The sequence below is a fragment of the Streptomyces sp. NPDC001515 genome, assembly GCF_053597115.1.
On the sequence record NZ_JBSFHN010000028.1, the window covers coordinates 1 to 57,671 of the forward strand.

Here is a 57,671-nt window from a genome sequence, read left to right on the forward strand (position 1 = left end):
GCGACCGCTCTGTGGGTGCTCTCCCCGAGGCTGGTGCTCTCCCCGGACCTCCCGACGCGCCGCGCTGCTGTGCGCGCGTCAGCGGGTGCGGACGATGTCCACGTCGGAGGCCTTGACGAAGGCGATCCGGTGGCCGATCTGGACCGTCACGTACGTCTCCTTGCCCGGGAAGTAGCTGTGGTCCAGGGGGTAGGAGGCGTCGATCGTCGGCGCGTAGAAGAAGCCCGTGGGGGCCTCGCCGCCGCCGGGGTAGGACTGGCCCGCCTTGATCGTGTACGGGAGGACGGCGCCCACGCGCTTGTCGCCGAAGTCGGCCGGGTATTCGGACTTCTCCGGGTACGCCACCCCGTACACCGGCACCGCCGTCTTCCCGGCCTTCGGGCGGACGATCGTGCCGGAGGTGGGGAGGGTGGTGCGGGTGTGGGCGGGGGTGCGGAACCACGCCTTCTCGCCGTACCACCAGATCGCGGTCCAGCCGGGCGCGCGGTCGGCGACGACGGCCTGCTGGGTTGCGCTGATCTTGCTGCCCCAGTCGGCGGCGCAGGTGGTGCCGGGCGAGCCGTCGGTGTGGAGTCCGGGGTCGGAGAAGAGCGGGGCGTCGTCGGAGGGTGCGGTGTGCAGGGGCACGGCGCTGGAGCCCTGGACGGGCAGGTCGACGCCCTTCTCGCAGTCGCGGAACGCCTGCCGGTTCTCCGCGAACCGGGGGCTGACCGTGACAAGTGCGCTGCTCCTGGCCGCCGTCGGCACGGGCGGCTTGCCGAGCAGGGTCATGAAGCGGTTCCAGTCCCAGTAGGGTCCCGGGTCCCAGTGCATGCCCTTGGTGCCGGCGGCGCTGGTGGGCGGCACCCCGTCGTGGCCGATGATGTGCTGGCGGTCGAGCGGGATGTCGTACGTGGCGGCGAGATAGCGCACCAGCGCGGCGGTCGAGCGGTACATCTCGGGGGTGTACCAGGTGGCGCCCTCGGTGGCGACGCCCTCCTGCTCGATGCCGATCGAGTGGCTGTTGACGTACCAGTTCCCGGCCTGCCAGGCGACGTCCTTGTTCTTCACCATCTGGGTGACATGGCCGTCGGCGGAGCGGACGACGTAGTGCGCCGATGCCTGCTTCAGCGGGTTCTGGAAGATCTTCAGGGTGGTGTCGAAGTCCTCCTCGGTGTCGTGGAGGACGATGAACCTGATCTTGTTGGTGTGGGGCCGGTCGGCGGTGTCGTAGTTGCCGTACGTCTCCTTGTCGGCGGGGTCGCCGGTCTGCTGGTAGGCGGCGGGCACCCAGTCGCAGGAGAGGCCCCGCGGGCACTCCGGGCGCGCTGCGTCCGCACCGGCGTGTGCGGCGGGTGCGAGCAGCGCGAGGCTCAGGGCCCCGGCCGCGGTGAACGCGAGTGCGCGTCTGGTCCTCTGCTTGGACGTCATGACAACCCTTCTCGGAGCCGGGCGTTTCCCGTGCCGTGCGTGTCGTGCGGTGTGCGGGTTCCGATCTCGTGATCAGTGGTGCGCGCACACTCTCCGGCTCGGGGTGATGAGACGTCAAGAGTGGTGTGGGGCCCGCGAGTCGAGCCACTGGACCAGACCACTGGCACCCCCTGTGACCTGCACCGGGAAAGCCGGGGCCGGACGTCTGGCGGTGTCGCGTTACCCGGGCTTTACGTAGTGCCGGGAGGCCGCCGCACGGTGCGCCGTCACCCGAACGGGCGTAGTTCTCGTATGACTAATAGTCCTCGGACATGCCCCGAACGGACGCAGGGTAGGGCTCGCGCCGACCGGACCGCTCCGCGTGGCAGGCACGCGGAGGCCCAGCGAAAGGCCTGACGCACATGGCACAGCCGTTCACCTTGCCGGACTTCTATGTCCCGTATCCGGCGCGCCTCAATCCCCATGTGGAGGAGGCGCGGCAGCACACGAAGACGTGGGCCCGGGCCATGGGGATGCTGGAGGGATCGGGCATCTGGGAGGAGAAGGACCTGGACTCCCACGACTACGCGCTGCTGTGTGCCTACACCCACCCCGACTGCTCGGCGGAGGCGCTGTCCCTGGTCACGGACTGGTACGTGTGGGTCTTCTTCTTCGACGACCACTTCCTGGAGCTGTTCAAACGGACCCCTGACCGCGAGGGCGGCAAGCGGTATCTGGACCGGCTGCCGGCGTTCATGCCGATGGAGCGCGGGGCGCCGACGCCCGAGCCGACCAATCCGGTCGAGGCGGGACTGGCGGACCTCTGGGCGCGGACGGTGCCCAGCATGTCGGACGCGTGGCGGCTGCGGTTCGCGGAGGCCACGAGGAACCTGCTGAACGAGTCGTTGTGGGAGCTGGCCAACATCAACGAGGGGCGCATCGCGAACCCCGTGGAGTACATCGAGATGCGCCGCAAGGTGGGCGGTGCCCCGTGGTCGGCGGGGCTCGTCGAGTACGCCGCCGGGGCCGAGGTCCCCGAAGCCGTGGCCGGGGAGCGGGCGCTGCGCGTGCTGCGGGACGCGTTCTCCGACGGTGTGCACCTGCGCAACGACCTCTTCTCGTACCAGCGCGAGGTCGAGGAGGAGGGGGAGAACAGCAACGGGGTGCTGGTCCTCGAACACTTCCTGGGCTGTTCCACCCAGGAGGCGGCCGAGGCGGTCAACGACCTGCTGACCTCCCGGCTCCAGCAGTTCGAGAACACCGCGCTGACCGAAGTGGGTCCGCTGTGCGCCGGCAAGGGCCTGGACGCGGCACAGACCGCGGCGGTCCTCGCGTATGTGAAGGGGCTCCAGGACTGGCAGTCGGGCGGTCACGAGTGGCACATGCGCTCCAGCCGCTACATGAACGACGGCGGGGCCCCGCAGGCCGCTCCGGGCTTCGGGATGGCCGCCGCCTCCCTGCGGTTCACCCCCCGTTCCGAGTCGGCGCGGCTGCGCAGCCACGCGCATGTGCCGTATCAGCACGTGGGCCCGTCCCTGCTGCCCGACATCGATCTGCCCTTCGGGACGACGCTCAGCCCGCATCTGGAGGGCGCCAGGGAGCGGATGGTCGTCTGGGCGCGGCGGATGGGCATCCTGGAGGCGCAGCCGGGGGTGCCGGGTTCGCACATCTGGGACGAGGAGCGGCTGCGGGCGATCGACCTTCCGCTCTGCGCGGCCGGTATCCATCCGGACGCCACGCAGGACGGGCTCGACCTGTCCTCGGGGTGGCTGGCGTGGGGGACGTACGGGGACGACTGGTTCCCGGTCGTGCACGGGCGCACCCGCGATCTGGCCGGGGCGCGGCTGGCCAATGAGCGGCTCTCGCTGTTCATGCCGCTGGACGACTCCCCGCCGCCGGAACCCCGCAACGCGCTGGAGCGCGGTCTCGGTGATCTCTGGCAGCGCACGGCGGGGCCGATGGACGACGCGGGACGGCGCGCGTTCCGTACCTCCGTCGAGGAGATGACGGCGAGCTGGCTGTGGGAGCTGGCCAACCAGGCGCAGAACCGGATCCCCGACCCGGTGGACTACGTCGAGATGCGGCGCATGACCTTCGGTTCGGACCTGACGATGAGCCTGTGCCGGCTCGGGCACGGCCGGAAGGTGCCGCCGGAGGTCTACGGGAGCGGCCCGCTGCGCTCCCTGGAGAACGCGGCGGCCGACTACGCGGCGCTGCTCAACGACCTGTTCTCGTACCAGAAGGAGATCGAGTACGAGGGCGAGGTGCACAACGGGGTCCTCGTCGTGCAGAACTTCTTCGGGGTCGACTATCCGACGGGGGTGCGGATCCTGTACGACCTGATGACATCGCGGCTGCGGCAGTTCCTGCACGTCGCCGAGTACGAACTGCCTGTCCTGTACGACGACTTCGCTCTCGACGCCGAGGCGCGGGAGACCCTGGCCGGGTACGTCCAGGAGCTGAAGCACTGGCTCGCGGGCATCCTGATCTGGCACCGGGGCTGCCGGCGCTACCGGGAGGAGGACCTGCGGCGCGGCACGGCCGCCCCGTGGCACCTGGGCGGTCTGCCCACCGGGCGGGGCACCTCGGCGGCGCGGGTGACCACGCTGTTCGCGGGTCTCGCGGGGGCGCGGGGGTAACCGCGCGAGGCGCGGGCCCGGCGTACCGTCCGGGCCCGCATGCGCCGCGCCGGCCTCAGCCCTGCTGGAAGAGCTCGGCCGGGAGGGGCTTCAGCAGGGTGTAGAGGTCGTCCGTGATCGGACGGTCCCAGCTGGCGATGGTGACGAGGACGCCGTCGCTGCGGTCGAACTGGACGCAGGAGATACGGCTCTCGGAGAGCTTCACCCGGCGGACGATCAGGAGGTTGTCGCCCTGCATCACGGGCATGTCCTCGGTGCCGGTGACCTCGACGGGCTCGTCGTTCTCCAGGGCGAGGAGGAGCTGGGCGACCTCGAAGGGGACCTGGCCCTCCTCGGTCTCGCGGGCGGGCGAGCCCTCCGGGAGGTTGCCGATGATCATCGCGGGGCCGCGGCCGCCGAACAGGTCGTAGCGCAGGAAGACGCCCTGACAGCTGCCGTCGGGGGCGGGCAGCAGACCGGCGCCGAGATTTCCGGGCCAGTCACCCGGGTCCATGGCCAGGACGTCGAAGTCGGGGCCGGCGGGTGTGGCGGCGCTACGGCGGCGGAGGAAGGACATGGAGACATGTTACGTGCCGGGGCCCGCCCCGCCGAGCCGGGCCGGATCCGGTCATCCGCTGCGCGACTCGGCCGCCAGGCGCTCCAGGACCGCGAGGGCCTCCTCGGCCCGGTCGTGGGGGACGAAGAGGTGGTCGTGGTGGAATCCGGCGACGACGTTGCAGCTGATGCCGGCGTCGGTGAGGGCCAGGGCGACGGCGGCCGTCAGGCCGACGGCCTCCAGGGCCGAGTGCACACGCAGCGTGATCCAGCCGGCGGTGTAGGTGAAGGCCAGTCCGGCGGCGAGCGCCTGCTCCTCCGGGAGCACCAAGGTCAGGCCCTCGGCCTCATGGACCGTGACGACCGGCTCGGTTCCGGGTGGGACCCGGCCGCCGGGCACCGTCGCGTAGACATGGCGTCCGGGGTGCAGCTCCGGGCGCAGCCCGCTCAACAGGGTCCGCAGATCGCTCTCAGCCGTCACCCCCTCACGCTAACCGGGGTGAGAGGTCCGCGCGTCCCCCGGACGGCGGGCGGTGGCCGCCGTCCGGGGGACGCGGTTCAGGCGGCGGGGGGTTCGGCGCCGACGAGCCACATGGAGAAGAACTGGGCCCCGCCGCCGTAGGCGTGGCCCAGCGCCCGACGGGCTCCCTCGACCTGGTGCTCGCCCGCCCGGCCGCGGACCTGGAGCGCGGCCTCGGCGAAGCGGATCATGCCGGAGGCGCCGATGGGGTTGGTCGAGAGCACCCCGCCGGAGGGGTTCACCGGCAGGTCGCCGTCGAGTTCGGTGACGCCGGCCTCGGTGAGTTTCCAGCCCTCGCCCTCGGCGGCGAAGCCGAGGTTCTCCAGCCACATCGGTTCGTACCAGGAGAAGGGCACGTACATCTCGACGGCGTCGATCTCCCGGCGCGGGTCGGTGATCCCGGCCTGGCGGTAGACGTCGGCGGCACAGTCCTTGCCGGCCTGCGGAGAGACGAAGTCCTTGCCGGCGAAGAGGGTCGGTTCACTGCGCATGGCGCCGCCGTGCACCCAGGCGGGCGGGTGCGGCGAGCGGGCGGCCCCGGCCCGGTCGGTGAGGACCATGGCGCAGGCGCCGTCGGAGGAGGGGCAGGTCTCGGAGTAGCGGATGGGGTCCCAGAGCATCGGTGCGGCCTGGACCTTCTCCAGGGTGATGCCGGGGTCGTGGATGTGGGCGTACGGGTTCTTGAGGGCGTTGCGCCGGTCCTTGTAGGCGACGAGGGAGCCGACGGTGTCCGGGGCGCCGGTGCGGCGCATGTAGGCGCGGACGTGGGGGGCGAAGAAGCCGCCCGCGCCGGCCAGCAGCGGCTGCTGGAAGGGGATGGGGAGCGAGAGGCCCCACATCGCGTTGGACTCCGACTGCTTCTCGAAGGCGAGCGTGAGGACGGTGCGGTGCACGCGCGCGGCGACCAGGTTGGCGGCGACGAGCGCGGTCGAGCCGCCGACCGATCCGGCGGTGTGGACCCGGAGCATGGGTTTGCCGACCGCGCCGAGCGCGTCCGCGAGGTACAGCTCCGGCATCATCACGCCCTCGAAGAAGTCGGGGGCCTTGCCGATGACCACGGCGTCGATGTCCGCCCAGGTCAGTCCGGCGTCCTCCAGGGCGGCGACGGCGGCCTCGCGGACGAGTCCGGCCAGCGAGACGTCGTGGCGGGCGGCGACGTGCTTGGTCTGGCCGACGCCGACCACGGCCACGGGCTCCTTAGGCATGAGCACTCTCCCCTTCGAGGACGGCGACCAGGTTCTGCTGGAGGCAGGGGCCGGAGGTGGCATGGGCGAGCGCGCGGCGGGACTCGCCCCGGTGGATGCGGGCGGCGGCCTCGCCGATGCGGATCAGTCCGGCGGCCATCAGCGGGTTGGCGGCCAGCGCGCCGCCGGACGGGTTGACGCGGACCTCGTCGCCGAGGCCGAGTGCCGTGCGGAGCACGATCTCCTGCGAGCTGAAGGGGGCGTGCAGCTCGGCGGTGTCCACGGGGCGTTCGAAGGCTCCGGCGCGTTCGGCGGCGAGCCGGGTGGAGGGTGAATCGGTGAGATCGCGCAGGCCCAGACCGTGGGCCTCGATGCGGTGGTCGATGCCGCGGATCCAGGCGGGGCGCGCGCAGAGGGCGCGTGCGGTGTCGTCGGCGGCGAGGATCACGGCGGCGGCGCCGTCGCCGACCGGCGGGCAGTGGCCGGTCCGCAGCGGCGCGACGAGGTGGTCGCCCACGGGAACGTCCCCGGCGAGCTGGGCGTGCGGGTTGGCGGCGGCGTCCGCGCGGCTGCGGGCGGCCACGGCGGTGAGCGCGGCGTCGTCGGTGGCCCCGGCGTCGATGAGGGCCTGGGCCTGGAGGGCGGCGAGCGCCACGGAGTCGGGCCAGAGCGGGGCGGTGTAGTACGGATCGAGCTGGCGGGTGAGGACGTCGCGGACGCGGCCGGGCGAGGACTTGCCGTAGGAGTAGACGAGGGCGGTGTCGGCCTCGCCCGTCCGGATCTTCACCCATGCCTCGTAGAGCGCCCAGGCGCCGTCCATCTCGACATGGGACTCGGAGATCGGCGGGTGGGCGCCGACGCCGTCGAGCGCCATGGTGAAGGAGAACGCCCGGCCGGCCAGGTAGTCGCTGGAGCCGGAGCAGGTGAAGCCGATGTCGCTGGTCCGCAGGCCGGTGGCGTCGAGGACCCGGTGCAGGACCGGCATCACCATCTCGACCTCGGAGAGTTCGTCGGTGCGCCGCAGATGGTCGGTCTGCGCGAAGGCGACGATCGCTACGTCTCGCATCTACAGCAGCTCCTTGTACGCGTCGTAGTCGGCGTCCGGCTCTCCGGTCGGGCGGTAGTGGTCGGGGTGGCGGGCTCCCTCGGTCCAGACGGGTTCGACGCGCAGCCCCATCCGCACCTGCTCGTAGGGGATGCCGCCGATCCGGGCGTGCAGGGCGAGGTCCGCGCCGTCCAGCGCGATGTGGGCGTAGACGTAGGGGACCTCGATGTCGAGGTTCTTCGCCTTGATGTTGACGACGCAGAAGGTGGTGACCGTGCCGCGCGGTCCGACCTCGACCTGTTCGGCGGTGGCGACGCCGCAGGTGGGGCAGGCGCCGCGGGGCGGGACGTAGACCTTGGCGCAGGACGGGCAGCGTTCGCCGACGACGCGGCGGCCGGCCAGGGCCTGGAGGTAGTCGCTCTGGGCGCGGCCCGGGGAGTAGGTGTAGTCGAGGCGGGCGGGGGTGACGATGCCGGTGACGGGGTCGGCGAACCTGCCGTCGTGCGGGGCGGCGGCGGGGCCGGCCGGGCCGTCGTACGGTTCGAAGCAGGCGATGTCCGTGATGGCGCCGGTGCGCTCCCCGGCCCAGCGGATCCGGACGCGCATGCCGGTGGCGACGGCGTCGGGCGCGGGGGCGTCCAGCACGTGCAGGAGTGCGGTGTCGGCGCCGTCGAGCCGGACGAGCACCCAGGCGAAGGGGGTGTCCAGGGGCTGGTCGCGGCCGGGGTACGGGTTCCAGGCCCAGGTGGTGACGGTGCCGGTCGGGGCGACCTCGACCAGATCGCGCAGTTCCCCGGCGGTGACCGGGTCGTACTCGACGGGCGGGACGAGCACCCTGCCGTCGTCGGTGCGGACGCCGAGGACGGTGCGTTCGCGCAGTCCGGTGAGGAAGGCGCTCTGGACCGGGCCGAGGGAGCGGGTGAAGGGGAATTCGACCACCAGCGGTGCGCTGAGGACGTCGGGCACGGGTGCCTCCTTGGTTGGGGGTGCCTTCCGGCGGGTTCCGAGGGCAACCGCTAGGCCCGGCGGTAGACCGGCGGACGTTTCTCGGCGAAGGCGCGGGCGCCCTCCTTGGCGTCGGCGGTGGAGAACACGGGCCAGCCGCGCTCCAGTTCGGCCGCGAGGCCGTCCGTCTCGGTCATCTCCGCGGTCTCGTAGACGGACGCCTTGACCTCCTCGACGGCGAGCGGGCCGCAGGCGTTGATCTGCTCGGCGACGGTGAGGGCCGCCTCCAGGGCGGTGCCGTCGGGGACGACGCGGCCGACGAGTCCGATGCGCGCGGCCTCCTCGGCCGTGTAGGGGCGGCCGGTGAGGAGCATTTCGAGGGCGTGGGTCCGGGCGATCTGGCGGGGCAGCCGGACGGTGGAGCCGCCGATCGGGAAGAGACCGCGGCGGACCTCGAAGAGGCCGAAGACGGCGCCCTCGCCGGCGATGCGGATGTCGGTGCCCTGGAGGATCTCGGTGCCGCCGGCCACGCAGTGGCCCTCGACGGCGGCGATGACCGGCTTGCGGGGCCGGTGGTGGCGGAGCATGGCCTTCCAGTGCAGATCGGGGTCGGCCGTCATCCGGTCCCGGTACTGCTCGCCCTCCATGCCGCCGCCCGCGAGGGCCTTGAGGTCCATGCCGGCGCAGAAGCAGCCGCCGGCCCCGGTGAGGACGACCGAGCGGACCTCGTCGTCCTCGTCGGCGGCCAGCCAGCCGTCGTACAGGCCGACCAGCATCGGCAGCGAGAGCGCGTTCTTGCTCTCGGGCCGGTTCAGGGTGAGCACCAGTGTGGCGCCTTCGCGCTGCACGGTGAGGTGTTCCGTACCGCCCATGGTCTGTCTCCCGTCGTCAAGGCTAGAACAGGTTGCAGGAGTACGGGAGGCAGTTCAATAGTTTTCTGACAGTCAGTCAGTTTTCTTCGTCCGGTCCCCTTCCCAGTTGTGCCGGTGGGCGCTCTAATGACCGCCGGGCCACTCAGCAACCGGGGTCAGGAGGAACGGTGGAGTACAACCTTGCCGACCTGTTCGAATCGGTCGTCGACGCTGTCCCGGAACGCGAGGCGCTGGTCTACGTGGACCATCCCGGTACGGGCGCCGAGCGCAGGCTCACGTACGCGGAGCTGGACGCGGCGGCCAACCGCGTCGCCCACCACCTCCTGGACGCCGGCATCCGGCCCGGCGAACACCTCGGCCTGCACCTCTACAACGGCGTCGAGTACCTCCAGACGGTCCTGGCCTGCCTGAAGGCGCGCATCGTCCCGGTGAACGTCAACTACCGGTACGTGGAGGAGGAACTGGTCTACCTCTACCGCGACGCCGACCTCGTGGCCCTGGTCTTCGACGCCGAGTTCGACGCGCGCGTGGCCGCCGCCGTGCCGCAGGCCCCGGCGCTGCGCCATCTCGTCCGCGTCGGCACCCCGGCGGCCGGATCGCCCGGCCCCGCGGCCCTGGACTTCGCCGAGGTGGACGCGTCCGGAGACTCCGGGCGGGGCTTCGCCCCCCGGTCGGCGGACGACCAGTTCATCATCTACACCGGCGGCACCACGGGCATGCCCAAGGGCGTGATGTGGCGCCAGGAGGACCTGTTCTTCTCCGGACTCGGCGGCGGGGCGCCCACAGGCGACCCGGTCAAGACCCCGCAGGAGCTGGCCGAACGGGTGGCCGCGGGCGGCGAGGGCATCACCTTCTTCCCCACTCCCCCGCTGATGCACGGCACCTCGACGCTCACCGCGTTCATCGGCTTCAACTTCGGCCAGCGGGTCGTGGTGCACCGCAAGTTCGTGCCGCACGAGGTCCTGCGCACCATCGAGAAGGAGAAGGTCACCAGCGTCTCACTGGTGGGCGACGCGATGCTGCGCCCGCTGATCGACGCGCTGAAGGGACCGTTGAAGGGCACCGACTGCTCGGCGCTCTTCTCCGTGTCCAGCTCGGGCGCGATCATGTCGGACTCGGTGCGGGCCGAGTTCCAGTCCCTGGTCCCCCATGTGATGCTGCTGAACAACTTCGGCTCCTCCGAGTCCGGCTTCAACGGCACCGCGACCCCCGACTCCGGCCCCCGCAACGGCTTCCGCCTCCGGGTCAACGCCCGTACGGCGGTCGTCGACCCGGCGACCTTCGAGCCCGCCGCCCCGGGCGAGCCGGGCCGGATCGCCCAGCGCGGCCATGTGCCGCTCGGCTACTACAACGACCCGGCGAAGACCGCCGAGACCTTCTTCCGCCGGGGCGAGGAGCGCTGGGTGCTGCTCGGCGACATGGCGACGGTCGACGCGGACGGCATCGTGACCGTGCTGGGCCGGGGTTCGCAGTGCATCAACACCGGGGGCGAGAAGGTCTATCCGGAGGAGGTCGAGCAGGCCCTGAAGTCCCATCCGGACGTGTACGACGCGCTGGTCGCGGGCGCTCCCGACGCCCGCTGGGGCAACCAGGTGGCCGCCGTGGTGCAGGTGCGGGAGGGGGCCCAGGCGCCCACGCTCGACGAGGTGCAGGCGCACTGCCGGACCCGGCTGGCCGGCTACAAGATCCCGCGCCGGCTGGTGATCGCGCCCCGGATCCAGCGCTCCCCCAGCGGCAAGGCGGACTACCGCTGGGCCCGCTCCGTGATCACCCCCGCCGGGGACTGACGGGCCGCCCGCGCGGTGTCACCCGAGTGCGCGGCCCCGCGGCCCGCGCGGGCGGGCGGCCACTCCGGCCGCGTAAGCCATTCGGGCACGCCCCGCGCACGAGCGGACACCCTGCGTGGCACCGGAGGGTGATCGCCCATAGCTTCGGCTCATGAGGAAACGACACATCAAGGCCCTCGTGGGCATCGCAGCCGCCTCGGCCGCCGGCCTCGGCGTGCTCGCCCCGACCGTTCCCGCCGCCGCCACGAGCGGCCATGTGGTGCGTCCGGGCCAGTCCATCCAGGCGGCGGTGGACGCCGCACACCCCGGCGAGACGATCGTCGTCGCGCCCGGCACGTACCGCGAGAGCGTCCTGATCACCACGCCCGGGATCACGCTGCGCGGCGCCGGGGACCGTACCGTCATCGAACCGGGCACGGGCACGGGCACCGCACGGGCGGGCAACGCCTGCGCGCGGGCCGGCAACGGCATCTGCGTCCTCGGCACCGCCGGGCACACCGTCGACGGGGTCGCGCTGCGGTCCCTGCGCGTCGCCGGATTCACCAGGAGCGGCGTCTGGGCCTCGTGGACCGACCGGCTGGAGGTCCGCGAGGTGACCTCCGCGGACAACGGCGTCTGGGGCATCGCCCAGCAGCGCTCCACCCGCTCCGACCTGCGGGACAACACCGCCCGCGGCAACGGCGACGCGGGCATCTTCGTCGCCAACAGCGTCGACGAGGAGGACGGCGCCTCCGACACCGGCGGCACCCGGGTCCGGGGCAACACCCTCAGCGACAACCGCATCGGCTTCACCGCCCGGCGCGTGCGCAACCTCGCGGCGCGCGACAACACCGTCACCGCCAACTGCACGGGCGTCTTCGTCGTGGGCGACGAGGGCACCCCGCACGCCGGGGACATGTCCATCCGGTCCAACCGGGTCACCGGCAACAACAAGTTCTGCGCCGCCACCGACCGGCTGCCCGCGCTCCAGGGCTCGGGGATCGTCCTGACCGGTACGGAGTCGACCGAGGTGCGGTCCAACACGGTCCGCGACAACGTGGGCGCCGGCCCGCTCGCCGGGGGCATCGTGCTCTTCAAGAGCTTCGTGGGGGCCAAGAACAACGACAACACCATCACCGGCAACGTGGTCCTGGACAACGGCCCCGAGGACCTCGCCGACCGTGACACCGGCACGGGCAACCGTCTGACGGGCAACGTCTGCGGAACGTCCGCCCCGGCCGGACTGTGCTGACCGGATCCCCCCGCACACCGCGGCCCCCGCACGAGGAGAAGCGAGACGGCATGACCACCGTGAGCACCACCCCCACCACCCCCGTCCAGCCCCTGCAGACCCCCCAGCCGGCCATGCGGCTGCGCGAGATCGTGTTCGGCGCGGCCCGTGCGGCGGCCGTGCGCGCGGCGGCGCGGCTGGGCGTGGCCGACGCGCTGGGCGAGACCCCGGCCACCGCGGCCGAACTGGCCGAGGCGGTGGGGACCGAGGCCGCGCCGCTGCGCCGGCTGCTCCGCGCCCTGTCCTGCTACGGCGTCTTCACCGAGAACGCCGACGGCACCTTCGCGCACACCGACATGTCCCGGCTGCTGCGCGAGGACGACCCGCAGAGCCTGCGGGCCATCTCCCTGTGGTGCACGGAGCCGTGGACCTGGGAGGTGTGGCCCCGGCTGGACGACGCGGTGCGCACGGGCGGCAACGTCTTCCAGGACGTGTTCGGCAAGGAGTTCTTCGACTACCTCCACCAGGACGCCCACGAGTCCGCACAGGTCTTCAACCGGGCGATGACCACGTCGAGCGTGCAGTCGGCGCTGGACGTGGCCGCGCTGCTCGACCTCACCGGGGTGTCCGTGGTCGCGGACATCGGCGGCGGCCAGGGGCATGTGCTGGCGAGTCTGCTGGAGAAGCACCCCTCGGTCAGGGGCACGCTCATGGACCTGCCGGGCGTGGTGGCCCGCGCCGACGAGCGGCTGCGCGAGGGCGGGTCGCTCGCCGGCCGGGCGAGCATCGTCTCCGGCGACTGCCGCGAGGGCATCCCGGTCGCGGCCGACCTCTACATCATCAAGAACATCCTGGAGTGGGACGACGACAGCACCCGCCGGGCGCTGCGGGCCGTCGTCGCCGCGGCCCGTCCGGGGGCGCGGGTCGTCGTCATCGAGAACCTGGTGGACGACACCCCGTCGATGCGGTTCACCACGGCCATGGATCTGCTGCTGCTCCTGAACGTCGGCGGGGCCAAGCACACCCGGCAGAGCCTGGTCGACCGGCTGTCGGACGCCGGTCTGCTGATCGGTGAGATCCGGCCGGTCAATCCGTATCTGCACGCCTTCGAGTGCGTGGTGCCCGACTGACGGGAGCACACCCGGCGCGCGGAAACGCCCCGGGTCCGGCCGTTCGGCCGGACCCGGGGCGTTCTCGGTGGCGCGGTCAGCCGCGCTCCCAGTGGTAGAACTCCCGCGCCATCGCGTCCTTCGGCCCCCGCCAGGTCTGCGGGTCGTAGGGGCTGACGAAGGCGGTCAGCCGGTCGCTGATGTCCTTGAACGCGGGGTGCTCGGTCACCTTGGCGATCTCCGGGCCGGGCGGGCGCTCCGACTCGATCAGATGCAGATAGACGTCGCCGAACTGGAAGAGCTTGCGCCGGGTGACGCCGACCAGGTGCGGGAGTTCGCTGTCGTCGGACGCGGCGAACAGTTCGGCGATGTCCGGGGCCGATCCGGGTGCCATCCGGGCGACGATCAGGGCGTGGTGCATCGGGGCTGCCTTTCTCGTACGCCGTCCGGGACCCGGCCGTGGGGCGGGGTCCCGGACGGGGTGTGGTGGGGCGTCAGTTGGCGGGGACCGCGGCGGATCGGCGCTCCCGGTCGCGCTGTTCGATCCTGTCCCGGATGAGTTCCATCTGGACGCGCGAGTTGCGGTTGATGTTGTCGGTCATCCAGGCGTCGTCGACCGGGGCGTCCGGGCGCATCGCGAAGTCCTGCGTCCAGCGCATCCGGGTGCCGCCGGGGACCTCGGCGTACGTCCAGTGGATGTCCATGTGGGCGAACGGGCCGGTCTCGACCCGGCGGGCCCGGACCTCGCGTGCCGGCCGGTCGGTGGTGCGCTCGGAGACCCAGCTCCACACCGTGCCGTTCTCGTCGGGGTGCATGGTGAGGCGGAACACGGTGCGCTCGCCGTCCCGCTCCATGACCTCGACCGAGGCGTACTCGCTGAACAGCTGCGGCCAGTTCTCCAGGTCGTTCGTGATCTCCCAGACCAGGTCCAGGGGGGCGGCGATGACGATCTCGTTCTCGGTGTGTCCGGACACGTCAGGCTCCTGTCATGAGGCTGTTGTTGACGAGGTCGAGGAACTCGCGAGGCGTCTTGCACCGGTCGGCGTCGGCGGGCAGCGGGCGGCCGTGGCGGTTCTCCAGCACGCCGACGATGCCGAGGAGTCCCAGCGAGTCGAGGCCGAACTCGTCGAAGGCCGTCTCGGACCGGCTCTCCATCTCCTGCGGGTCGACGGTCAGTCCGGCGCCCTTCTTCATGAGGGCGGCGAGTTCTTCGTACGTCAGTCGGTCGGTCATGGGACTTCTCCTTCGCTCACGAGGGGGTGTCGGTGGGGGTCACGCGGGGCGCCGCAGCACCATCGCCGCGTTCGAGCCCATGAGGCCGCGGCTGAGCACGAGGGCCGTGCGCAGTTCGGCCGGGCGGGCCCGGCCCATCACGAGGTCGAGGTCGTGGCAGACCTCGAAGACGTGGGGGGTGGGCGGGACCAGGCCGTCCTCCAGGGCGAGGACGGCGGCGGCGGTGTCCAGCACGGGGGCGCCGCAGTAGGCCCGTCCGATGCCGGTCTTCGGCGCGGTGACGGGGACGCGTCGGCCGTGGGCGCCGAGCGCGTCGGCCAGCGCCAGCGCCTCGGCCCGGTCGGCGTCGGGCACGCCGAGGGCGTCCGCGAAGACCACGTCGATCTCCTCGGGCGCCACCTGCGCCTCGCGCAGCGCGCCCTCGATGGCGCGGGCGAGCCCTTCGCGGGACTCCTCCCAGCGCATCGCGGTGGTGAACGTGGCGGCGTGGCCGGCGATCTCGGCGCGGATCCGGGCGCCGCGCCCGCGCGCGGCCTCCTCCGCCTCGACGACGAGCATGGCGCCGCCCTCGGCGGGCACGAAGCCGCAGGCGTCGGCGGTGAAGGGGCGGTAGGCGCGGCTCGGGTCCCGCTCGGCGCTCAGATCGCGGTAGCCGAGCTGGCAGACGACCGAGTAGGGCGCGAGGGGGGCCTCGGCCGCGCCGACCACCATGGCGTCGGTGCCGCGGCGAACCGAACGGGCGGCGTGCGCGAGGGCGTCGAGCCCGCCGGCCTCGTCGCTGGCCACCACGCCGCAGGGCCCCTTGAAGCCGCCGCGGATCGAGATCTGGCCGGTGCTGGCGGCGTAGAACCAGGCGATCGACTGGTAGGGGCCCACGTAGGTGGAGCCCTGGCCCCAGAGCCGCTGGAGTTCGCGCTGGCCGAACTCGCCGCCGCCGGAACCGGCCGCGGTCACCACGCCGACGCCGAAGGGGGCGTCCTCGTAGTCGGCGCGGCCGAGCCGGGCGTCGTCGAGCGCCATGTCCGCCGCGGCCATCGCGAAGTGGGTGAAGCGGTCGGTCTGGACGAGGTAGCGCTCCTCGATGAGCGCGACCGGGTCGAAGCCCCGGACCTCGCCCGCCACATGGAGCGGCAGGTCCTCGCAGCCCTCCCGGGTGACCGCGTCGAGGACGCTCATGCCCTCCTGGGTCCGCTTCCAGAATGCCTCGGTGGTGGTGCCGTTGGGGGCGACGACACCGATGCCGGTGACGACGGCGTTCCGGTCGTTTCGGGTGCTCATGGAGTCCTCCCGCCGGTTCTGGTGAGGGCCACCGCGGACTGGAATCCGCCGAATCCGCTGCCGACCGACAGCACGTTGCGCAGCGGGAGCGGGCGGGCGGTGCGGGGCACGTAGTCGAGGTCGCACTCGGGGTCCGGGGACTCGTAGTTCGCCGTCGGCGGCACCGTCTGGTGGACCAGGGCCAGCACGCAGGCGGCGATCTCTATCGCCCCGATCGCCCCGAGCGAGTGGCCGACCATCGACTTGATGGAGCTCATCGGGACCTTGCGGGCGTGCTCGCCCAGGGCCCGTTTGACGGCCGCGGTCTCGTGCCGGTCGTTCTGCTTGGTGCCGGAGCCGTGCGCGTTGACGTAGTCGATGTCGCGGGCGGCGATGCCGGCGTGGCCCAGGGCCCGTTCGATGGCCTCGGCCATCTCCAGCCCCTCCGGGGTGAGCCCGGTCATGTGGTAGGCGTTGCCGAAGGTGGCGTACCCGGCGATCTCGCAGTACACGGTGGCGCCGCGGGCGCGGGCGTGCTCCAACTCCTCCAGGACGAGGACGGCTCCGCCCTCGCCCATGACGAAGCCGTCGCGGCGCGCGTCGAAGGGGCGGGAGGCGTGCTCCGGGTCGTCGTTGTTGGGCGAGGTCGCCTTGATCGCGTCGAAGCAGGCGACGGTGATCGGGGTGATCGGGGAGTCGGAGGCCCCGGCGACGCAGACGTCGACGCGGCCCTCCTCGATGGAGTGGAAGGCGTACCCGATCGCGTCGAGGCCGGAGGTGCAGCCCGTGGAGACGGTCTGCACGGGGCCGTGCGCGCCGACCTGTTCGGCGACGGCCGAGGCGAGCGTGGACGGGGAGAAGGCGCGCTCCAGATGGGGGCCGGCCCTGCGGTGGTCCACGTCCCAGCGGGCGCCGCTCTCGCTGACCGCGACGTAGTCGTGCTCCAACCGGGTGGTTCCGCCGACCGCCGTGCCGAGGGAGACGCCGACGCGCCAGGGGTCGGTGCGCTCCATGTCGAGTCCGGCATCGGCCAGGGCCTCGCGGGCCGCCACCATCGCGAACTGCACATAGCGGTCCGCGCGGGCGATCGCGTCCTCGCCCAGTCCGTGGGTCGCCGGGTCGAAGTCGCATTCGGCGGCGATCCGGGACCGGAAGCCGGCCGGGTCGAAGAGGGTGATGCCCCGGGTCGCGGTGCGGCCGTTGGCCAGCAGGTCCCAGAAGGCCGGGGTGCCGATGCCGCCCGGGGCGACGACACCGACTCCCGTGACGGCCACGCGCCGGGTCACGAGGCGGCCTCGCTTCGTTCTGGCGGGGCGCCGCGCTCGGCCGTCTCGGTGACCTCGGTGTCGACGTGGCCGAGTTCCGGGCGGGGGGCGAGCGGACCGAGGTGGAAGACCATGCGGGCCTCGATGTCGCCGACGTTGCGGAAGCGGTGGCGCACGTGCGGCGGGATCAGCAGGCCCTGGTCGGGCCGCATCGCGTGGGTCTCGCCGTCGAGGTCGACCTCCAGGAGCCCGTTCACCACGTAGACGAACTCCTCGGAGTACGGGTGGTAGTGCTCGCCGATGCGGTCCCCCGGCTGCACGATGGCCAGTCCCATGAAACCGCTGGTGGCACCGACGGCCGTCGGGGTGAGGAGGGCGCGCAGATCACCTCCGCGCCTGCGGTTGGGCTGGGTCTCGCTGAGGTCCACGATGCGTGGCCGGTGCGTGGTCATGACTGCTTCCTCCTGGCGTTGTGCGCGGTGTGACGACGGGTTGAGCGAGAACCCCCCGGGTGCTGGGGCGCGTCTCAGGACTCGGCGGCCCGCCGGTCGGTGATGAGCCGCATCTCGGACCGGGCGAGGACGCGCGCGGCATCCTGGTCGGTGGCCGGTACGGCGGTGGCCTCCCCGTCGAGGAGGCGGGCCAGGCGGGCCGCCTTCCCGTGGCCGTCGATGCCGAGGGCCTGGGCGGGGTTCGCGTCCAGCGGGCCGCTGACCTCCAGGAGGCGGACGACGACGTCGTCGCGCTGGAAGATCGTGCTGCTCTCGATGGGGCTGCCGGGGTCGTCGGCGGCCTCCTCGTCGTGGCCGGCGAGCAGCCGGGCCAGCGCCATTCCGCAGCCTTCCTTGGCCTGGTAGTACAGCGCGTGACGGTCGATCAGGTCGGGGGCGTGCCGGCCGGTGGTGACGTGGTGGACGGTGGGCAGGGCCGCGCGGGTGAAGAACATCCGGGCCGAGTCGGGGTCGGAGAGGTCGCGGTCCTGCTCCAGGTACGGGTTCAGCGCCTCCTCGACGGCCCGGACCTCGGGCTGGCGGGAGACGTGGCGCAGTGCGGCGAGCAGGTCGCCCTCGACCTCGACGGCGCGGACCACCCGGTTGCCGTGCATGAAGAGGGAGGTGCGGCGCAGCCGGGTGTGGTCGTCGACGCGGGCCTGCGGGGAGTCGTAGTCGGCGAGGATCTTCGCGACGGCCTCCTCGGTGCCCGGCCGGACGGTGAACGTCAGCGCGTGGCGCACCACGCCGTCGCCGACCCGGGGCGAGGGCTGGAGGCCCGTCCGCTCGGTGCCGGGCACCGTCTCGAAGCCCTTGCCGGTCTCGCGCAGCACGCTGAAGCGCAGCGAGCGGGTGTCGCGCACGCAGTTGTGCAGCGGCTGCACGGTGGCGACGTGCTCCTCGCTGTTGACCCAGGCGAGGAAGGGCGGGGCGCTCTCCCACTCGCTGGTGATCAGCCACTGCGAGGGGTTCTCGATGGACTGGCACAGCTGGTCGCTGAGGTGTCCGGGCACGGACGCCACCTGGTTGCGCAGGTGCTCGTACGCCTCCAGGAACTGCTGCTGCGCGCCGTCGTACAGATCCAGCAGCAGAACGACCCGCAGCCGGGATCCGTCGAACGCGGACTGGGAGATCCGTTCCGAGAGGGTGGTGGTCATCGTGCGAACTCCTTCGAGACGGTGGGGGGCCGGCGGGCGCCGGCGGGACCGTCGAGTGGGGGGGCCGGAGCGGGGAGTCTCCCGTCGGACGCGCACGGTGCGCCCCGGACCGCGGGAGCCGTCTCCGTGACCGATCGTGGAACGCTGGTCCGGCTGACGCGAGATTTATGAACCGTTCAGGTGAGCGGGCGTCCGAAGGTCTCCGGCGAGGGCACAAACACTGCATCTGTACGGCGTCCGAGCAGGAGCGATTGATGAACGAGAACGTCGACGTGCGTGTGCCGGTCCTCATCGTGGGCGGCTCGCTGGTGGGCCTGTCCGCGTCCCTTTTCCTCGGCCGGCTCGGCGTCGGGCATCTGCTGGTCGAGAAGCACGCGGCGACCTCCACGCACCCGCGCGGACGGGGCAACAACGTCCGCACGATGGAGATCTTCCGGGGTGCCGGGGTGGAGGAGCCGATCCGGGCCGCGGCCACGGTCCTGGCGGAGAACCACGGCATCCTCCAGGCCGGTTCGCTGACCGGTGACGACCAGGAGTGGCTGTTCAAGGAGATCGACCCGGGCGGGGCGCTCGCCCGGTTCAGCCCGAGCGGCTGGTGCCTGTGCAGCCAGAACGACCTGGAGCCGGTGCTGCTGGACCGGGCCCGGGAGCAGGGCGGCGATCTGCGGTTCTCGACCGAGCTGATGTCGTTCGACGCGGACGCCTCGGGGGTCACGGCCGCGGTGAAGAACCGGGAGACGGGTGAGCACACCACGGTGCGGGCGGACTATCTGATCGCCGCCGACGGTCCGCGCAGCCCGGTGCGGGAGCAATTGCGCATCGGCCGTTCGGGTGCCGGCGACCTGTTCCACAACGTGAGCATCACCTTCCGCTCGCACCGGCTGGCCGAGGTGCTGGGCGACCGGCGCTTCATCGTCTGCTACCTGACGAATCCGGAGGCGGACGGCGCGCTGCTGCCGGTGGACAACGTCAGCGCATGGGTGTTCCACGCGCCGTGGCGGCCGGACCGGGGCGAGACGCTGGAGGACTTCACGGACGAGCGGTGCGCGGCGCACATCCGCCGGGCGGTCGGGGCACCCGATCTCGATGTGGAGATCACCGGCCGGGCGCCGTGGCACGCGGCCGAGCGGGTGGCCGACCGCTACTCCCGGGGCCGGGTCTTCCTGGCCGGGGACTCGGCGCACGAGATGTCGCCCACGGGGGCGTTCGGCTCCAACACCGGCATCCAGGACGCGCACAACCTGGCGTGGAAGCTGGCCGCGGTGCTGCGCGGCGAGGCCGGGCCCCGGCTGCTGGACACCTACGAGGCGGAGCGGCTGCCGGTGGCACGGGCGACGAGCGAGCGGGCGTCGGCGCGTTCGGGTGAGCACAGCCACCCGGGGTACGCGGCCCCGCCGACCGTCGGCGGCGGCAAGCGCGGCGGCATGCTCAACGTGGCCCTGGGCTACCGCTATGTGGAGGGTGCGGTCCTCGGCGTGGGCCCGGACCGGCCGGTGGTGCCCGAGGGCGTCCGGCTGACCGGCGAGCCGGGCAGCAGGGCGCCGCATCTGTGGCTGCGGCGGGGCGGGGAGCGGATCTCCACGCTGGATCTGTACGAGCGGTCCTTCGTGCTGCTCGCGGACGCCTCGGACACGGTGTGGCGGGCGGCCGCCGCCCGGGTCGCCGAGCGGCTGAGGGTGCGGCTCGACGCGTACGGGATCGGCACCGGCCCCGGCGCCGATCTGGAGCCGGAGGCCGGTGCGGACTGGGCCGAGGCGCACGGGACGGACCGGGAGGGCGCCGTGGTGGTGCGCCCGGACGGTTTCGTCGCCTGGCGGGCGGAGTCGGCCGTGGGGAACACCGAGCAGGCGCTGTACGAGGTCATGGCGGCGCTGCTGCGCCGGGACTGAGCGAGGGCGCGGGGCTCAGCCCACGCCGAACGACCGGAGGACGGACAGGAATTCCTCCGGTCGTTCGGCGTGCACGCGATGGCCGGCGTCGACGGTGACGAACAGGGCACCGGGGATGCGGCCGGCCATACGGGCGAGGTCCTTCTGGGCGACGTGGCTGGCCGAGCCGCCGCCGATGACGAGCGTGGGGGCGGTGATCCGGCCGAGGAGGTCCCATCCGGCCGGGTCGGGGGCGTTGAGCTGGGCGTCGGTGGAGGGGACGAGGCGCCAGTCGAAGTCCAGCTCCCCGTCGGGGCGTTCGGGCACCGGCCGGGGCGGGTCCAGCGGGAGGGGCGGGGGCACCTCCTCCAGCACCAGGCGGCCGATCAGCCCGGGCTGGCGTTCGGCGAGCAGCAGGGCGGCCGCGCCGCCCATGGAGTGGCCGACGACGGTGGCGCCGGCCAGGTTGCGGGCCTCGATGAAGGCGTGCAGGTCGTCGCGGAACAGCTCGAAGGAGTAGCGGCCGGGCCAGTCGCTGAGTCCGTGGCCGCGGAAGTCGAAGGCGTACACCCGGTGGGCGGCGGCGAGCCGTTCGGCGACCGTGGTCCAGGTGGCGCCGGATTCGCAGCGGCCGTGGACGAGGACGACGGGCGGGGCGGCGGGGTCGCCCCAGACGCGGTGGGCGAGGCGGATTCCGCCCGCCTGGACGCTGCGCACGTCCGGGTCGAGGAAGGCGGTGACGGTACGGACGAAGGCGCCGGGGTCGTCGAGCCACGGGAAGTGCGCGGCGCCGCGCTGGACGGCGAACTCCGACTCCGGGAAGAGCGCGGCCAGTTCGGCGGCCCGGTCCGGGGTGGGGACGCCGTCGTACTCACCGGCGAGGACGAGCACGGGGGCGGGGAACGCGCGGAGCGCGGGCAGGGTCGCGGCGGGGTCGAACGCCCCTTCCTCGGTGTACGCCCGCGCCGCCGCCGCGTTGATCTGCCCGGGGGCGGCCGCGGCGTGATCCCTGGCCGCCGCGTCCCAGCGTCCGTAGAGGAAGGGCCGTGCGGCGGCGCGGAGTTCGTCGGTCGGGTGCCCGGCCCGGATCCGCTCCAGGGCGGCGCGCGCCTCCTCGTACCAGGGTTCGGCCGCGCGCAGCGCGGCGGCCTCGCGGACCTCGCGGTCCCCGGGGACGAAGCCGACGGCCCGGGTGGCGGGGGTGACGAGGACGAGGCTGCGCAGGGCCCCGGGGTGGCGTGCGGCGTAGAGCACGGCGAGGTCGGCGCCCGCCGAGTGGGCCAGCAGATCGACGCGCGCGAGGCCGAGGTGGCGGCGCAGCGCCTCGACGTCCTCGACCTGCCGGTCGCACCGGCAGGAAGACAGATCGTCCGGTACGGCGGAGTCCCCGCTGCCGCGCGGGTCGAGCACGATCAGCCGCCGGACGGCATGGAGTCCGCCGAGGTCGCCGAGGTAGGCGCCGGCCCGCATCGGGCCGCCCGGGAGGCAGATCAGCGGTGCGCCCTCTCCTGAGTCGCGGTAGGCGAGTTCGGTCCCGTCGTACGTACGAAAAGTCGGCATGGACCCATCCAAACAGGGCCGCCCGGGTGATGCGGCCGTGTTCGGTACGGGCGTATCCGCGCTCAGGGCGGGGCGGCCGCGCCGGATGCGTCCCGCCTCTTGCCACGCGGCCCGAGATCCTGACTTACTGCTCCCCAGGAGAGCGACCGAATGATCGGTCGACCGCACGGTGCGCACGGACGAGGGAGATCCGCATGACGGCTCTGCTGGACGCGGCGGAACGGATGGACCGCGAGGAGCTCGCGGCGCTCCAACTGGAGCGGCTGCGCGCCACCCTGCACCACGCGTACGCGCACGTCGGGCACTACCGCAGGGCGTTCGACCGGGCGCGGGTGCGTCCGGACGACTGCCGCTCCCTGGCCGACCTCGCCCGGTTCCCCTTCACCACCAAGGCCGATCTGCGGGACAACTACCCGTTCGGGATGTTCGCGGTGGACCGGGAGCGGGTGCGCCGGATCCACGCCTCCAGCGGGACGACGGGCCGGCCGACGGTCGTCGGCTACACCGAGAAGGACCTGGACGTCTGGGCGGACGTGGTGGCGCGCTCGCTGCGGGCGGCGGGCGCCCGTCCGGGGCAGCTGGTGCATGTCGCGTACGGCTACGGGCTGTTCACCGGCGGGCTCGGTGCGCACTACGGGGCGGAGCGGCTGGGCTGCACGGTCGTGCCCGCGTCGGGCGGGATGACGGCGCGGCAGGTGCAGTTGATCCAGGACTTCCGGCCCGAGGTCGTCATGGTGACGCCGTCGTACATGCTCACCCTGCTCGACGAGTTCGAACGGCAGGGGGTGGATCCCCGCTCGACCTCGCTGAAGGTGGGGCTGTTCGGGGCCGAGCCGTGGACGCGGGAGATGCGGCGGGAGATCGAGGAGCGCTTCGCGATCGACGCGGTCGACATCTACGGGCTGTCGGAGGTGATGGGCCCGGGGGTGGCGCAGGAGTGCGTGGAGACGAAGGACGGGCTGCACATCTGGGAGGACCACTTCTATCCCGAGGTGGTCGATCCGTTCACCGGTGAGGTGCTGCCCGAGGGGGAGCGGGGCGAGCTGGTGTTCACCTCGCTGACCAAGGAGGCCATGCCGGTGATCCGCTACCGGACCCGGGACCTGACCCGGCTGCTGCCCGGCACGGCGCGGGTGTTCCGGCGGATGGAGAAGGTGACCGGGCGCAGCGACGATCTGGTGATCCTGCGCGGGGTGAACCTGTTCCCGACGCAGATCGAGGAGATCGTGCTGCGGACCCCCGGGGTCTCGCCCCACTTCCAGCTGCGGCTGACCCGGCGCGGGCGGCTGGACGTGCTGACGGTGCGGGCGGAGGCGCGGGCCGGGGCGAGCGCGGAGCAGCGGGAGGCGGCGGCCGCCTCGGTCGCGGCGGCCGTCAAGGACGGGATCGGGGTGTCGGTGGGGGTCGAGATCCTGGATCCGGAGACGCTGGAGCGCTCGGTGGGCAAGTTCCGCCGGATCGTGGACGACCGGGACCGGCCGGGCGGCTGAGCCGGCCGGGTCCCGCGGCGGGCGGTGTCCGCCGCGGGACCTCCCGGTCAGGCGAGGCGGTCGCGCAGTTCGCGCTTGAGGATCTTCCCGCTGGCGTTGCGCGGCAGCGCGTCGACGAAGACGACGCGCTTGGGGGCCTTGAAGTGGGCGAGCCTCCCCCGGGCGTGCTCGATCAGCTCGGCCTCGGTGGTCTCCTCGCGCCGCACCACGACGGCGGTGACGGCCTCGATCCAGCGCGCGTCGGGCAGTCCGACGACGGCGGCCTCGGCGACGGCGGGGTGGGTGTAGAGGGCGTCCTCCACCTGGCGGGAGGCGACGAGGACGCCTCCGGAGTTGATGACGTCCTTCACGCGGTCGACCACCGTGAAGTAGCCCTCCGCGTCGCGCACGGCGAGGTCGCCGGAGTGGAACCAGCCGTCGCGGAAGGCCTCTTCGGTCTCCTGCGGCTTGTCCCAGTAGCCGCTGCACAGCTGGGGCGAGCGGTAGACGACCTCGCCGGCGGTGCCGTCGGGGACCTCCTTGCCGTCCTCGTCGACGACGCGCGCCTCCACGAAGAGGACGGGCCGGCCGCAGGAGTCCATCCGGCCCTCGTGCTCGTCGGGTCCCAGCACGGTGGCCAGCGGGCCGATCTCGCTCTGGCCGAAGCAGTTGTAGAGGGCGAGGCCGGGCAGGCGGGCGCGCAGCCGTTCCAGGACGGGCACGGGCATGATCGAGGCGCCGTAGTACGCCTTGCGCAGTCCGCCGAGGTCGCGGGCGGCGAAGTCCGGATGGTTGGCGAGGCCGATCCAGACGGTGGGCGGGGCGAAGAGGCTGTCGGCCCGGCCGGACTCGACGAGGTCGAAGATCCGGCCGGCGTCGGGGGCGTCCAGCACCGTGTTCTCCGCGCCGACCGCGAGATAGGGCAGCAGGAAGACGTGCATCTGCGCGGAGTGGTAGAGCGGCAGGGCGTGCACGGGCCGGTCGCCGGGACGCAGGTCGAGGGCGGCGATGGCGCTGACGTACTCGTGGACGAGGGCACCGTGCGTCATCATCGCGCCCTTGGGCAGGGCGGTGGTGCCCGAGGTGTACAGCAGTTGCACGAGGTCGTCGGCGCCCGGCGCGCGCTCGGGGGCGAACGGGCGCGGGGTCTCCAGCGCGGTCAGCAGCGAGCCGGCGTCGTCCCGCAGCGGCCGGAGGGCGTACCCGCCGGGGACCTCGGCGGCCAGGTCCGGGTCGGTGAGGACCAGGGAGCTGCCGGACTGGCGCAGGATGTAGGCGAGGTCGTCGCCGGTCAGGTTCTGGTTGACCGGTACGTGCACCAGCCCGGCGCGGGCGCAGGCCAGGTAGGCGATCAGATAGGCGTCGGAGTTGTGGGCGTAGGAGGCGACCCGGTCGCCGGGGCGCAGCCCGTGGTCCTCCACCAGGACGGCGGCGGCCGTGGAGACGGCCTCGTCCAGCCCCCGGTAGGTCCAGCTCCGCCCGGCGTACCTGAGGGCGGTGCGTTCGGGGGTGCGCCGGGCGCTGCGCGTCACGACTCCGTCGACTGTGCTGCTGCGTACTGCGGTCATGGCGTGATCCTGAGCGGCGCGGGCCCCGGGGTCAAGGGTCCGGATACCGACCGTGATGTTGACAGGCGCACGGCTCCACTGGCTGAGTGGCCCCGACGCCTCGAACCCGCGAGTAAGCGTCGTCCGCATCCCCTGAGTCGGGAGGACCGTTGCCCCTCCGGAACCGTCTGAGACTGTTCGCCGTCTCGGGCCTCGCGCTCTTCACCGTGTCGGCGTCGCTGCCGCCGGCCTCGGCGCACGAGACCCGGGCCCACCATCCGTCGGGCGGCGGGCTGTCCGCCGTGATCCGCTACACCGAGTACGGCATTCCGCACATCGTGGCCAAGGACTACGCGAACCTGGGCTTCGGCAACGGCTGGGCACAGGCGGCCGACCAGGTGTGCACGCTCGCCGACGGTTTCGTCACGCTGCGCGGGGAGCGGTCGCGGTACTTCGGCGCGGACGCCGCGCCGGACGGCTCGCTCTCCTCGGCCACGAAGAACCTCTCCAGCGATCTCTACTTCCGCGGGGTGCGCGACAGCCGGACCGTGGAGAAGCTGCTGGCGACCCCGGCCCCGGCCGGGCCGGGCCGGGCGGTGAAGGAGCTCCAGCGCGGCTGGGCGGCCGGCTACAACGCCTGGCTGGCGCAGAACCGGATCACCGATCCGGCCTGCCGGGGCGCCCGCTGGGTGCGCCCGGTCACCGCGCTGGACGTCGCGGAGCGGGCGTTCGCGCTCTCGGTGCTCGGCGGTCAGGGACGCGGCATCGACGGCATCACGGCCGCACGGCCGCCGTCCCCCGCCGCACCCTCGCCGGCCGGGCCGTCGCCCGAGCGCGCGGCGCGAGCGGCGGCGGAGCTGCTCTCGACGCAGAACGCGGACATGGGGTCCAACGCGGTGGCCTTCCGGGGCAGCACGACGGCGGGCGGGCGCGGGCTGCTGCTCGGCAATCCGCACTACCCGTGGCAGGGCGGGCGGCGGTTCTGGCAGTCGCAGCAGACGATCCCCGGCGAGCTGAACGCGGCGGGCGGCTCGCTGCTCGGCACGGCGACGCTCTCCATCGGGCACAACGCGGATGTCGCCTGGAGCCACACCGTGGCCACGGGCGTCACCCTCAACCTCCACCAGCTGACCCTGGCCCCGGACGATCCGACCGTCTACCTGGTGGACGGGGAACGGCGGCGGATGACCCGGCGGACCGTGTCGGTGGCGGTGGCGGGCGGTTTGGACGTGACGCGGACCCAGTGGTGGACCGCCTACGGGCCGGTCGTCACCTCCTTCGGCGCGGGCCTGCCGCTGCCGTGGACGCGGGAGTCGGCGTACGCGCTGAACGATCCGAACGCCGTCAATCTGCGGTCGGGCGACACCGCGCTCGGCTTCAGCAGGGCCCGGAGCACGGCGGGGATCAAGGAGGCGCTGCGGCGCACCCAGGGGCTGCCGTGGGTGAACACGATCGCCGCCGACTCCTCGGGGCACACCTTCTTCTCGCAGGCGCAGGTGCTGCCGAGGATCACCGACGACCTCGCCGCGCGCTGCTCGACGCCGCTGGGCAAGGTCACGTACCCGTCGTCGGGGCTCGCCGTGCTGGACGGCTCGCGCGGCGACTGCGCGCCCGGTTCGGACCCGGACGCGGTGCAGCCGGGGATCTTCGGGCCGGGCAGGATGCCGACCGCGGAGAACGCCCCGTACGTCGAGAACTCCAACGACAGCGCCTGGCTGGCGAACGCGGACACCCCGGTGACCGGGTACGAGCGGGTGTTCGGGACGGTCGGGACGCCGCCGTCGATGCGGACCCGGGGCGCCGTCGAGGACGTCGCCGCGATGGCGGGACGGGGCCGGCTGACGGTCGCCGACCTGCAACGGCAGCAGTTCGCCAACCGGGTGCCGGCCGGTGATCTGGCGGCGGCCGATCTGGCACGGGCCTGTGCGGCGCTGCCGGGCGGTACGGCGACGGCGAGTTCGGGTGCGCGGGTCGATGTGTCGGGGGCGTGCGCGGTGCTGCGCGACTGGGACCGCACGGTCGACACCACGAGCCGGGGCGCGCTGCTCTTCGACCGCTTCTGGCGCCGGGCGGCGTCAGTCCCGGCGGCCGAGCTGTGGAAGGTCCCCTTCTCCCCCGCCGATCCGGTCGCCACCCCGCACACGCTGAACACGGCGGCCCCGGGCGTGCTGACGGCCCTGGCCGACGCGGTGGCCGAACTGCGGGGCGCGGGGGTCGCGCTGGACGCGCCGCTGGGCGCGCACCAGTCGGTTCCGCGCGGCACGAAGCGGATTTCGGTCGGCGGCGGTACGGAGGCGCTGGGCGTCTGGAACAAGACGGAGGGCGTGTGGGACGCGGCCTCGGCGTCGTACACCGACGTCTCGACCGGGTCCAGCTACATCCAGGCGGTCGGCTGGGACGGGAGCCGGTGCCCGGTGGCGCGCACGCTGCTCACGTACTCCCAGTCCTCCGATCCCTCCTCGCCGCACCACGGCGACCAGACGGAGCTGTACGCGGGCGAGCGCTGGGTGACGTCCCGGTTCTGCGAGAAGGACATCGCGCGGTCGCCGGAGCTGACGGTAGTGCGGGTGCGCGAGCGCCGCTGATCCCGGACGGAGCGGCCGGCCCCTGGCCCCGGCGGTCAGGGGCTGATCGCGAGAAGGACGAACGCGGCGAAGACCGACAGGTGGACGCCGCCCTGGAGCAGGGTCGCGCGCCCGGGCACGACGGTGAGCGCGCCCACCACGACGGTCAGCGCGAGCAGCACCATATGGGTGGCGCCCAGGCCGAGGTGGAGCGGTCCGTCGAGCCAGATCGAGGCGAGCGCGATGGCCGGGATGGTCAGGCCGATGCTGGCCATCGCCGAGCCGAGCGCCAGATTGAGGCTGGTCTGGATGCGGTCGCGGCGGGCCGCCCGTACGGCGGCGAGGGTCTCGGGCAGCAGGACCAGCAGCGCGATGACGACTCCGACGACGGCATGCGGCAGGCCGGCGGCCTCGACGCCCGATTCGATGACCGGGGAGACGGCCTTGGCGTCCCCGACGACGGCGATCAGGGCGACGAGCAGCATGGCCAGGCTGAGCGCGGTCGCGCCCCGGCTCGGCAGATGCGCCCGGCGCTCGTCCTCCCGGACGTGCCCGTCCTGGGTGAGCGGGAGGAAGTACTCGCGGTGCCGGACGGTCTGCACGGCGACGAACAGGCCGTAGAGGCAGAGCGAGGCGACGGCGGCGAAGGCCAGTTGGGCGGGCGAGAACTCGGGGCCCTTCTTGCCGGTGGTGAAGGTGGGCAGCACCAGGCTGAGCGTGGCCAGGGTGGCGACGGTGGCGAGCGCGCCGCCGGTCCCCTCCGCGTGGAAGACGACGACACGGGTGCGGACCGCGCCCACCAGCAGGGCGAGCCCGACGATCCCGTTGCAGGTGATCATCACCGCCGCGAAGACGGTGTCGCGGGCCAGGGCGGTCGTCTTCGGGCCGCCGTCGGCCATCAGCGTGACGATGAGCGCGACCTCGATGACGGTCACGGCGACGGCGAGCACGAGCGAGCCGAAGGGTTCGCCGACGCGGTGGGCGATGACCTCGGCGTGGTGCACGGCGGCCAGGACCGCGCCGGCGAGGCAGAGCGCGACCACGGCGACGACGGCGGAGGGCAGTTCGCGCCCCCAGCTGAACACCAGCGCGAGCGCGGCGACCAGCGGCACGACGACCGTCCACCGGCCGGCCAGTGAACGGATCGTCGCGCGCGTGTCCATGCGTCACACACTGCCGGAGCGGGCGGGGGTCCGCCGCTCCGGCGGACCGGCTCAGCCCTGTCCCTCCCAGTACGGCTCCCGCAACCGCCGTTTGTAGAGCTTGCCGTTGGGGTCCCGGGGCATGGCCTCGATGAAGCCGAGGGTCTTGGGCCGTTTGTACCCGGCGAGCAGCCCGGCGCAGTGGGCGAGGATCTCCTCCGCGAGCGCGTCGCCGGGCGCGTGGCCCTCGGCGGGTTCGACGACGGCCCGGACCTCCTCGCCCCAGTCGGGGTGCGGGATGCCGAAGACCGCGGCGTCGGCGACGGCGGGATGGCGCAGCAGGGCGGACTCGATCTCTGCGGGGTAGATGTTCACCCCGCCGGAGATGATCATGTCGATCTTGCGGTCCCGGAGGAAGAGGTAGCCGTCCTCGTCGAGGACGCCGAGGTCGCCGACCGTGAAGAAGTCCCCGATGCGGTTCTTCCGGGTCTTGGTCTCGTCCTTGTGGTACTGGAAGCCGCCGGTGCTCATCTTCATGTAGACGGTGCCCAGTTCCCCGGGGCCGAGCCGGTTGCCGTCGTCGTCGAAGACCGCGAGTTCGCTGATCGGCCAGGCCCGGCCGACGGTCCCCGGCTTCTTCAGCCAGTCGTCGGCGGTGGCGAAGGCGCCGCCGCCCTCACTGGCGGCGTAGTACTCCTCGACGCAGTGGCCCCACCAGTCGATCATGGCCCGTTTGACGTGGTCGGGGCAGGGGGCGGCGCCGTGGATGGCGTGCCGCATCGCCGAGACGTCGTAGCGCGCGCGGACCTCGTCGGGCAGGGCGAGGAGCCGGTGGAACTGGGTGGGGACCATGTGCGTGTGGGTGCAGCGGTGGGTGTCCATCGCCCGCAGCATCTCCTCGGGCGACCACTTGTCCATCAGGACGAGCGGGTGCCCGATGTGCAGGGCGGCTCCGGCGAACTGGAGCACGGCCGTGTGGTACAGCGGCGAGCAGACCAGGTGGACGTTGCCGTCGAAGGGTTTGATGCCGAAGATGCCGAGGAAGCCGCCGAGGTAGCTCTCCTCGGGGAGCTTGCCGGGCAGCGGCCTGCGGATGCCCCGGGGGCGGCCGGTGGTGCCCGAGGTGTAGTTCATGACCCAGCCGAGGGTGCGCCCCTCGGGCGGTGACACGGGCCGGTTCTCCAGCAGTTCGTCGTACGGGCGGAAGCCGTCGACGGTACCGACCCCGTAGCGGTGGCTCGCCGGGAGCTTCGCCTCGTCGGCCGCCGCCGTCGCGGCCTCGGCGAAGCGTTCGTGGGCGATGAGGACCTTGGCACCGGAGTCGGAGACGATCCAGGCGATCTCGGGGCCGACGAGGTGGTGGTTGACGGGGACCAGGTAGAAGCCGGCCTGGGAGGCGGCGAGGTAGGCGGTGAGGAACGCGACCCCGTTGGGCAGGACGACGGCGAAGGCGTCGCCCTCCTCCAGGCCGGCCGCGCGCAGTCCGTGCACCATGCGGTTGGCGTCGGCGTGCAGCCGCCCCGCCGTCCACTCCTCGCCCTCGGGGGTGACGAGGACGATGCGGTCGGGATCGGCGGTGGCCTGGGCCCAGAAGCCGTTGGGCGGCTGGTTCATGAGGCGCTCCGTCCGGCGATGCGGTTGATCCGGTCCACGGCCCGTTCGAAGCCCCGGGTCAGATCGTCGAAGACGGCCTGGACACTGCGTTCGCTGGTCATCCGGCCGACGATCTGGCCCACGGGCGTGCCCAGCAGGGCCCCCGTCTCGTACTTCTGGATACGGGAGACGGCCTCGGCGACCAGGAGCCCCTGGAGCGGCATGGGCAGGGTGCCGGGGCCCGCCGGGTCGTCCCAGGCGTCCGTCCACGCGGTGCGCAGCTGGCGCGCGGGCTTCCCGGTGAGGGCGCGGGAGCGGACGGTGTCGCCGGAGCCGGCGGCGAGGAGCTTGGCGGTGAGGGCCGGGGAGTGCAGATCGGCCTCCTCGGCGGTGAGCCAGAGGGAGCCGAGCCAGACGCCCTGGGCGCCGAGCGCGAGCCCGGCCGCGATCTGCTCGCCGCTGCCGATGCCGCCGGCGGCGAGCACCGGGAGCGGGCCCACCGCGTCCACCACCTCCGGGACGAGGACCATGGAGGCGATCTCGCCGGTGTGCCCGCCGGCCTCGTAGCCCTGGGCGACGACGACGTCGATGCCGGCGTCCGCGTGGTGGCGGGCGTGCCGGGCGCTGCCGGCGAGCGCGGCGACGAGGACGCCGTGGTCGTGGGCGCGGGAGACGACGTCGGGGGGAGGCGAGCCGAGCGCGTTGGCGAGGAGCTTGATGGGGTAGTCGAAGGCCACGTCGAGCTGGGTGCGGGCGACCTCCTCCATCCAGCCGGTGATGCGCCAGCCGGAGGCCTCGCCCTCGGCGAGTTCCGGCACCCCGTGCTTGGCCAGGGTGTCCTGGACGAACTGCCGGTGGCCGGCCGGGATCATCGCCTCCACATCGGCCTCCGTCACCCCCTCCACCTTCTTGGCGGGCATGACGACGTCGAGGCCGTAGGGCTTGCCGTCGGTGTGGGCCTGCATCCAGTCGAGATCGCGTGCGAGGTCGTCGGGGGCGGTGTAGCGGACCGCTCCGAGTACGCCGAATCCCCCGGCCCGGGTGATGGCCGCGGCCACCGCCGGGAACGGCGTGAAGCCGAAAATGGCGTGCTCGATCCCCAGTTCTTGGCTCAGCTCCGTCTCCATGGGCGGCAGGATGCCGCAGTCCGTCATGCGAGGGAAGACATTTTCTGATGCAGTGTCAGATTCTTTGTGGCGCACGGGGCCTACGGGACCGAGGGGGGTGACAGTACCCTCGGCCCGGAAGGAAGTTTCACACTCGCAAGAGATTTCGAAAGTTACTTTCAGGCAGTGGGAAGGGGTTCCGGATGGCCGAGGACACGAGGGGCGGGGGCATCACCCGGCGCGGGCTGGGCGGTGGGATGCTGGCCCTGGGCGGGGCACTCGCCCTGGCGCCCGTGCCGTTCGCGACGGCGGCGGCCGCCACGGAGCCGGGGACGGGGTCGTCGGACATGAGCACAGGGGCCGCGCTGGGCGGACGGCCGACGCTGCGCCGCGGATCCGCCGCCCGCGCCGGGCTGTCGCAGGGACCGCTCGACCAGCTCGTCACCGAGGCGGAGCGCTATCTCGCCGCCTCCCCCAAGCACCCCTGGTACGCGGGCGCCGTGCTCCTCGCCGGACGCGGCGGAACGGTGGCGCTGCACCGGCCGATCGGCAAGGCCGTGCGCTACGCGGCGTACGACGAGAAGACGGACACCGGCGTCGAGTTCCCGCCGGACCAGCAGATTCCCATGGCCGAGGACACCGTCTTCGACCTGGCCTCCGTGTCCAAGCTGTTCACCTCGATCCTGGCCGTCCAGCAGATCGAGCGGGGGGCGCTGGAGCTTGAGGCGACCGTCGCCACGTACCTGCCGGACTTCGCGCGCGCCGGCAAGCAGGACGTCACCATCCGCCAGCTCCTCACCCACACCAGCGGTTTCCGGGCCTGGATCCCCCTGTACGCCGCGCCCACGCGGGAGGGAAAGCTGGAGCTGATCTGGAACGAGGCGCCGGCCAGTCCCCCGGGCACCGTCTATCTGTACTCGGACCTGAACCTCATCTCGCTCCAGCTGGTCCTGGAGAAGATCACCGGACGCACCCAGGACACCCTGCTCCGCGAGGAGATCACCGCTCCGCTCGGAATGCGCCGCACCCGGTACAACCCGCCGGCCTCCTGGAAGCCGAGGATCGCCGCGACCGAGGACGCCCGGCTCCCCTGGTCCGGCCTGGACCGGGGGCTGGTCTGGGGCGAGGTGCACGACGAGAACGCGTACAGCCTGGACGGCGTCGCCGGTCACGCCGGGGTCTTCTCGTGCGCCTGGGACCTGGCGATCCTGGCCCGCACGCTGCTCAACGGCGGGGTGTACGGGCGGGCGAGGATCCTGTCCGAGGCCTCGGTGGAGCTGCTGTTCACCGACTTCAACACCGCGTTCCCCGGTGACGCGCACGGCCTGGGCTTCGAGCTCTACCAGCACTGGTACATGGGCGCGATGGCCACGCCGCGCACCGCGGGCCACACCGGCTTCACCGGCACCAGTCTGGTGCTCGACCCGAGCACCGACTCGTTCCTGATCGTGCTGGGCAACTCGGTCCACCCGGTGCGCAGTTGGCGATCCGGCAGCGCGCCCCGGGTCGCCACCGCCAACCAGATGGCCCGCGCGGTCGCGGTCCGGCCCGCCCGGGGCGGGACGGCGTGGTTCGCCGGGATGGCCGGCTCCACGTCGGCGACCCTGACCCTGCCGCCGCTGCGCGCCGCCGCCCGTTCCCGGCTGAGCTGCCGGGTCTGGTGGGACACCGAGCCGGACTCCGACTTCCTGTACCTGGAGGGCTCATCGGACGACGGGACCACCTGGCGGCCGGTCCCCTTCACCACCACCGCGACCACGCCTCCGCAGGAACCGGTCGCCCATCCCTCGGGTGCCGTCTCGGGCTGGTCGGGCCGCGTCTGGCACCGGCTGGACGCCGACCTCGCCGCCTGGAAGGACACCGAGGTGCGGCTGCGGTGGCGCTGCACCACCGACCCGCTGTACGTCGGCCGGGGCGTCTACGTGGACGCCATCCGGGTCGAGTCCGGCGGACGCCCCGTCTTCGACGAGTCCCGGCCGGCGGACGCCCGCCGCATCGAGGCGAACGGCTGGACGGAGTCGGCCGACTGACACGACCGCCCCGGGCGGGGGCAACGGGCACACGGCCCCGCCCCCGCCCGGGGCGCGGCCTACTCCGTGCGCAGGGCCGTCGCGGTCCGGCTCCGTGCCGCCCACCCGGCGGGCAGGAGGGCGCCCAGCAGGGCGATGACCAGGCCGCCGCAGGCGAGCGGGACGAGCTGGGCCGCGTGGTAGACGTCGAGGACGGATCCGGGGAGGCGCAGCCCCGCGCTGTCGCCCATCGCGGGCATGACCCGGGCGTGCAGCAGCGTGCCCAGCGGCACCCCGAGCCCGCCGGCGACGAGTCCGGTGACGGCGACCGAGGTGAGGACCAGGGCGACGGTCTGCCGGGGCGTCATGCCGAGCGCCTTGTGCACCCCGATCTCCCGGGCACGTTCGCGGGTCTCCAGCAGCACCCCGTTGAGGACCCCGAGCGCGGCGACGGCGACGAGCATCAGCGTGAGCACCGCGGCGAGCGCGTCGAGCGTGACGACCATGTCGCCGCCCGCGCCGGGCGAGCCGGTCCGGGCCCGCGTGCCCAGCGGCGCCAGCGCCTTGTTCAGCCCCTCGACGTAGCGGGCGGCGTCCGTCCCGGGCGCGAGGGCGATGTGGTGGCTGGTGTCGGTCGTCTCCGGGTGGGCGGCGGCCAGCGTCGAGGCGTCGGTGAAGACCCGCATGCCGTCGTTGCGGGGGTCGAGCACCTCCCCGACGATCCGCACCGCGACCGGTGCGGCCAGACCGTCCAGGGTGACGGTGTCCCCGGTCCGGGTGCCGGTGGCGGTGAGGAAACCGGTGGGGACCACGGCCTCACCGGCCGTGCGGAGCCAGCGTCCGGTGACCATCGTGTAGCCGCCCCAGGAGGCGTCCCCGGTGAAGGCGACCACGTCGACCGTCCCGGTCGCCCCCGAGACGTTCGCCCGTACCGTGGTGGCGCGGTAGTACTTCGCGGTCCCCGGCCGGGCCGTGACGGCGGCGGCGACGGCGGCCGGATCGGGCACCTCGGACGGCTTCTTCGGTACGGGGCCGTCGGGGCCGAAGTCCGGCATCGGCGCGGGCACCACGACGTCGGCGGCACCGTGCGACTTGGCCTTCATGACCTGGCCGAGCGAAGCGCCCAGGCCCACGGTGAAGGTGACCGCGACCGTTCCGAAGAGGATCGCCGTGCCCATGGCCAGGGCCCTGGCGGGGCGGGCGAACGGCCGGACCAGGCCCATGGCGACGGGCCGGGGCAGGGGCAGCCGGGCGGCCGCCGCGGAGATCCGCCGGGCGCGCCCGGCCGCGCCGGGGCGCCCGACGGCCAGCGCGTCGACCGTGCGCAGCCGTCCCGCCCGCCTGGCGGCCGCCCAGGCGGTGGCCGCCACCAGACCGAGCACCCCGCCGATCACGGCGGCGTCGACCCACGGGGCCACGGTCAGAGCGGTGGAGCCGTAGGCGTCCTCCGCCTCGGCCAGCACCGGAACGGCCAGCAGATGCCCGGCGAGAACCCCGAGCACCGTTCCGGCGGCGGCCGGGACGAGCGCCTGCGCCATATGGGCGCGCACGACCTGGGCCGGGGTGAGGCCGACGGCCTTGAGGATGCCGATGCGGCGCACGTTCGTCCCCACGGCGGAGGCGACCACGTTGCCGACGACCAGGACGGACATCACGAGACCGAGCACGCCGAACGCCCCGAGGAAGGGGATGTACAGGGAGGTCGCCCGGGCCGCGGAGTGCCTGACGGTGAGCCAGGACTGCTCCCCGACGTCCGCCCCGCGCGGCAGGGCCCGGGTCACGGCGGCCCTCGCGGCGTCGACCGCCGCGTCGGTGTCCGGGCCGGTGAGGCGGTAGAGCATCTGGTAGCCACCGGTGCCCGGGGCGGTCAGCGCGTCCATCTGGGCGGGCACCACCCAGGCGTCGGCGGTGCGGGTGACCGAACGGGCCCTGCCCACCACGGTCAGCGCCGGGGCGCCGGGCAGTCCGGCGAAGTTGATCGTGCGGCCCGTGGCCACGAAGAGCGAGGCGTCCTCGGACACGGTGATCTCACCGGCCCGGCGCGGCCACCGCCCGTCCGTCAGCGCCACCCTGTCCACGTCCCGGCCGGGGTCGGCCCGGCCCGCCACCGTGAGGGGCCAGCCGGGCCCCGAGGCGTCCGCCTCGGGCCGGACCGTCGCCGTGCGGAACGGTCCGGCGGCGTTGGTCACCCCGTCGGCGCGTGCCGTCCGCGCCAGCTCCGCGTCTCCGACCCGGCCGGCGTCGAACCGCAGGGAGAGATGGGCGCCGTGCTGCCGGGCGAAGGCGTCGTCGAAGGGGGCGTCGGAGACGGCGAGCAGCGATCCGCCGAGAACGGAGGCGGCCACCGCCATCATCGTGGCGAGGCCGATCACCAGGGTCTGCACCCGCCGGCGGGCCACCCCGGAGCGCACGATCGTGCCCAGCGCGCTCATCGGGCGGCCCCCGGCGCGGTGCCCGCCGGGTCCGCGACGAGGTCGGCCGACGGGACGTCCTCGGTGATCCGGCCGTCGGCGATCCGCACCGTGCGGTGCGTGCAGGACCGGGCGAGGGCCAGATCGTGGGTGACGACGACGAGGGTCTGTCCGGCGGCGTGGAGATCGGCCAGCAGGGCGCCGACCTCCTGTCCCGAGGCCGTGTCCAGGGCGCCGGTCGGTTCGTCGGCCAGGAGCAGCGCGGGACGGTTCATCAGGGCACGGGCCACCGCGACGCGCTGGCGTTCGCCGCCGGAGAGCCGTCCGGGGAGGGCTTCGGCGTGCCGCTCGATGCCCAGGGTCTCCAGGAGTTCGGCGGCGCGCCGCGCGGCCGGCCGGCGGGGCACCCCCGCGAGCCGTGCGGGCAGGACGACGTTGTCCGTCACCGTCAGGTCGTCGAGCAGATGGAAGAACTGGAAGACCATGCCGATCCTGGTCCGGCGGTGGAGGGCCGCCCCGGTCTCGTTCAGCCGGTCCACCCGAACCCCGTCCACGGTCACGGTCCCGGTGTCGGGCCGGTCGAGGCCCGCGATCAGGTTGAGCAGGGTGGACTTGCCACTGCCCGAGGGGCCGAGGATCGCGACGGCCTCGCCCGCGCGCACGCTCAGCGAGGCGTCGTGGAGCGCGGGCGGCCCGCTGTCGTATCTGCGGCCGACCCCGCTCAGTTCGATCAGCGGTGTGGTCATGAAGGGGCTCCTCGGGTGGGTGCGGTGGGTTCACCGGAACGCTAGGAGCGGGGCCCGGACGGCCGCGTCGGCCGCCCGGCCCCCTTTCGCTACCGCGTCGGGACGAGTCCGCCGGGCGTCATCCTTTCGGCGGAGGCGCACGGGGTACGCCGGGCGCCGGAGATGGTCATCGGGACGGAGCTGGCCGGGTACGGACGGCGGCGACAATGAACCGGTGAGGGATGTGACCGCGACACTCGACCGGCTCCGGGAGGCCGCCCGCCGGACCGTGCGGGAGGCCGTGCGGACGGGCGGCCCGCCGCCCCGGCCCAGTGGCCGCGCCCGGCTGTTCGACGCCCTGGTGGCCGTGGTGCTGGGGGTGGTCACGGTCTTCTACGGCATCGACAACTCCGGCCGGGTGGTGTGGCGGGAGATCGCCCCCGGGGTGGTGCTGGAGGTCGCCCGGCCCTCGGGACCGGAGGGCACGGCCTTCATGGTGGGCCTCGCGGCCGTCGCCTCGGGGGCCCTGGTGCTGCGCCGCCGGTATCCGCTGGGGGTGCTGTGCGTGGTCACCGCCGCGACGGCGGCCACGCCGCAGAGCGTGCTGCGGCTGACGCTGTACGCGTTCGTGATCGCCGTGTACAGCGCCGCGGTGTACGGCTCGAACAGGGTGGCGACGCTGGTGGCCCTGCCGGTGGCGATCGTCCTGGTGGGCTCGGCCGGCAATTCGGCGACGCCGGTGGTGCCCAACGAGTACATCGTGCTGCTGATCCTGGTGCCGATGGCCCTGGCTGCCGTGGGACTGCGAACGTGGAAGCTCCGCACCGACGAGGGCCGGGCCCGCCTGGCCGCGCTGGAGCGCGAGCGCGACGAGGCGCTGCGCCGGGCCGTCGAGCACGAACGGGCCAGGATCGCCCGCGAGTTGCACGATGTCGTGACCCACAACGTCAGTGTGATGCTCATTCAGGCGGGGGCGGCGCGCACCATCATGAGGACGTCGCCCGAGCAGGCGGGGGAGGCGCTGCTCGCCGTGGAGGCGGGCGGGCGCGCCGCCATGACCGAACTGCGCAACGTGATGGGGCTGCTCACGATGCCCGACGGGGACGGCCGGCCCGGCGGCGAGGAACCGGACGACGCCGACGCGGAGCTGACCCCGCAGCCCGGACTCGACCGACTGGAGGAGCTGGTCGGCCGGGTGAGGTCCACAGGGGTGCCCGTCGCCCTGACCGTGACCGGCACGCCCCGCGCCCTGCCGCCGGGTGTCGAACTCGCCGCCTACCGCGTGGTCCAGGAGGCCCTGACCAACGCGGTGAAGCACGCGTCGGGGGCGTCCGCCACCGTGACCGTCGCGCATACCCCGCACCACCTGCGCGTGGAGGTCACCGACACCGGCGGCCGTCCCGGCGCGGACGCGGCGGCCGGCAACGGACGCGGACTGATCGGCCTGCGCGAACGCCTGTCCGTGTACGGCGGAACGCTGACCGCCGGCCCCCCGACACCCGAAGGCTTCCGTGTGGAGGCCCTGATCCCCCTGGATGTGCCGTGACCGATTCCCTGCGCGTCGTGATCGCCGACGACCAGACCCTCGTACGGACCGGGTTCCGGCTGATCCTCGGGGCCGCCGGGATCGAGGTCGTCGCCGAGGCGACGGACGGGGAGGAGGCCGTGGAGGCGGTCCGCCGCACCCGCCCGGACGTGGTCCTGATGGATGTCCGGATGCCGGGGACGGACGGCCTGGAGGCGACCCGGCGGATCCTCGGGGGCGCCCCCGGCGAACCGCGCGTCATCATCCTGACCACCTTCGACCTGGACCGCTATGTGTACGCGGCCCTGTCCGCCGGGGCCAGTGGCTTCCTGCTCAAGGACGTCACGCCGGAGTACCTGACGGTGGCCGTGCGCACCGTGCGCGGCGGCGACGCCCTGCTGGCGCCGGCCATCACGCGCCGGCTGGTGCAGCGGTTCGCCCGGCGGGACGAGGAGGCCGCCGGCCTGCACCGCGACCTCGACGTGCTCACCCCGCGCGAACTGGAGGTCCTCGGCCTGCTGGCCCGGGGTCTGAGCAACGCCGAACTCGCCGCCCGGCTCCAGCTCGCCGAGGCGACGGTCAAGACGCACGTGGCCCGGATCCTCGCCAAACTGGGCCTGCGCGACCGCGTCCAGGCCGTCATCGCCGCGTACGAGACGGGCCTGGTCACCACGGGCGGTCGCGAGGCGTGAGCTCCGCCGGCCGGCCGTACGCGAAGCGGGGGCGACCGACCGCGGCGGGCGCGGTGAGGAGTGGCGCGCCGACCGCCGGAACGCAGGCGTCAACGGCTCACCGTCCTGGGACGGCAGCGGCAACGTGATGACGATGCGGCCCAACGGCGACGGCAGTCCGGCGGCCGGGGCCTCGACCTCCTTCGGGTTCACCGTCATGACGAACGGCAACACCTCGGCGCCCGCGATCGGCGCCTGCACCGCTTCGTGACCCCGGCGGCCCCGCACCGGGACCGTCCTCGCGAGGGCACCGTCTTCCGGCGGTGACCTCGCGTCGCGCGTGCGTCCCTCAGCGGGGTCCCCCGGACGCGCCGGCGGGCGCGGGGGCCGTCGATTCGCGGACCACCAGACGCGGCCTGATCAGCAGGGAACGCCCGGCGGCCGGGGCGGAGTCGATGCGGGCGCGCAGTTGCTGGAAGGTCTCGGCGGCCATCTCCGGCAGCGGCTGGCGGACCGTGGTGAGCGGCGGCTCGAAGAGGTCGGCGAGCAGGATGTCGTCGAAGCCGACCACCGACACGTCCTGTCCGGCGCTGCGGCCCGCGTCCCGCGCGCCCCGGCAGATCCCGATGGCGCACATGTCGTTGATCGCGACGAAGGCGGTGGGCGGGCGGGGGCCGCCCAGCAGTTCGACGGCCGCCCTGCGCCCCAGTTCGGCCGCGTCCTTGTCGCCGAACTCCGCCGTGTCCGCGCCGGGCCAGACGATCGCGTCGGCCGGGTCCAGCCCCGCCGCCTCCAGGGCGGCGCGGAAACCGCGCAGCCGCTCGCGGCGGTTGACGCTGTTGACCGAACCGGAGACGAAGGCCAGCCGGCGGTGGCCCAGCTCCAGCAGATGGCGGGTGGCCAGCTCGGCGCCCATCGCGTTGTCCACGCTGATGGAGGCCAGCGACGCGGGATCGCCCGCCTGCGCGGTGCGGTCGAAGGCGACCATCTTCAGGCCCCGGCCGAGCAGCGGGGCGACATGGTCGAGCGAGGGCAGCGAGGAGCACAGGACCACCCCGCTCACCCCGTCCGCCAGCAGCTCCTCGCCGTACTTCAGCTCCCTGGCGGGATCGCGTTCGCTGTTGCAGAGCAGGACGTGGTAGCCCTCGGCCAGGGCGATGGCCTCCAGCTCGCGGGCGAGCGCTCCCCAGAAGGGGTTGGCGACGGACGGCACGATGAGGCCGATCACCTTGATCCGGCCGGTGCGCAGCATCCGCGCGGCACGGTTGGGGCGGTAGCTCAGCTGCTCTATCACCTGTTCCACGCGTGCCAGGGTGGCCGCCTGCATGCGGTCGGTGCGTCCGTTGAGGACGTTGGACACGGTGCTCGCGGAGACCCCCGCTGCCTCCGCGACCTGATGGATCGTTACCCCGCTCATGCCACCTCCGGTTCGGAATGTGTTCGGCGAGCCTAGTGTACCGATTTACTGAATCCTCTTCACCGGTACACCCGTTAACGTGCCTGAAAATTCTTGTGCATCAGCTGTTGACGCACCTCTCGGGGCGTTCCTAGTCTCAGTGCATCGATTTACCAGAGCTTCCCAGCCATGGCCGGGTCGCCATCGCTGGATCGATCCACTTCCTCCACCTCAAAAGGGGTGCCTCATGGAACTCACACGACGGTCGCTGCTCGCTGCCCTCGGTGCCGGTACCGCAGCGGCCGCGCTGGCCGGCTGCGGGACCGGCACCACGGCGGCCGGCTCCGCCGACGGTCCCGCCGAGGGCGAGATCACGCTGCTCACCCCGATCTACGAGGGGGCCAACGGCAAGACACTGCTGGAGAAGCAGATCCTGGGCGGCTTCCGGAAGAAGTACCCGGACGTCACGGTGAACGTGGACTACACCACGTACGCGCAGCTCAACGAGAAGATGACCACCGGTCTGGCCGGCGGGCTGCTGCCCGACGTGCTGATGATGGGCGTGGGCTGGATCCCTCCGTTCGCCGCCAAGAAGGCGATCGCCCCGCTGCCGGAGAAGTTCGCCACCGCGCACGACTACGAGGAGCGGGTGCTGGAGCCCTCGCGCTACGACGGCAGGCTCTACGCCCTGCCGGTGGTGCTGGACACCCGCATCGTCGTCTACCGCAAGGACCACTTCGCCGAGGCCGGCATCCGGAAGACCCCCGCGAACTGGCCCGAACTGCGGGCCGTCGCCAAGCAGCTCACCACCGGCGGCCGGATCGGCTTCGATCCGTTCTCCATCGATCTGCGCCAGTGCTGGGAGACCTTCCTCTTCGCCAACGGCGGTCAGCTCTTCAGCGAGGACGGCCGCAAGGTGCTGTTCACCGACGACCGGGGCGTCGAGGCCCTGCAGTTCTTCAAGGACCTGATCAAGGACGGCTCGGCCAGCTACGCCAAGAAGACGGACGCCGGGGCGCCCTCGAACGTCCAGACCGGCAAGGCGTCGATGATGATGACGACCAGCGCCCTCTGGGAACAGGTCCGCAGCCAGAACCCGGAGCTGCTCGAGGAAGACAGGCTCGGCGCGTTCGTGCTGGCCAACCGCCGCCCCGCGATGCTCCAGGGCGGCACCCTCGTCACGCAGTCCGCCCGATCCAAGCACCCGGCCGCGGCCCGCGCGCTCGTCGAGTACCTGGCGACGCCGGACTCGATCCTGGGCGCGGCGAAGCAGCGCGGCTCGGTGCCCGGACTCAAGGACCTCAACGACAGCGGCTACGTCAAGGAGAACGAGTTCGTCGACTTCTCCCTCCAGAACATGGCCCACGCCTGCTCGGAGGGCGGCACCCCGGCCTGGATGGAGATCCGCGAGAAGATCAAGCCGACGCTGGAACCGGCAGTCGTGGGCGGTCAGTCCGCCAACGACGCCATCGCGGAGCTCGGCCGTCTCGCCGAAGCCGCCATCGGGCGGATGTGAGGCGCCGCCGTGGGAGCGACATCCGTACTGAAGGCGCGGCCCGCGCGGCCGCCCTCCCCTCCTGAGCACGCCGGATCCGCCCGGCGGCGCCCGGGCCGGGCCCGGACCGGACCGGGCCGCCGCAGGCGGCGGGCCGGCATGCTGATGGTGGCGCCCGCCCTGCTGCACGCCGCCCTCTGGATCGGCCTGCCGGTCGTGGCCTCGGTGGTCCTGGCGTTCACCACGTACGACGTGCTGACGCCGCCGCGATTCGTGGGGTTCGACAACTTCACCGAGATGGTGCACGACGCGGTCTTCCGCACGTCCGTCGTGAACACCGTGATCTACACCTTCTTCACCGTGCCCTTCGGCATGCTGCTCGGACTGCTGACGGCACTCGCGCTGCACACCGGGCTCAAGGCACGGGGCATCTTCCGCACCGCGGTCTTCCTGCCGCAGGTCACCGCCACGGTGGCGATCGCGCTGGTCTGGCTGTGGATCTACAACCCGGGCAACGGCCTGTTCAACACGCTGCTCTCGCTCGTCGGGGTCAACGGGCCGGCCTGGCTCTCCTCGACGACCTGGGCCATGCCCTCGGTGATCCTCGTCGGCGTCTGGCAGGGCATCGGCATGAAGATGCTCATCTATTTGGCCGCCCTCCAGTCGCTGCCCAGGGAGCTGTACGAGGCGGCGTCGGTGGACGGCGCCTCCCGGGTGCGGCAGTTCTTCTCGATCACGCTGCCGCTGCTCAAGCCCGCGACGTTCTTCGTGCTCATCACCTCGATGATCAGCGCGTTCCAGTCCTTCGACCAGATCTACATCCTCACCGACGGCGGGCCCGCCAACAGCACCACGATGATGACGTACGAGATCTACAAGTCCGCCTTCCGGGAGTTCCGCGTCGGCTACGCCTGCGCCCAGTCCCTGGTGCTGTTCGTCCTGCTGATGGGCTTCACCCTGGTCAACCGGCGGATCATGGGAGGCACCCGTGGCCACAACTGAGCTGCGCGGCTCCGCGCCCGCCCGCCCGCCGCGTCCGGCGGCACGGCGCAGGCCGGTCCGGCCCGGCCGGATCGCGCTCTACGTGACGCTGAGCACGGTCTCGCTGCTGATGGTGGTGCCGTTCGTCTGGATGGTGCTGACCTCGCTGAAGACGCCGGTGGAGATCGCCTCGCAGAACGCCGGACTGCTGCCGGAGCGCTGGGAGTTCGGCAACTACGCCGACGCTCTGAAGGCCGCGCCCTTCGCCACGTACGCCCGCAACAGCCTGGTCATCGCGGTCAGCCACACCGTGCTGAACGTGGTGATCGCCTCGATGGCCGGATACGCGCTGGCCCGGATCAGGTTCCGGGGCAGCGAGGTCATCTTCTCCCTGTTCATCGCGGCGCTGATGATCCCGACGTACACCAAGGTGCTGCCGGAGTTCCTGATCGTCCGCTTCATGCCGCTGGCCGGCGGGAACGACCTGTTCGGCCAGGGCGGCAGCGGTTGGCTCGACTCCTGGTGGGCGCTGATCGTGCCGGGTGCGGTCACTCCGTTCGCCGTCTTCCTCTTCCGCCAGTTCTACCTGGACCTTCCGGTGGAGCTGGAGGAGGCCGCCCGCCTCGACGGGCTCGGCGAGTTCCGGATCTACGCCCGGATCATGACGCCGCAGGTCAAGCCCGCGCTCACCACCGTGGCCCTGCTGACCTTCGAATCGTCCTGGAACAACTTCCTGTGGCCGCTGCTGGTGACCCGCTCGGACCACCTCCGGGTCATCCAGGTCGGGCTCTCCGTCTTCAAGACGGAGAACGGCCCCCAGTGGCACTTCCTCATGGCGGGCACCACGCTCGCCACCCTGCCCATGGTCGTGCTCTTCCTCATCGGCCAGCGCTACTTCGTGCAGGGCTTCGCCACCGCCGGTCTCAAGTGACCGGGGCCGGCCGCCGCACGCGGCCGGATACCGAAAGGGTTACCCCCCATGTCCGCTGAACTCAACGGCTCCCGCGCCCTGGTGACGGGCGCCGGACACGGCATCGGCCGCGCCGTCGCCGTCGCCCTCGCCGAGGCCGGCGCCGATGTCGCCGTGCACTACCACTCCTCCGCCGACGAGGCCGCGCGGACCGTCTCCGCGATCGAGGCGCTAGGCCGCCGCGCCAAGGCGTTCCGGGCCGATGTGACGGTGACCGCCGAGGTGGACCGCGCGGTCGAGGAGGCGGCCGGCTTCCTCGGCGGACTGGACGTCCTCGTCTGCAACGCCGGTCATCTGATCGCCCGGACGACGATCGCCGACATGTCCGACGAGCACTTCGGCCGGGTCCTCGACACCAATCTCACCTCGACGTTCCGCACCGTGCGGGCGGCGCTGCCGCACCTCAAGGAGTCGCCGCACGGGCGCGTCGTGACGATGTCGTCGCTGGCCGCGCACAACGGCGGCGGCCCCGGTTCGGTCGCGTACGCCGCCGCCAAGGCCGGCGTCCGGGGCTTCACCAAGGGCCTGGCCAAGGAGCTGGGCGGCACCGGCATCACGGTCAACACCGTCGCCCCCGGCTTCATCAAGGGCACCGCCTTCCACGACACCTTCACCGCCCCCGAGGCCCAGCTCGCCATGGAGGCCGGTATTCCGGTGGGCCGGGCCGGGACGCCCGAGGACGTCGCCTCGGCCGTCGTGCACCTGGCCTCGCCCGCCTCCGGTTTCCTCACCGGGATCACCCTCGACATCGACGGTGGCGTATGGCCGCGCTGAGGAGGATCGCGCGGGAGCGCGGCGGCTGGTGGCACGCGTACGTCTGCCCCGCGCACGGGGTGGAGCCGGACCACGGCGATCTGCTCGCCGGGGAGTTCCCCGAGGGCGGTGCGCGCTGTGCGTACGGCTGCCGGGTGGACGACGCGGCGGTGCGCGGCGCCTGGCTGGTGCTCTCGCACCAGGCATGGGCGCGGCATCTGCGGGTGCTGGCCCACCGGGGCGAGCGGGCCGAGGCGGTGGCGCGGCTGGTGGAATACACCGCGCTGTACGAGGAGCTGGCGGCCGAGCGGCACGGCGAGGCGCAGGACTGGATGCTGCGCGGCCGGCTCTTCCACCAGGCGCTGACCGACGCCATCTGGGCGGTGAACATCGGGCACGCCGTCCTGACGCTCGCCGAGGAGGGCGCCGGGGACCTGGCGCCGGTGCTGCCGCTGCTCGACGCGCTCGAACGGGCCGCGCTCGACGCCCGCGCGGTCCTGAGCGGTCAGGGGCAGCTCGCCTCCAACTACACGGCCTGGCTGAACGCGGCGGGCGCCGCCACCGGGCGCGCCGCTTCGGCGGTGCGCGGCCGGAAGTGGGAGGGGCGCAAGGAGTGGCTGGAGGGCGACAGCGGTCTGTACGCGCATCTGCGGGTCGCGGTCGCCGAGGACGGCTGGGAGTGGGAGGGCAGCACCTACTACCACGGGTTCGTGCTGCGGGCGGCGCTGCTGGCGCTGCGCGGTACGGATCCGGCGGAGCTGCCCGCCGATGTGGCGGGGGTGCTGGCCGGGATGGCGGACGCGCTGGCGGTGATCGCCACCCCTGGCGGCATACTCCCCGCGCTGCACGACGGCCCGTATCTGCGGGCGCCGCTCGCCCTGGAGTGGCTGGAACTCGTGGCGCTCGCCCAGCAGGTGGTGCCCTCCCCGGCGCTGGAGGCGGTGGCGGCCCGGGCGCGGGCCGAGCTGGGCGGGGCGGACGACGGTCTGGACCGGGAGCTGGGCGGCTGGTTCACCGGCCCGCCGCTGCCGGAGCGCCCGGCGCCGGGTCCGGTCACCCTGTTCGCCGTCGCGGGCTATGCCGTCCTGCGGGTCGCGGGCGTCCACGCCCTGCTGGACTTCGGCCCGCACGGCGGATCGCACGGCCACCGGGACAAATTGTCGCTCTGTCTCTACGGCGACACGACGCCCTGGCAGCCGGATCCGGGCCAGGTGCCGTACGCGCACGCCGACTTCCGTGAGCTGTACGCCTCGACGGACGCCCACCCCGCGTTCCGGGTGGACGGCCTGGAGCAGGCCGAGTGCGCGGGCCGACTGCTCGCCGCGGACGAACGGTCCGTCACCGCCGAGGTGACGGAGGCGTACGCGGGGGTCCGCGCGGTCCGCAGGATCGTGGCGGGCGAGGGCTATCTGGTGGACCTGCTGACGGTGACGGTCGGCGCCCCGCGCCGGATCACCGCGCACCTGCGGCCGGGCACGGCCCTGGACGTGGCGGCGCTGCCGGGGGGTGCGGCCCGGACCACATGGTACGGCGACGAGACCCTGCACGGCTGGCACACCGCCCTGGCCGGTGTTCCGGTGCGCCCGGTGAGCCGTCCGGGCCCTGGTACGGCCGACGATCCGCAGCGCACCCGGACCCGGGTGGACCTCACCGCCGACACGGACCGCGTCACCTTCGCCTCGGTGTACCAGGCCGCGTCGGCCGGGCCCGCCGTGACCGGGGTGGAGGCCGACGGGGACGGGCTGACCGTCCGCCTGGCCGACGGTTCGACCGCACACTTCGTCCCGGAGGACTGACCGTTGCTGCTCTCGGCGACCCCGCCGCCCGGCCCGCGTCCCGCGCGGGAGCTGCGGCTCTACGAGGAGGCCGGCCGGCTGCGCGGGCTGACCCCGCCCGCCACGCACCCCCTGGCGAGCATCACCTGGCTGGGCCCGGCCGCCTCCAACCCGGCGCTGGCCCACCGGGTCTCCGGCGATCCGGCCCATCTGGCGGAGAGCGTCCGCTGGATCGAGGCGGCGGCGAGGCTTCCGCACTGGGGCCGGGCCCATATGCCGGACCACGACCTGGACGCCGGCTGGCTGCTGCACCACCTCTCCCTGGCACTGCGCTGGCTGGGCGATGACCTGCCGGAGGACGTCCGGGCGCTGCTGGGGGACAAACTGCTGCTCCAGGGGCGGCGGATGTACGAGTTCGCGGTGGCGACCGAGGGCTCCTGGTGGTCCTCGTCGTACTGGCAGAACCACAACTGGATCTGCTACGCGGGCCTGGCGACGGCCGGGTACGTCCTCGGCCAGGAGGAGTGGACCGGGCGGGCCAAGGACAATCTGGGTACCGTGCTGGACCTGATGCCGGAGGACGGTTCGCACGCCGAGGGCGTCGTCTACTGGCGGTACGGGGTGCCGTTCCTCGCCGCCCATCTGGACCTGCTCCAGGAGGCGGAGGGCGTCGACTGGTGGGACCGGGGCGGGTTCATGTCCCGTACCTTTCGCTACCGGCTGCACCAGACCGCGCCCGGTTTCGCGTTCAACGTCGACCACGGCGACTGCCACGACCGGCGCAGCGGCCACAGCGCGGGGCTGTACTACCGGCTCGCCGCCCAGTACGGCATCCCGGAGGCCCAGTGGCTGGGCGATCTGGCCTCGGGGGAGCTGCTGGAGCGGGAGGCGGCGGAGAGCGGGGTACGGCCGGGCATCCTGCCGGAGGCGTATCTGGAGTACCTCTGGTACGACCCGTCGGTGCCGGCCGCCCGTCCCACCGAGACCCGGGCGTTCTTCCCGGACCTGGGGCTGCTGGCCGCGCGCACGGGCTGGGACGACGACGCCACGCTGGTGTCGTTCAAGGCCGGCCCAGGCGGCGGTCACCGGGCGTGGGAGACGGCGGAGAAGCACCGGACGGAGAAGGGCTGGGACACCCTCGACCAGGGGCACCACCACCCCGATTCGGGTTCCTTCGTCTATGTCTCGCAGGGCGCCTTCCTGGCCGTGGACGAGGGGTACAGCAACCGAAAGCGGGCCGCGCACCACAATCTGCTGCTGGTGGACGGCCAGGGGTACGCGGACGAGGACCGGTACCACGTGTACCGGGACATCCCCTTCGAGCGGCAGGCCCGCCAGCGCGATGTACTCCTGTCCGCCGACTGCGGCTGGGCGCACTCCACGGCCGAGATCGCCGCGATGTACGACCCGGGGCTGGGGGTGCGCAGGCTGGACCGGACGCTGGTGTTCACCCCGTCGGGATGCCTGGTGCTGCTGGATCTGGCGGAGGCGGACGCCCCCCGTGAGTGGACGTTCCTGCTCCAGACCGACCGGCCCGCCGAAGCGGAGGCGGACGGCGGGCGGCTCATCCGTTCGGGGGCGGCGACGGCCCGGCTGCGGCAGTTCGCCCCGGCCGGTGCGCGGATGACCGGGGAGGCCACCGAGGTGGAGGCCAATCCGACGTCCAGCACCCCCGGCCTGCGGCTGACCCGCACCCTGCACACCCTGCGCGCGACCGGCGCGCGGACGCGGGAGGGCCTGTTCCTCACCGCGCTGGTGCCCGGCACGGAGGTGGACGCCGTGCGGGTGGTGTGCGCCGAGGGCGAGGGCGTGGGCATCGGCGCGGAGACCGTGCTGCTCTCCCCCGTCGCCCGGCGGATCCGGACCGGCCGGGTGAACGCCGACGCGGCGGCCGTGCTCCTCGACGGCGGCGACGCCCCGTACGTGGTGGCGGCGACCCGGTTGGAACGCGACGGCGCGGTGCTCCTCGACACGGCGGAACCGTACACAGGAAAGGTCGGCTGACCATGGCGGCATCCCTCACCTCCGGACGGCCGGCGCTGATGCTGCGGCGGCTGGAGTTCGTGGCCTACCCCGTGGCGGCCGGGGCCGCGTTCACGGTGCTGGCGCTGGGCATCGTGACCTGGCTGCCCGCGCTCGCCGCGATGGCGTACGGGCTCCAGAAGTGGCGGGCCGAGGGGGACAGCCGCTGTTTCGTCCGCACCCTGCGGGCCTTCCCCCGCTACTGGCGCGCGCTGTGGCGGCACGGGCTCGCGTCGACGGCGGCCGGTGTCGTCCTGGCCGCCAACACCGTCCATCTGCTGGGCCGTCCGGAGCCGTGGACCTTTCCGCTGCTCGCCGCCCAGGCCGGCATCGCGGCCGTTCTGATCATTCATCACGTGGCGCTGGCGGCCGAGGCCGGCCGGGCGCCGGAGGGCACGGTCCGCGACTGGACCCGGGGCGCGCTGGCCCTCGGCTTCGGCTCGGCGGCCCGGGGCACCGCGCTGCTGGGCGCGGTGGTCTCGGCCGTGCTCCTCTCCCTCGTCGTCCCGCTCGGCCCGCTGCTGCTGGGCCCGAGCGTTCCCGTACTGCTCGCTCTGTCCTTCGCCGATCCCAGGAGGCACACCCCATGAGCCACGCCCTGCGCACCGTCCTCGTCGCCGCGCTCGCCGCCGGCGCCCCGCTCGCCTTCCCCCCGCCCGCCTCGGCCGCCGCCACCGCGTACTACGTGGCGCCGGGCGGCAGCGACACCAACTCCGGTACGTCGGCGGGCTCGCCGCTCGCCTCGATCCAGAAGGCGCTCGAACTGGCGCCGACGGGCGCGGTGGTGAACCTCGCGGCGGGTACGTACCGGCAGGACGTGGTGACCGTACGCGAAGGCGTCACGATCACCGGTCCGGCGAACGCGGTGGTGAAGGGGGCGGGCGACGCACGGATCATTCAGGTGCGGCACGACGCCACGACACTGAGCGGTTTCACCGTGGACGGGCTGCACGGCTCGTCCACCGAGGTGTCCGGGTACCGCCTCAAGCTCATATATGTCATGAGCACGACTCCCGGGAACGGGGTGAACGCCCTGCGGATCACTGGGATGACGCTCAAGAACGCCGCCGACGAATGCCTGCGGGTGCGCTATCTGGTGACCGGCGCCGACATCTCGGACAACACCATCACCGACTGCGGGGTCGCCGACTTCCGGTTCGGCGGCGGCGGCAAGAACGGCGAGGGCATCTACCTCGGCACCGCCCCCGAGCAGCAGGGCGCGAACGGCGCCCCGGACGCCGCCCCCGACATCAGCAGGAACAACCGCATCCACCACAACACCATCGCCACCCGGGGCAACGAGTGCGTGGACATCAAGGAGAACGCGACGCACAACTACGTCGAGTACAACGACTGCGGCCAGCAGAAGGACCCCAGCTCCGGCGGTCTGGACGCACGCGGCAGCGGCAACATCTTCCGGTACAACACGGTCCACGACAACGCCGGGGCGGGCATCCGGCTCGGCGGGGACACCGAGACCGACGGCATCGACACCAGCGTCTACGGCAACACCATCACCGGGAACGCCGGCGGCGGCATCAAGGTCATGCGCACCCCGCAGGGCCCGGTCTGCACCAACACGATGAGCGGCAACACCGGCGGCGACGCGGTGGGCACCTACGGCAGCGCCTACGACCCGACGGGTGCGTGCCCCCAGTGACCGGGCGCGGACCCGCGAGACGCGGGGTCCTGACGGCGGCGGCGGGTCTGGTCGGGTCGGCGGCCATGGCCCCGGCCGCCCGCGCCGCCGACGCGCCGGGCAGAACCGCGCGTTCGCGCTGGGCGACGTCGTGGGCGACCGCCCAGACCGCGCCGACCCCCGCCGACCCCGTGGCGAGTGCGGGACTGACCGACGGCGTGTTCACCGCCCGGGTCCGGCTCTCGGCCGGCGGCCGGGTCCGGCTGCGCTACGGGCACGCCTTCGGGGCCGTCCCCGTGCTGATCGGCCCGGTCACCGCCGCCGGCCGGCCCGTCACCTTCGGCGGGCGGCGGCAGGCCCTGATCGCCGCGGGCGCCTCGCTGACCAGCGACGCCGTCGCGGGCCTGGAGGCCGCCGAGGGCTCCCTGCTCACCGTGCGCACCGAACTCCCGGGCCCCACCGGCCCGCTGTCCTTCCACCGCAACACCCATGCCTCGCACGAGGTCGACGGCGTCCGCACCACCTCGGTGTTCCTGCTGACGGGCGTGGAGGTGACCGGTGCGCACGGACCGGTGATCGCGGTGCTCGGCGACTCCATCGCGGAGGGGGTGGGCACACCGGACGACGCCGATCTGCGCTGGCCGGACCAGCTCGCCCGGCGGCTGCCCGGGGCGGCCGTCGCGAACCTCGGGATCAGCGGCAACCGGGTCCTGCTGGACGACGCCCGGTTCGGACCCGGCGGACAGGCCCGCTTCGACCGCGACGTCCTCGCCCTGCCCGGCGTGCGGACCGTCCTGATCCACCTCGGGGTCAACGACCTCCAGCAGCCGCCGGGCCAGACCGATCCGGAGCCGGTCCTGGCCGGCTACCGGCAGCTCGTCCTGCGCGCCCGGGGCGCCGGGCTGCGCGCGGTCGGCGCGACCATCGCCCCGTTCGGGGGCTGGACCCGCTGGACCCCCGAGCTGGAGACCGTACGCCTGCGGATCAACGCGGCCGTACGGACCGGCCGGGTCTTCGACGCGGTCGCCGACTTCGACGCCGCGCTGCGCGACCCGGACCGCCCCGAGCGCCTGCTGCCCGCGTACGACAGCGGGGACGGGCTGCACCCCGCTCCATCCGGCCACGCGGCGCTCGCCGCGGCCGTCGACCGCCGACACCTTCTGTGAGGGGCAGCGCCATGAACCCGGACACCACCAGGGGCACCACCCGCCGCACCGTGCTCGCCGGAGCGGCGGCACTCGGCGCGGCGGCGGCCCTGCCGCTCACCGGGGCGGCGGGCGGCGCGCACGCCGCGGAGCCGGCCGCCGACGCCGCCGCGCTGCGCGTGCGCTGGCACACCCTGCTGACCGGCGGCCCCGGTCTCGACCTCGCGGACCCGAGGATCGCCTCGGCCGTGGCCCGCACCGGCCGGGCGGCCACGACGGCCGTGAAGGGCCTCGACCCGTCCCGGACCGACGGGCTCTTCCCCGATCTGACCAGCACCGTGCTCTCCAACCACGTCACCACCTCGTTCAAGCGCCTGGCGACGGCGGCGACGGCCTGGGCCGTGCCCGGCACCCCGCAGTACGGCGACGAGGCGCTGCGCGATCTGCTGCTGGCGGGGCTCGACTGGATGCTCGACCACCGCTACGGGCCCGCCCACACCCGGTTCGACAACGACTGGGACTGGGAGATCGGCTCCGCGCTCGCGCTCAACGACGCGGCCGTGCTGCTCCACGACACACTGGGCGACGAGCGGCTCGCCCGGATCAACACGGCCGTGCGGAGCTACACCCCCGACCCCAACCTCTGGCGCGCCGACCGGCAGATCGCCACCGGCGCCAACCGGGTGTGGATCTCCACGGTCGTCGCGGTGAACGCGGTGCTGCGCGGCAGCGGCGAGGATCTCGCCCGGGTCCGTGACGCTCTTTCGGACGTCGAGGGTTCCGGCGCCAACAGCGTCTTCGCCTTCACCGACGCGAGTCCGGCGGTCCAGGGCACCGGCGAGGGATTCTCCTCCGACGGGTCCTTCCTCCAGCACGACAAGCACCCCTACAACGGCGGCTACGGCAAGGAGCTGCTGAACACCCTGTCCCGGCTGCTGAACCTGCTCGCCGGTACGGCGTGGACGGTCACCGATCCCGATCTGGACAACGTCCGGCTCTGGGTCGACGAGGGCTTCGACCCGCTGCTGGCGCGCGGCGACGTGATGGCGTCGGTCTGCGGACGCGAGATCGCCCGGCCGAGCAAACAGGGGCACGCCTCGGCGCAGACCGTGATCGAGGCGGTGATCCGGCTGATCCCCGGATTCCCCGGGGAGACGGCCGAGCGGTTCACCGCCCTGGTCAAGCAGTGGATCACCGAGGACACCTACCGCGACTTCCTCGGCGTGACCGATCTCGCCTCGCTCGTCGCGGCCCAGCGGCTCCTCGCCTCCCCGGTGCCCGCGCGCGGCCCGCTGGTCGCGCACAAGCAGCACCCGGGGATGGACAAGGCGGCCCACCACCGGCCCGCGTTCGCGATGGGCATCTCGGCGTACTCCTCGCGGATCTACGGCTACGAGTCCATCCAGAACGAGAACCTGCACGGCTGGCACCTCTCCGACGGCATGGTGCTCCTGTACACCGACGACCTCGGCCACTACAGCGAGGACTACTGGCCCACCGTCGACCCCACGAGGCTGCCCGGCACCACGGTCCTGGCCGGCCGCCCCGCCGACGCCGCCGGACAGCGCACCACCAGTACCGCCGACTGGGCGGGCGGCACCGCGCTGCCGGGCACGACGCTCGGCGCGTACGGAATGGAGCTGCGGGCCTTCGGCAGCTCGCTGCACGGGTTCAAGAGCTGGTTCTGCCTGGACGACGTGATCGCCTGCGTCGGGTCCGGGATCACCTCCGGCGAGGGCCGGGCGGAGACGGTGGTGGAGAACCGCAAGCTGCGCGATCCGGCCGCGGCGCTGACCGTCGACGGTCTCCCGGCCCCGGCCGGCACCGGCTGGTCGGGGCGGATGGACGGGATCCGCTGGCTGCATCTGGAGGGCACGGGCGGCTATGTCTTCCCCGAACCCGCCACCGTGCACGGGCTGCGCGAGCAGCGGACCGCGACCTGGCGCGAGATCAACCTGAAGTACGGCACGGACACCCCCGTCACCCGCCCGTATCTGACGCTGTGGCAGGACCACGGCACCGTGCCCGGGGCGGCCCGGTACTTCTGGCTCCAGGCCCCGATGGCGTCCGCCGCGCTGACCCGGCGCTGGTCGGCCGCGCCTCCGGTGGTGCTGGAGGCCGGTTCCACGGCGGTGCACGCGGTGCGCCGCCGCGCGGACGGGCTGCTCGCCGCGAACTTCTGGACGGCCGGGGCCGTACGGGAGCTGGCCTCGGACGGACCGGCCTCGGTGCTGGTCCGGCCGGCCGGGGGGACCGTCCACCTTGCGCTGTCCGACCCCACCCAGCTGCGGCCGGCGGTCGTGCTGGACCTGGCCCGGCGCGGGCTGCGCGTGGTGCGCGCCGATCCGGGCATCGCGGTGGCCCCCACCGCCACGGGCACCCGGATCACCGCCGACACCGCCGGACGCCGCGGAGCGACCATCACCCTCACCCTGAAGTGGAGCTAGAGCCTTGCTGTTCGACATGCCCCTGGACCGGCTGACCGCCTACCGGCCGGAACCCGAGGAGCCCGCCGACTTCGACGCGTTCTGGAGCAAAACCCTGGCGGAGACGGACCGGCACGCGCTGGACGCCTCGTTCGTCCCGTACGCGACCGGCCTCACGACCGTCGACGTGCTCGACGTGACCTTCCGGGGCTGGGGAGGCCAGCCGGTCAAGGGGTGGCTGATGCTCCCCCGGGAGCGCACGGAACCGCTGCCCGCGGTCGTGCAGTACATCGGCTACAACGGCGGGCGCGGCATCCCGTACTCCTGGCTCACCTGGAGCGCGCTGGGCTACGCCCATCTGGTGATGGACAACCGGGGCCAGGGCGGCGGCGGCAAGAACACCGCCGACACCCCGGACATCGCCCCCGAGGGCCACGGCTCCTCCTCCCCCGGCTTCCTCACCCGGGGCATCGAGGACCCGTACCGGCACTACTACCGTCGGCTGATCACCGACGCGGTCCGGGCGGTGGACGCCGCGAAGGCCCACGAGGCGGTGGACGCCTCCCGGGTCGCGGTGCTCGGCGGGAGCCAGGGCGGCGGGCTGGCGCTGGCGGTGGCCGGGCTGCGCGACGACGTCGCCGCGGCGGTCGTCGACGTGCCGTTCCTCTGCCACTACCGGCGCGCCTCGCAGATCACCGACGCCGGGCCGTACGCGGAGATCGCGCGCTGGCTGTCCGGCCACCGCTTCCGGATCGACGAGGCGATGGAGACGCTGTCGTACGTCGACGGCGTCAACTTCGCGGCGCGGGCGACCGCCCCGGCCTGGTTCTCGGTGGGGCTGATGGACCGGATCTGCCCCTCGTCCACGGTGTACGCCGCCTACCACCGCTATGCCGGACCGGCGCGGATCGAGGTGTTCCCGTACAACGGGCACGAGGGCGGCGCGGAGTACGACCTGCCGCGCAAGATCGCCGCGCTGCGCGGGGTGTTCGGCCGGTAGCGGGACCGGCGGGGTCACCGGCCCAGCGCCGCCATCGCGGCGTTGTGGCCGGGGATCCCGCTGACTCCGCCGCCGCGCACCGCGCCCGCGCCGCAGAGCAGGACGTTGGCGTGCGCGGTCTCCACGCCCCAGCGGCCGGTGCCGGGCCCGGCGTACGGGAAGGCCAGGTCCCGGTGGAAGATGTGGCCGCCGGGCAGCCGCAGTTCGCGTTCGAGGTCCAGCGGGGTCTTCGCCTCGACGCAGGGCGCGCCGTCCGCGTCCAGGGCCAGGCAGTCGGCGATCGGCTCGTCGAGATGGGCGTCGAGTTCGGCGAGGGTGGCGGCGAGCAGGGTGGCGCGGGTCCCCTCGTTGTCGGCGGCGAAGAGCCGGGCCGGGGTGTGCAGGCCGAAGAGGGTCAGCGTGTGGTGGCCGCGTGCGGCGAGGTCCGGGCCGAGGATCGAGGGGTCCGTCAGCGAGTGGCAGTAGATCTCGGAGGGCGGGGAGGAGGGGAGCCGGCCCTCCGTCGCCTCGCGGTGGGCGGTGGCCAGCTGCCCGTAGCCCTCCGCGATGTGGAACGTCCCGGCGAACGCCTCGCGCGGGTCGACGTCGCGGTCCTTCAGCCGGGGCAGCCGGGTGAGCAGCATGTTCACCTTCAGCTGGGCGCCCTCGGGCGGGGGCGGCGGTTCCTCCCCGAGGAGGGCGGCGAGCGCCTGCGGTGAGGCGTTGACCAGGACGCGGCGCGCGCCGACGGTGAACTCGGCGCCGTCGGTGCGCACGGTCACCTCGGCGTGGGTCCCGTCGGTGGCCAGCCGGAGGGCCTCGTGTCCGGTGCGCAGGTGGGCCCCGGCCGCCAGCGCGGTGGCGGCGAGCGCGTCGGTGAGCGCGCCCATGCCGCCGACGGGCACGTCCCAGTCGCCGGTCCCGCCGCCGATCACGTGGTAGAGGAAGCAGCGGTTCTGGACGAGCGAGGGGTCGTGGGCGTCGGCGAAGGTGCCGATCAGCGCGTCGGTGAGGACGACCCCGCGCACCAGGTCGTCGGAGAAGTGCTCCTCGACGGCGGCGCCGATGGGTTCCTCGAAGAGCATCCGCCAGGCGTCCTCGTCACCGATCCGCTCGCGCAGGGCCTCGCGGGTGGGCAGGGGTTCGGTGAGTGTCGGGAAGACCCGGGCGGCCACGTGGGCGGTGCGCGCGTGGAACCGCTGCCATGCCGTGTACTCCCGGTCCGATCCGGTGAGGGCGGCGAAGGAGTCGCGGGTGCGGCCGGCGCCGACGAGCAGCCCGGTGGACCGTCCTTCGCGGACGACCGGGGTGTACGAGGAGACGGTGCGCCGGCGGACGGAGACGTCCAGGCCGAGTTCGCGGACGATCTTCGCGGGCAGCAGGGAGACCAGGTAGGAGTAGCGCGAGAGCCGGGCGTCGAGCCCGGCGAAGGGGCGGGTGGAGACGGCCGCGCCGCCGGTGGTGGCGAGCCGTTCGAGGACGAGGACGGACTGTCCGGCGCGGGCCAGATAGGCCGCGGCGACCAGGCCGTTGTGGCCGCCGCCGACGATCACCGTGTCATAGCTGTCCCGTACGGTCATGCCCCTTGGTAGCACGGGCGCGCGCCCCGGACCAGGGCGCCGGCGCGTGGCGGCGGTCAGCCGGCGGGGATGCCGCGACGCCGGCGGAGGGCCGCCACCTGGCGGTAGAGCTCGACGGCCTCGGGGCCCCGGCCCAGCCGTTCCAGGCAGTGCGCCTCGTCGTTGCGGCCGGCGAGGGTGTCGGGGTGGTCGGCGCCCAGGATTCTGGTACGGGCCTCGGCGACCTGGCGGTAGGCGACGAGCGCGTCCGCCCAGCGGCCCAGCCAGCCGAGGCCGACGGCGACCTCGCGGCGGCTGACCAGGGTGTCGGGGTGGTCGGCGCCCAGGACGCGTTCGCGGGCAGCGCAGACCTCGCGCGCCTCCGCCAGGGCCTCCTCCCAGCGGGCCAGCCGGCCGAGGTTGACGCCCAGTCCGTGGCGGGCGCGCAGCGTCTCCGGGTCGTCGGGGCCGCCGAGCCGGGTGCGGTCCTCGACGAGTCCCCGGTAGAGCTCCAGCGCCTCGGCGCTGCGGCCGAGGCGGCCGAGGCTGATGCCGACCTCGTAGCGGGCGGCGAGGGTGTCGGGGTGGTCGGCGCCCAGGGTCTGGGTCCGGTCCCTGACCACCTCGCGGTAGATCTGCAGCGCCTCCGTCCAGCGCTCCAGCCGGCCCAGCGTGTAGCCGACCTCGTAGCGGGTGACGAGGGTGTCGGGGTGGGTGGCGCCGAGCAGCCGGGCGCGCGCCGCGGCCACCTCGGCGGCCATCCGGTACGACTCCTCCAGCCGGCCGAGCCTGCTGAGGTTGAACGCCAGATTGTGGCGGCAGCGCAGGGTGTCGGGGTGGTCGGGACCCATCGAGCGCTCCCGCGAGGCCAGGACGGCGGCGTACAGCTGGTGGGCCTCGAAGTGCCGGCCGAGCTGGCCCAGGACGTACGCCATCTCCTGACGGGCCGCCAGGGTCTCGGGGTGGTCGGGGCCGAAGCGGCGTTCGCGGCCCCGGGCGACATGGCCGAACTCGCGCAGGGCCTCGGCGGCGCGGCCGGTGCGGCTGAGGGTGAAGCCGACCTCGTAGCGGCTGGAGAGGGTGTCGGGGTGGTCGGCGCCCAGCGCGTTCGCGCGTTCGGCGGCGACCGCGCGGTGGACCTCTCCGGCCTCCTCCCAGTGGCCGAGCCGGCCGAGGTTGAGGCCGGCGCTGTGGCGGTTGGCGAGGGTGGAGAGGAGGTCGGGCGCCGGGGTGGGCCGCTCGGTGCCGGCCGGGCGCACCGCTCCGGTGCCGAGGGTCCAGGCACCGGTCAGTCCGGCGGAGTGGTCGATCCGCTCCGGCGGCACGGTCGAGGTGCCGGTCGCCTTGTGGCCGGTGGTCATGCCCCGGGTCCAGGCGGGCAGCCGGGGATCGGCGACGGGGACGGGCGGGGCGAGCATCACCCGTCCGGTGGTGTCCGGACGGGGGTGTCCTCCGGTGCGCCCGACGGCGATGCGGCGGCGCAGGTCGCGGGCGTCGGCGGGGCGTTGCTCGGGGGTCTTGGCGAGGAGTTCCAGGACCACCCGGTCGAAGAAGCCGGGCAGGTCGGAGCGGTGGGAGCGCAGCGGCTCGGGAGCGGTGTCGCGGTGCCCGACCAGCACGCCCCAGGCGTCGTCGAGGTCGAAGGGCGGCGCCCCGGTGGCGATCTCGTAGAGGACGCAGCCCAGGGAGTACAGATCGCTGCGG

At 73.3% G+C, this 57,671-nt stretch carries 45 protein-coding genes and 1 pseudogene (1 of these 46 running past the window's edge); 22 read left to right on the forward strand and 24 right to left on the reverse strand.

The features are described 5' to 3' along the window. Window positions 1-78 precede the first annotated feature (78 nt). A complete protein-coding gene (locus ACWCXC_RS26535; protein WP_450679931.1) occupies window positions 79-1,410 on the reverse strand; it encodes an N-acetylmuramoyl-L-alanine amidase in 1,332 nt (443 codons plus the stop codon). Between the two features lie 401 nt (window positions 1,411-1,811). Here ACWCXC_RS26535 and ACWCXC_RS26540 point away from each other — a divergent pair, with 401 nt between their 5' ends. Next, window positions 1,812-4,028 carry a terpene synthase family protein gene (locus ACWCXC_RS26540; protein WP_450679930.1) on the forward strand — a complete coding sequence of 739 codons (2,217 nt, stop codon included), beginning with the start codon at window positions 1,812-1,814 and terminating at the stop codon, window positions 4,026-4,028. A gap of 55 nt (window positions 4,029-4,083) precedes the next feature. Here ACWCXC_RS26540 and ACWCXC_RS26545 read toward each other — a convergent pair whose 3' ends face one another. The 6 genes from ACWCXC_RS26545 to ACWCXC_RS26570 form a co-directional block, all read right to left on the reverse strand. Next, on the reverse strand, window positions 4,084-4,584 hold the full coding sequence (locus ACWCXC_RS26545) for a hypothetical protein (RefSeq protein WP_018550733.1): 501 nt from the start codon (window positions 4,582-4,584) through the stop codon (window positions 4,084-4,086). 51 nt (window positions 4,585-4,635) lie between these two features. Then, window positions 4,636-5,043: an ACT domain-containing protein gene (locus ACWCXC_RS26550; RefSeq protein WP_450679929.1), complete on the reverse strand. Its 408-nt coding sequence runs from the start codon at window positions 5,041-5,043 to the stop codon at window positions 4,636-4,638. 77 nt (window positions 5,044-5,120) lie between these two features. Then, window positions 5,121-6,287, reverse strand: coding sequence for a thiolase domain-containing protein (locus ACWCXC_RS26555; RefSeq protein WP_450679928.1), 1,167 nt, complete (start codon window positions 6,285-6,287; stop codon window positions 5,121-5,123). Next, on the reverse strand, window positions 6,280-7,332 hold the full coding sequence (locus ACWCXC_RS26560; RefSeq protein ID WP_450679927.1) for a thiolase domain-containing protein: 1,053 nt from the start codon (window positions 7,330-7,332) through the stop codon (window positions 6,280-6,282). Before ACWCXC_RS26560 ends, ACWCXC_RS26555 begins: the two co-directional genes overlap by 8 nt. Continuing rightward, window positions 7,333-8,277, reverse strand: coding sequence for a Zn-ribbon domain-containing OB-fold protein (locus ACWCXC_RS26565; RefSeq protein ID WP_450890730.1), 945 nt, complete (start codon window positions 8,275-8,277; stop codon window positions 7,333-7,335). It abuts the gene before it with no gap. Window positions 8,278-8,327: 50 nt separating this feature from the next. Further along, complete coding sequence (locus tag ACWCXC_RS26570) at window positions 8,328-9,128, reverse strand: crotonase/enoyl-CoA hydratase family protein (RefSeq protein WP_450890731.1); 801 nt, start codon at window positions 9,126-9,128, stop codon at window positions 8,328-8,330. Between the two features lie 167 nt (window positions 9,129-9,295). On the opposite strand from ACWCXC_RS26570, the gene ACWCXC_RS26575 reads away from it, so the two are divergent. The 3 genes from ACWCXC_RS26575 to ACWCXC_RS26585 all read left to right on the forward strand — a co-directional run bounded on the left by ACWCXC_RS26575 (window position 9,296) and on the right by ACWCXC_RS26585 (window position 13,255). Next, a complete protein-coding gene (locus tag ACWCXC_RS26575) occupies window positions 9,296-10,915 on the forward strand; it encodes an acyl-CoA synthetase (protein WP_450890732.1) in 1,620 nt (539 codons plus the stop codon). Between the two features lie 151 nt (window positions 10,916-11,066). Beyond that, entirely contained in the window at window positions 11,067-12,146 is a 1,080-nt protein-coding gene (locus ACWCXC_RS26580; RefSeq protein ID WP_450890733.1) for a right-handed parallel beta-helix repeat-containing protein, read from the forward strand. A gap of 50 nt (window positions 12,147-12,196) precedes the next feature. After that, window positions 12,197-13,255 (forward strand): methyltransferase, encoded by a 1,059-nt coding sequence (locus tag ACWCXC_RS26585; RefSeq protein WP_450679922.1) that lies wholly within the window; start codon window positions 12,197-12,199, stop codon window positions 13,253-13,255. 76 nt (window positions 13,256-13,331) lie between these two features. Here the strand turns inward: ACWCXC_RS26585 and ACWCXC_RS26590 are convergent, their stop codons facing one another. From ACWCXC_RS26590 to ACWCXC_RS26620, 7 genes are all read right to left on the reverse strand, one after another. Further along, on the reverse strand, window positions 13,332-13,655 hold the full coding sequence (locus ACWCXC_RS26590) for a TcmI family type II polyketide cyclase (protein WP_450679921.1): 324 nt from the start codon (window positions 13,653-13,655) through the stop codon (window positions 13,332-13,334). A gap of 73 nt (window positions 13,656-13,728) precedes the next feature. Then, the gene (locus tag ACWCXC_RS26595) at window positions 13,729-14,208 is read right to left on the reverse strand and encodes an SRPBCC family protein (RefSeq protein ID WP_450679920.1); all 480 of its coding nucleotides are present in this window, start codon (window positions 14,206-14,208) and stop codon (window positions 13,729-13,731) included. Between the two features lies 1 nt (window position 14,209). Continuing rightward, window positions 14,210-14,467: an acyl carrier protein gene (locus ACWCXC_RS26600; protein ID WP_450890734.1), complete on the reverse strand. Its 258-nt coding sequence runs from the start codon at window positions 14,465-14,467 to the stop codon at window positions 14,210-14,212. A 39-nt stretch (window positions 14,468-14,506) separates the two neighbouring features. Next, the gene (locus ACWCXC_RS26605) at window positions 14,507-15,745 is read right to left on the reverse strand and encodes a beta-ketoacyl synthase N-terminal-like domain-containing protein (protein ID WP_450890735.1); all 1,239 of its coding nucleotides are present in this window, start codon (window positions 15,743-15,745) and stop codon (window positions 14,507-14,509) included. After that, complete coding sequence (locus tag ACWCXC_RS26610) at window positions 15,742-17,010, reverse strand: beta-ketoacyl-[acyl-carrier-protein] synthase family protein (protein ID WP_450679917.1); 1,269 nt, start codon at window positions 17,008-17,010, stop codon at window positions 15,742-15,744. Before ACWCXC_RS26610 ends, ACWCXC_RS26605 begins: the two co-directional genes overlap by 4 nt. Then, window positions 17,007-17,441 (reverse strand): cupin domain-containing protein, encoded by a 435-nt coding sequence (locus ACWCXC_RS26615; RefSeq protein WP_383633959.1) that lies wholly within the window; start codon window positions 17,439-17,441, stop codon window positions 17,007-17,009. Before ACWCXC_RS26615 ends, ACWCXC_RS26610 begins: the two co-directional genes overlap by 4 nt. A gap of 74 nt (window positions 17,442-17,515) precedes the next feature. Further along, on the reverse strand, window positions 17,516-18,637 hold the full coding sequence (locus ACWCXC_RS26620) for a TcmI family type II polyketide cyclase (RefSeq protein WP_450679916.1): 1,122 nt from the start codon (window positions 18,635-18,637) through the stop codon (window positions 17,516-17,518). A 254-nt stretch (window positions 18,638-18,891) separates the two neighbouring features. Between ACWCXC_RS26620 and ACWCXC_RS26625 the strand changes: the two genes are divergently transcribed. Next, complete coding sequence (locus ACWCXC_RS26625) at window positions 18,892-20,526, forward strand: FAD-dependent oxidoreductase (RefSeq protein ID WP_450890736.1); 1,635 nt, start codon at window positions 18,892-18,894, stop codon at window positions 20,524-20,526. A 15-nt stretch (window positions 20,527-20,541) separates the two neighbouring features. Here the strand turns inward: ACWCXC_RS26625 and ACWCXC_RS26630 are convergent, their stop codons facing one another. Beyond that, window positions 20,542-22,065, reverse strand: a complete 1,524-nt coding sequence (locus tag ACWCXC_RS26630; RefSeq protein WP_450890737.1) for an alpha/beta fold hydrolase — start codon at window positions 22,063-22,065, stop codon at window positions 20,542-20,544. 194 nt (window positions 22,066-22,259) lie between these two features. On the opposite strand from ACWCXC_RS26630, the gene paaK reads away from it, so the two are divergent. Next, entirely contained in the window at window positions 22,260-23,555 is a 1,296-nt protein-coding gene (gene paaK, locus ACWCXC_RS26635; RefSeq protein ID WP_450890738.1) for a phenylacetate--CoA ligase PaaK, read from the forward strand. 47 nt (window positions 23,556-23,602) lie between these two features. Here the strand turns inward: paaK and ACWCXC_RS26640 are convergent, their stop codons facing one another. After that, entirely contained in the window at window positions 23,603-25,102 is a 1,500-nt protein-coding gene (locus ACWCXC_RS26640) for an acyl-CoA synthetase (protein ID WP_450890739.1), read from the reverse strand. A 149-nt stretch (window positions 25,103-25,251) separates the two neighbouring features. Between ACWCXC_RS26640 and ACWCXC_RS26645 the strand changes: the two genes are divergently transcribed. Continuing rightward, window positions 25,252-27,666, forward strand: coding sequence for a penicillin acylase family protein (locus ACWCXC_RS26645; protein WP_450890740.1), 2,415 nt, complete (start codon window positions 25,252-25,254; stop codon window positions 27,664-27,666). 35 nt (window positions 27,667-27,701) lie between these two features. On the opposite strand, the gene ACWCXC_RS26650 is transcribed toward ACWCXC_RS26645, so the two are convergent. From ACWCXC_RS26650 to ACWCXC_RS26660, 3 genes are read right to left on the reverse strand one after another with little or no spacing between them, the layout of a single operon-like run. Then, complete coding sequence (locus tag ACWCXC_RS26650) at window positions 27,702-28,808, reverse strand: calcium:proton antiporter (RefSeq protein WP_450679910.1); 1,107 nt, start codon at window positions 28,806-28,808, stop codon at window positions 27,702-27,704. A gap of 51 nt (window positions 28,809-28,859) precedes the next feature. Continuing rightward, on the reverse strand, window positions 28,860-30,401 hold the full coding sequence (locus tag ACWCXC_RS26655) for an acyl-CoA synthetase (protein WP_450679909.1): 1,542 nt from the start codon (window positions 30,399-30,401) through the stop codon (window positions 28,860-28,862). Then, window positions 30,398-31,507 carry an NAD(P)H-dependent flavin oxidoreductase gene (locus ACWCXC_RS26660; protein ID WP_450890741.1) on the reverse strand — a complete coding sequence of 370 codons (1,110 nt, stop codon included), beginning with the start codon at window positions 31,505-31,507 and terminating at the stop codon, window positions 30,398-30,400. The genes ACWCXC_RS26655 and ACWCXC_RS26660 overlap by 4 nt, the downstream gene beginning before the upstream one ends. 182 nt (window positions 31,508-31,689) lie before the next feature. On the opposite strand from ACWCXC_RS26660, the gene ACWCXC_RS26665 reads away from it, so the two are divergent. Then, the gene (locus tag ACWCXC_RS26665; protein WP_450890742.1) at window positions 31,690-33,516 is read left to right on the forward strand and encodes a serine hydrolase; all 1,827 of its coding nucleotides are present in this window, start codon (window positions 31,690-31,692) and stop codon (window positions 33,514-33,516) included. A 59-nt stretch (window positions 33,517-33,575) separates the two neighbouring features. On the opposite strand, the gene ACWCXC_RS26670 is transcribed toward ACWCXC_RS26665, so the two are convergent. Then, window positions 33,576-35,927, reverse strand: a complete 2,352-nt coding sequence (locus ACWCXC_RS26670; RefSeq protein WP_450890743.1) for an FtsX-like permease family protein — start codon at window positions 35,925-35,927, stop codon at window positions 33,576-33,578. Further along, complete coding sequence (locus tag ACWCXC_RS26675; RefSeq protein ID WP_450679905.1) at window positions 35,924-36,652, reverse strand: ABC transporter ATP-binding protein; 729 nt, start codon at window positions 36,650-36,652, stop codon at window positions 35,924-35,926. Before ACWCXC_RS26675 ends, ACWCXC_RS26670 begins: the two co-directional genes overlap by 4 nt. 214 nt (window positions 36,653-36,866) lie before the next feature. On the opposite strand from ACWCXC_RS26675, the gene ACWCXC_RS26680 reads away from it, so the two are divergent. From ACWCXC_RS26680 to ACWCXC_RS26690, 3 genes and pseudogenes are all read left to right on the forward strand, one after another. Further along, a complete protein-coding gene (locus ACWCXC_RS26680; protein WP_450890744.1) occupies window positions 36,867-38,177 on the forward strand; it encodes a sensor histidine kinase in 1,311 nt (436 codons plus the stop codon). After that, window positions 38,174-38,848 carry a response regulator gene (locus ACWCXC_RS26685; RefSeq protein ID WP_450679903.1) on the forward strand — a complete coding sequence of 225 codons (675 nt, stop codon included), beginning with the start codon at window positions 38,174-38,176 and terminating at the stop codon, window positions 38,846-38,848. The genes ACWCXC_RS26680 and ACWCXC_RS26685 overlap by 4 nt, the downstream gene beginning before the upstream one ends. 91 nt (window positions 38,849-38,939) lie before the next feature. Further along, window positions 38,940-39,098, forward strand: a pseudogene (locus ACWCXC_RS26690) (endo-1,4-beta-xylanase); the annotation flags it as partial. A 78-nt stretch (window positions 39,099-39,176) separates the two neighbouring features. Here ACWCXC_RS26690 and ACWCXC_RS26695 read toward each other — a convergent pair. Next, on the reverse strand, window positions 39,177-40,244 hold the full coding sequence (locus ACWCXC_RS26695) for a LacI family DNA-binding transcriptional regulator (protein ID WP_450679902.1): 1,068 nt from the start codon (window positions 40,242-40,244) through the stop codon (window positions 39,177-39,179). 226 nt (window positions 40,245-40,470) lie between these two features. Between ACWCXC_RS26695 and ACWCXC_RS26700 the strand changes: the two genes are divergently transcribed. The 11 genes from ACWCXC_RS26700 (at window position 40,471) to ACWCXC_RS26750 (ending at window position 54,429) form a co-directional block, all read left to right on the forward strand. Continuing rightward, window positions 40,471-41,739 carry an ABC transporter substrate-binding protein gene (locus ACWCXC_RS26700; RefSeq protein ID WP_450890745.1) on the forward strand — a complete coding sequence of 423 codons (1,269 nt, stop codon included), beginning with the start codon at window positions 40,471-40,473 and terminating at the stop codon, window positions 41,737-41,739. Between the two features lie 138 nt (window positions 41,740-41,877). Further along, window positions 41,878-42,720, forward strand: a complete 843-nt coding sequence (locus ACWCXC_RS26705) for a carbohydrate ABC transporter permease (protein WP_450679900.1) — start codon at window positions 41,878-41,880, stop codon at window positions 42,718-42,720. Continuing rightward, window positions 42,707-43,630 (forward strand): carbohydrate ABC transporter permease, encoded by a 924-nt coding sequence (locus tag ACWCXC_RS26710; RefSeq protein WP_450890746.1) that lies wholly within the window; start codon window positions 42,707-42,709, stop codon window positions 43,628-43,630. Before ACWCXC_RS26705 ends, ACWCXC_RS26710 begins: the two co-directional genes overlap by 14 nt. A 48-nt stretch (window positions 43,631-43,678) precedes the next feature. Continuing rightward, window positions 43,679-44,443 carry an SDR family NAD(P)-dependent oxidoreductase gene (locus ACWCXC_RS26715; protein ID WP_450679898.1) on the forward strand — a complete coding sequence of 255 codons (765 nt, stop codon included), beginning with the start codon at window positions 43,679-43,681 and terminating at the stop codon, window positions 44,441-44,443. After that, entirely contained in the window at window positions 44,431-46,218 is a 1,788-nt protein-coding gene (locus tag ACWCXC_RS26720; protein WP_450890747.1) for a heparinase II/III domain-containing protein, read from the forward strand. Before ACWCXC_RS26715 ends, ACWCXC_RS26720 begins: the two co-directional genes overlap by 13 nt. Window positions 46,219-46,221: 3 nt before the next feature. Continuing rightward, window positions 46,222-48,201, forward strand: coding sequence for a hypothetical protein (locus tag ACWCXC_RS26725; RefSeq protein ID WP_450890748.1), 1,980 nt, complete (start codon window positions 46,222-46,224; stop codon window positions 48,199-48,201). Window positions 48,202-48,203: 2 nt separating this feature from the next. Then, window positions 48,204-48,809, forward strand: a complete 606-nt coding sequence (locus ACWCXC_RS26730) for a DUF624 domain-containing protein (protein WP_450890749.1) — start codon at window positions 48,204-48,206, stop codon at window positions 48,807-48,809. Then, window positions 48,806-49,879 carry a DUF1565 domain-containing protein gene (locus tag ACWCXC_RS26735; RefSeq protein ID WP_450890750.1) on the forward strand — a complete coding sequence of 358 codons (1,074 nt, stop codon included), beginning with the start codon at window positions 48,806-48,808 and terminating at the stop codon, window positions 49,877-49,879. Before ACWCXC_RS26730 ends, ACWCXC_RS26735 begins: the two co-directional genes overlap by 4 nt. Beyond that, a complete protein-coding gene (locus ACWCXC_RS26740; protein WP_450890751.1) occupies window positions 49,876-51,024 on the forward strand; it encodes an SGNH/GDSL hydrolase family protein in 1,149 nt (382 codons plus the stop codon). Before ACWCXC_RS26735 ends, ACWCXC_RS26740 begins: the two co-directional genes overlap by 4 nt. Window positions 51,025-51,035: 11 nt before the next feature. Next, window positions 51,036-53,450: a polysaccharide lyase 8 family protein gene (locus ACWCXC_RS26745; RefSeq protein WP_450890752.1), complete on the forward strand. Its 2,415-nt coding sequence runs from the start codon at window positions 51,036-51,038 to the stop codon at window positions 53,448-53,450. Window positions 53,451-53,454: 4 nt separating this feature from the next. Next, the gene (locus ACWCXC_RS26750) at window positions 53,455-54,429 is read left to right on the forward strand and encodes an acetylxylan esterase (RefSeq protein WP_450679891.1); all 975 of its coding nucleotides are present in this window, start codon (window positions 53,455-53,457) and stop codon (window positions 54,427-54,429) included. A gap of 14 nt (window positions 54,430-54,443) precedes the next feature. On the opposite strand, the gene ACWCXC_RS26755 is transcribed toward ACWCXC_RS26750, so the two are convergent. Further along, window positions 54,444-55,988, reverse strand: coding sequence for a phytoene desaturase family protein (locus tag ACWCXC_RS26755; protein WP_450890753.1), 1,545 nt, complete (start codon window positions 55,986-55,988; stop codon window positions 54,444-54,446). A 56-nt stretch (window positions 55,989-56,044) separates the two neighbouring features. Continuing rightward, window positions 56,045-57,671, reverse strand: partial view of a tetratricopeptide repeat protein gene (locus ACWCXC_RS26760; protein WP_450890754.1) — the 3' portion only. 599 nt of this gene lie beyond the right edge of the window; 1,627 of the gene's 2,226 nt are visible here — the last part of the coding sequence; its start codon lies beyond the right edge, outside the window; its stop codon occupies window positions 56,045-56,047.

Bases quoted from the DNA above. Each gene is read 5' to 3' on its own strand.
- ACWCXC_RS26700 (WP_450890745.1), top strand. From the start codon at position 40,471: ATGGAACTCACACGACGGTCGCTGCTCGCTGCCCTCGGTGCCGGTACC.
- ACWCXC_RS26560 (WP_450679927.1), bottom strand. From the start codon at position 7,332: ATGCGAGACGTAGCGATCGTCGCCTTCGCGCAGACCGACCATCTGCGG.
- ACWCXC_RS26625 (WP_450890736.1), top strand. From the start codon at position 18,892: ATGAACGAGAACGTCGACGTGCGTGTGCCGGTCCTCATCGTGGGCGGC.
- ACWCXC_RS26715 (WP_450679898.1), top strand. From the start codon at position 43,679: ATGTCCGCTGAACTCAACGGCTCCCGCGCCCTGGTGACGGGCGCCGGA.
- ACWCXC_RS26620 (WP_450679916.1), bottom strand. From the start codon at position 18,637: ATGACCACCACCCTCTCGGAACGGATCTCCCAGTCCGCGTTCGACGGA.
- ACWCXC_RS26720 (WP_450890747.1), top strand. From the start codon at position 44,431: ATGGCCGCGCTGAGGAGGATCGCGCGGGAGCGCGGCGGCTGGTGGCAC.
- ACWCXC_RS26540 (WP_450679930.1), top strand. From the start codon at position 1,812: ATGGCACAGCCGTTCACCTTGCCGGACTTCTATGTCCCGTATCCGGCG.
- ACWCXC_RS26580 (WP_450890733.1), top strand. From the start codon at position 11,067: ATGAGGAAACGACACATCAAGGCCCTCGTGGGCATCGCAGCCGCCTCG.
- ACWCXC_RS26545 (WP_018550733.1), bottom strand. From the start codon at position 4,584: ATGTCCTTCCTCCGCCGCCGTAGCGCCGCCACACCCGCCGGCCCCGAC.
- ACWCXC_RS26755 (WP_450890753.1), bottom strand. From the start codon at position 55,988: ATGACCGTACGGGACAGCTATGACACGGTGATCGTCGGCGGCGGCCAC.
- ACWCXC_RS26585 (WP_450679922.1), top strand. From the start codon at position 12,197: ATGACCACCGTGAGCACCACCCCCACCACCCCCGTCCAGCCCCTGCAG.
- ACWCXC_RS26630 (WP_450890737.1), bottom strand. From the start codon at position 22,065: ATGCCGACTTTTCGTACGTACGACGGGACCGAACTCGCCTACCGCGAC.
- paaK (WP_450890738.1), top strand. From the start codon at position 22,260: ATGACGGCTCTGCTGGACGCGGCGGAACGGATGGACCGCGAGGAGCTC.
- ACWCXC_RS26745 (WP_450890752.1), top strand. From the start codon at position 51,036: ATGAACCCGGACACCACCAGGGGCACCACCCGCCGCACCGTGCTCGCC.
- ACWCXC_RS26640 (WP_450890739.1), bottom strand. From the start codon at position 25,102: ATGACCGCAGTACGCAGCAGCACAGTCGACGGAGTCGTGACGCGCAGC.
- ACWCXC_RS26605 (WP_450890735.1), bottom strand. From the start codon at position 15,745: ATGAGCACCCGAAACGACCGGAACGCCGTCGTCACCGGCATCGGTGTC.
- ACWCXC_RS26655 (WP_450679909.1), bottom strand. From the start codon at position 30,401: ATGAACCAGCCGCCCAACGGCTTCTGGGCCCAGGCCACCGCCGATCCC.
- ACWCXC_RS26675 (WP_450679905.1), bottom strand. From the start codon at position 36,652: ATGACCACACCGCTGATCGAACTGAGCGGGGTCGGCCGCAGATACGAC.
- ACWCXC_RS26535 (WP_450679931.1), bottom strand. From the start codon at position 1,410: ATGACGTCCAAGCAGAGGACCAGACGCGCACTCGCGTTCACCGCGGCC.
- ACWCXC_RS26665 (WP_450890742.1), top strand. From the start codon at position 31,690: ATGGCCGAGGACACGAGGGGCGGGGGCATCACCCGGCGCGGGCTGGGC.
- ACWCXC_RS26555 (WP_450679928.1), bottom strand. From the start codon at position 6,287: ATGCCTAAGGAGCCCGTGGCCGTGGTCGGCGTCGGCCAGACCAAGCAC.
- ACWCXC_RS26695 (WP_450679902.1), bottom strand. From the start codon at position 40,244: ATGAGCGGGGTAACGATCCATCAGGTCGCGGAGGCAGCGGGGGTCTCC.
- ACWCXC_RS26590 (WP_450679921.1), bottom strand. From the start codon at position 13,655: ATGCACCACGCCCTGATCGTCGCCCGGATGGCACCCGGATCGGCCCCG.
- ACWCXC_RS26615 (WP_383633959.1), bottom strand. From the start codon at position 17,441: ATGACCACGCACCGGCCACGCATCGTGGACCTCAGCGAGACCCAGCCC.
- ACWCXC_RS26735 (WP_450890750.1), top strand. From the start codon at position 48,806: ATGAGCCACGCCCTGCGCACCGTCCTCGTCGCCGCGCTCGCCGCCGGC.
- ACWCXC_RS26600 (WP_450890734.1), bottom strand. From the start codon at position 14,467: ATGACCGACCGACTGACGTACGAAGAACTCGCCGCCCTCATGAAGAAG.
- ACWCXC_RS26660 (WP_450890741.1), bottom strand. From the start codon at position 31,507: ATGGAGACGGAGCTGAGCCAAGAACTGGGGATCGAGCACGCCATTTTC.
- ACWCXC_RS26705 (WP_450679900.1), top strand. From the start codon at position 41,878: ATGCTGATGGTGGCGCCCGCCCTGCTGCACGCCGCCCTCTGGATCGGC.
- ACWCXC_RS26650 (WP_450679910.1), bottom strand. From the start codon at position 28,808: ATGGACACGCGCGCGACGATCCGTTCACTGGCCGGCCGGTGGACGGTC.
- ACWCXC_RS26670 (WP_450890743.1), bottom strand. From the start codon at position 35,927: ATGAGCGCGCTGGGCACGATCGTGCGCTCCGGGGTGGCCCGCCGGCGG.
- ACWCXC_RS26730 (WP_450890749.1), top strand. From the start codon at position 48,204: ATGGCGGCATCCCTCACCTCCGGACGGCCGGCGCTGATGCTGCGGCGG.
- ACWCXC_RS26570 (WP_450890731.1), bottom strand. From the start codon at position 9,128: ATGGGCGGTACGGAACACCTCACCGTGCAGCGCGAAGGCGCCACACTG.